We start from the raw sequence: 45,749 nt of genomic DNA, 5'->3' as shown, positions 1-45,749 counted from the left end.
TCCCATCGTCAGCCTGCCAGCCGGGGCCGCCTGACCAGCCCGGCCAAAGCCGGCATCGTGGTTGCTCCGCGAAGCTACACCACCATCAGGGACACGACCAAGCTCAATCGCTGCCATCTGATCACCGGCCGAACGAGCTATCTCCTGCCGACCCTGGTTCGCTCCGAGATCGACGAGCAGGCGAGCGGGCCGCAGATCGTCACGGTCGAGGACTCGACCACCTGCATCCATGGCTCGCGCGGCAGGTGGAAACCGGCTGCCGAGACGCTGCTTGCCGAACCCCGCATCGTGGCCGAGCTCGCCAAGGCGACGCTGGAGCCCAATCCTCAGGTTCCCTGGGACGAGTGGGTCGCCGATTATGCGAAGGTGCGCGACGCGATCGAGGCGACCTATCCCGACCAGTTCGAACGCTTCAATCAGCGCCTCGACATTCCCGGCGGTTTTCCGCGCCCGGTGGCGGCGCGCCAGAGGCGCTGGGAGACCGAGAGCGGCAAGGCCCATTTCAAGGTGCCCAAGGCCCTTTGCGCCAGCTTCGACGATGGCCGCGACCATGGCGTGCTGCGGTTGATCACGCTGCGCTCGAATGACCAGTTCAACACCACCGTCTACGGCTATGATGATCGCCTGCGCGGTATCAGCGGCTCGCGGATGATCGTCATGATGAACCGCGACGACCGGATCCGCTTCGGCATTGCCGAGAAGGGCAAGGCGCGGCTGACGACGGCCGTCGATGACGGTGTCCGGCGCTCGATGGGCGGGTTCGAGGTCATCGACTACGACATCCCCGCCGGGACCTGCGCCGCCTATTTCCCCGAATGCAACGCCCTGCTGCCCCTCTGGCACTATGCCGAGGAGAGCAAGACCCCCGCGGCGAAGTCGATTCCGATCCGGGTCACGGCAGAATGAGCACCCTCCTCCCCCTGGCAACCCAGGCCGGCAGCACCGCCTGTCGCCCGGTCGCAAGCACACGCTGGCGCTACGAGGCGGAAACCTGCGTCGCACGCGATACCGAGATCGCCGTCGAGTGGCCGGTGAACATCCGCTACGGCTCGGTGCCTTACGCTGTGATGATGGCGACGCCGCTCGACCTGGAAGACTTCGTCACTGGCTTCAGCCTGACCGAAGGGATCATCGCCGACGCATCCGAAATCCGCGCCATCCGCATCTCCGATGAGCCAGAGGCGATCAGTGTCGATGTCGAGCTGGCGCCGGGCCGTTTCCGGCAGCATCTCGGCCGGCAGCGGCGACTGACCGGGCGGACCTCCTGCGGCGTCTGCGGGGTCGAGGACGCGAGCCAGTTGCCCCGTGCCGAGAGACGATCGGCGACGCGCACGCCGGTGGCTGCCGAAGCCGTGGCTCGCGCCGTCGGTGACCTGCGCGCCCATCAGCCGCTCTATGCGCGCACCCGAGCCGTTCACGGCGCCGCCTGGTGCGACCGCGAGGGACGCATCCTGATGGCGCGTGAGGATGTCGGCCGCCACAACGCCCTCGACAAGCTGATCGGTGCGGTGCTGCGGGCGGGCGAAGCAGCGACGGGCGGGTTCGTCGTCGTGACCAGCCGAGCCTCCTATGAGATGGTCGAGAAGACTGCGATGCTGGGCGCGGCGGCGCTCGTCTCGGTCTCGGCGCCGACCTCGCTGGCGGTGAGCCGGGCGAGAGCCGCCGGGCTGATGCTGGTTTCTGTCGCCCGGGAGGACGGCTGCGAGGTGTTCTCGGGCGAACTCACCCGTTGATCGGGCGCGGCGGAGTTGCCTGCCGCTCAGGGCGAGCCGCCGGAGCTTGGGTTCGCCCAGGGACGGTCATGATCCAGCGCCGTCCTGTAGCGCCGGATGTCGCCCGCGAAGGAGCGCGTGACGTCGATATCGTCCCAGCCGTTGAGCAATTGCTCGCGCCACACCGGGTCGATCGCGAAGCTGGCCGCGCGGTTGCCCCAGGACACGGTCTGGGCCGCGAGATCGACGGTCACGGGCAGATCGGGTGTCGCCGCGAGCGCCGCCAGCAGATCCTCGACATCTTCCTCGCCGAGGACGGCCGGCAGGACGCCGTTCTTGACCGCGTTGGAGGCGAAGATGTCGCCGAAGGTCGGCGCGATCACCGCATCGAAGCCATGATCGGCCAGGGCGTAGACCGCCGCCTCCCGCGACGAGCCGGAGCCGAAATTGCGCCGCGCGACCAGGATCGGCGCGCTGCGCCAGGGCTCGCGGTTGAGCGGGAAGTCCGGCCGCTCCGCGCCCGATTCGTCGCGCCGCAGATCGTGCAGGAGGAAGGAGCCGTAGCCTTCCGAGCGCGGCCGCTTCATGAAACGGGCCGGGATGAGCTGGTCGGTGTCGACATTGGCCAGCCCCAGCGGGCAGGCCACGCCGGCGATCCGCGTCAGGGGCTTCACGCGCGGCCCTCCAGCATGGGGCGGACATCGGCGAGCCGGCCGACCACCGCGGCAGCCGCGACCATCGCCGGCGACATCAGATGGGTGCGCGCCCCCGGCCCCTGCCGGCCGCGGAAATTGCGGTTCGTGGTCGAGGCACAGCGCTCGCCGGCGGGCACCGTGTCGCCATTCATGCCGACGCACATCGAACAGCCGGCCTCGACCCAGTCGAGCCCGGCCTCGGTGAAGATGCGGTCGAGCCCCTCCTCCTCCGCCTGGCGCTTCACCAGCGAGGAGCCCGGCGATACCAGCCCCGGCACCCTCGCCTTTCTCCCCGCGAGAACGCTCGCCGCAGCGCGGAGGTCCTCGATGCGGGCATTGGTGCAGGAGCCGATGAAGACGCGGTCGATCGCGATCTCCGAAAGCTTCTGGCCGGCGCGCAGCCCCATATAGTCGAGCGCGTCGCGCAGGGTCGCCGCCCGGCCCTCATCGGTCTCGCGGGCCGGATCGGGAACGGTCGCGTCGATCGGCAGCGCGTCCTCCGGACTCGTGCCCCAAGTCACCACGGGCGCGATCTGCGCGGCGTCGAGCGTGATTTCGCGATCGAAGGCGGCGTCCGCGTCGCTCGGCAGCCGGCGCCAGTCCGCCACCGCTCGGGCGAAAGCGTCGCCCTTGGGTGCGAAAGGTCGGCCCTCGATCCAACGGAAGGTCGTCTCGTCGGGAGCGATCAGCCCGCAGCGCGCGCCGGCCTCGATCGACATGTTGCACATCGTCATGCGACCGGCCATCGGCAGCGCCCGCACCGCCGCGCCGGCATATTCAACCGCATGGCCGCGCGCACCGTCCGCGCCGATGCGGGCGATGATCGAGAGGATGAAGTCCTTGGCGCCGACACCGGCGATGGGCGTCCCGTCGATGCGGATGCGCATCGTCCTCGGCTTCTTCTGCCAGAGCGTCTGCGTCATCAAGACATGCGCGACCTCGGAGGCGCCGATCCCGAAGGCATAGGCCCCGAAGGCGCCATGGGTCGAGGTATGGCTGTCGCCGCAGACCATGGTCAGGCCCGGCAGCGTCAGGCCCTGCTCGGGCCCGACGACATGGACGATGCCCTGGCGCGGGTCCTGCATTCCGAACAGTTCGATGCCGTGCCGGGCGGTATTGCTGCCGAGATCGTCGATCATCCGGGCAATTTCCGGCTGTTGGATCCGGTCGCGGTTGCGCGTGGGGACGTAGTGATCGGCGATACCGAAGGTCAGCCCCGGTTCGGCCACGGTGCCGCCGCGGGCCTGAAGCTGGTTGAAGGCGTGGAAGGAGCCCTCATGGACGAAATGCCGGTCGATCCAGAGCAGCGCGTCGCCGGACGGCCGCTCGACCACGACATGGCTGTCCCAGAGCTTGTCGAACAGCGAGCCCGGCCGTTCCGCCGCCTGTCCCCTGTCTGCCGATCCCGTCATCGTCATCTCCCTCGGCGAAAAACATAACCGCTCGCCCGCTTGACGCAAGTCAGTTGTTCTATACGCTAGACAACTAGCTGTCCGATGAGACAGTCAATTGTCTGGTGGATGGGACGGACAGCACACGGTGGATCCTTCGCTCGAACCGCTGAAGGCGAGACGGCTGGCACTGCAACTGCGCGAGCGCATTGCCAGCGGCGAGATCGCGCCGGGTTCGCGTCTGGCGAGCGAGCCGGCGCTTGCCCTGGAGCACGGCGTCTCGCGCGTCACGGTGCGGCGCGCGCTCGACAGCCTCGCCGCCGAGGGTCTGATCGATCGCCGCGTCGGCGCCGGCACCTTCGTGCGCGAGGCCGAGGCGCCCAAGCCGATCGTCGCCGACTTCGCGAACATGCTGACCCACCTGGTCGAGATGGGCCGCCGGACCGGCGTGAGGCTGGTCTCCTTCGGCTACGGGCCGCCGCCGGAGCCGGTCGCGAGGGCACTCGGCCTCGCTCCCGGTGAGCGCACCCAACGCTCGGTGCGCGTGCGCCTCATCGACGGCCAGCCCTTCTCCTATCTCACCACCCATGTGCCGGAGCGCATCGGTCTGACCTATTCCGAGAACGATCTCGCCAGTGTGCCGCTGCTGACGCTGCTGGAGCGAGCCGGCGCCGCGGTCGAGCGCGCCAGCCAGACGATCAGTGCCACGCTGGCGAGCCCCGACGTCGCCGAGGCGCTGGGGCTGGAGATCGGCTCGCCCCTGCTCTCTCTGACCCGCGTCGTGCTGGGGCCCGACGGGCAGGGCGTCGAGCATCTGCACGCTCTCTACCGGCCGGACCGCTACTCCTTCCAGATGGAGCTACACCGGGCCGGTGCAGCCGGCGACCGGCGCTGGTCGCCCGTCCCGAGCCATGGCGCGGAGCCGGATGGCGGCACGCCCGTCACGCCACCATCCGCCGCAGCGAGGGGTTGAAACGATGACGGGTCCCATGACGATCGATCGCCGCCGCTTCGGCCTGCTCGGGCTCGCCGCAGGGTTCGCGGCGACGCGCGCCGGCGCGCAGGAACCCTGGCCGAGCCGACCCGGCCGCGTGATCGTTCCCTACCCTGCGGGTGGGGCGACCGATGTGATGGGTCGCTTCGCCGCGGAAGCGCTGAACCAGGCGACGGCCCAGCGCTTCATCGTCGAGAACAAGGGCGGAGCCTCCGGCGCCATCGGCTCGGCCGAGGTCGAGCGGGCCGCGCCCGATGGGCACACGCTCCTCGTCGCAACGCCGGCGACCCATGTCACCAACCAGTATCTGCGCGACAAGCTGCCCTATGATCCGGACCGCTTCGAACCCGTGGTGCTGCTCTCGCGCAGCCCGCTGCTGCTGATCGCGACGTCCTCGTTTCCCGCCAACAGCGTCGCCGAGCTGATCGTGCTGGCGAAGCAGAAGCCCGGCAAGCTGAACTATGCCAGTTCCGGCGTCGGCGCGACGAGCCATCTCGCGCCTGAGCTGTTCAAGACCATGGCCGGGGTCGACATCACCCATGTCCCCTATCGCGGGGCCGGCCCGGCGATGACCGACCTGATCGGTGGCCAGGTCGAGCTGATGTTCGACAACCTGCAGACGGCGCTGCCGCAGGTGGAATCCGGCAAGGTCAAGGTTCTCGGCATCACCAGCGCGGAGCGCGCGCCGAACCTCTCGCAGGTGCCCGCCATTGCCGAAACGGTGAAGGGTTACGAGGCGCTCAGCTTCCTCGCGTTGATGGCGCCGCTGCGCACGCCGACGGCGATCGTCGAGAGGATCAACGCGATCGTCACCGCCTCCTTCCAGACGCCAGAGGTGAAGCCGAAGCTCGCCGCGCTGGGGGTCGAATTCGTGCCCATGACGCCGAAACAGCTCGACGATTTCATCCGCGAGGAACGCCGGAAATGGGGCGGCCTCATCCGCGAACGCGGCCTGAAGGCCGAGTGACCGAACGACCAGCCCGGCGCCAGACCGGGTTCACCCCAGAGGAGAACGACGATGACCGACCAGCCTGAAGTCAAGACCGCGAACCGCGCCGGGCTCTCCCGCCGCGCCGTGCTGGCCGGCTCCGCCGCCGGCAGCGCCGCCATCGCCATGCCCGGCGTGCTGCGCGCCCAGGCGCCGGCGGTGAAGATCGGCATTCTCCAGCCGGTGACCGGCGCCCTCGCCTATGACGGGCAGCAGGGCCAGATCGGTGCCGAGGCCGCGATCAAGGCGATCAACGATGCCGGCGGCATCAAGTCCCTCGGCGGCGCCAAGCTTCAGATGGTCTTCGGCGATGCGCGCTCGACGCCTGAAGGCGGCACCGCGGAGGTCGAGCGCATGCAGGAGCAGGGCGTGGTCGGCATCGTCGGCGGCTTCGCCTCACCGATCTGCCTCGCCGCGAGCCAGGCGGCGGCCCGCTACGACCTGCCCTATATCGTCGATGTCGGCGTCGCCGATTCCATCGTCACCCGCGGCCTGAAGAACACCTTCCGCTTCGGCCCCGGCTTCGGCATGGTCACGAAGACCGCGCTCGCCAACCTGGCCAAGCTCAACGAGGATGCCGGCCGGCCGGCCAAGACGGTCGTGCTGGTGCATGAGGACGGGCTGTTCGGCTCCGGTCTCGCCAAGCTGATGCAGGCGGAGCTGCCCAAGCTCGGCTTCGAGGTTCTCGACACCATCGCCCATCCGACGCCGACCCGCGACATGTCGAACGTCGCGCTGCAGATCCGTTCGAAGAACCCCGATCTCGTCATCCCCTCCAGCTATTACGGCGAGTTCGCCCTGCTGGCGCGCACCATGCAGCAGCAGCGCATCCGGCCGAAGGGCATCTACGCCGTGCTCAACGGGGCGGCCTCGAACTACCGCTTCGTCAAGGAGTTCAACGACGCGGCCCAGTTCGTGATGGACTGCAACCACTGGCACGATCCGCGCAAGCCCGTGGCCGAGGCGCTGCGCCAGCAGGTCGAGGCGTCCGGCAAGTTCTGGACCTACAACATCCCGCTCAACTACTCCTGCGTCGGCCTGCTGGCGGACGCGATCGAGCGCGCGGGCTCGGTCGACAAGGCGAAGGTCATCGAGGCGCTGGCGGCATCCACCTATGCCGGCCACATCATGCCCTATGGCCCGACCAAGTTCACCAACGGCCAGAACGAGGGCGGCGCGCCGGTCAACACCCAGGTCCAGGGCAACGACATCAAGGTGATCTTCCCGTCCGACTTCGCCGACGCCAAGCCGGTCTTCCCGCGCCCGGCGTGATCTCCTGCGCTGATGGATGAGGGCAGTCCTGCTCCTCATCCGTCATTCCCTCATCCGTCCCGGCTTCGCCGGGCCACCTTCTCCCCTGAGGGGAGAAGGAAGAGCGCCCCATGTTCGCACCCGACATCATCCTCGCCGCCGTGCTCAACGGCCTGATGACCGGCTCGGTCTATGCGCTGATCGCGCTCGGGCTGACGCTGGTCTACGGCGTGCTCCACATCATCAACTTCGCCCATGGGGCGATGCTGACGGCGGCGATGTTCGCCGTCTATGTCGCGCAGACGATGCTCGGCATCGACCCATACGTCGCGCTGGTGCCGGTCACGCTGCTGTTCTTCGCGCTGGGCTACGGGGTGCAGCGCTTCCTGATCGGGCCGGCGAGCCATGGCGAGGATCGCAACATCCTTCTCGTCACGCTCGGGCTCTCGATCATCATCGAGAACGCCATGCTCTCGATCTTCCGCTCCGACACGCGTTCGATCGACGTGCCCTACGCCTTCGAATCGATCGATCTCGGCTTCACCTTCCTGGCGCTGCCACGGGTCGCCGCCTTCGGCGTGGCGCTGCTCGTGGCCCTGCTGCTCGGACTGCTCCTGACCGCGACGGATACCGGCCGGGCGATCCGCGCCGTCGCTCGCGAGAAGACCGGCGCGGCGCTCGCCGGCATCGACGTCGCGCATATCTACGCCGTCACCTTCGGCCTCGGAGCGGCCTGCGTCGCCATTGCCGCCTGCCTGCTGATGCCGACCTTCTATGTGACGCCGCGGGCCGGCAACGCCTTCGTCCTCGTCGCCTTTACCATCGTCGTGCTGGGCGGGATGGGCTCGATCCCCGGCGCGCTGATCGGGGCCCTGTTCATCGGCGTGGTCGAGAGCCTGTGCGGCCTGTTCTTCGGCGAGAGCCTCGGCCAGATCGGCATCTTCCTGATCTTCATCCTCGTCCTGCTGGTGCGACCGACCGGCCTGTTCGGAGCCCGCGCATGATCCGCGCCTATGGTCCCGCACTCGGCCTGATCGCGCTGGGCGCGCTGCTGCCCTTCGCCGTTTCGGCCAATACCGTGCTGAACTTCGTCGTGTTCGCGCTGATCATCGCGCTCGCGGCGCAGGGCTGGAACCTGCTCGGCGGTCTCGCCGGCCAGTTCTCCTTCGGCCATGCGGCCTTCTTCGGCACGGGCGCCTATGCCGCCGCCCTGCTGCAGACCCGCTACGGCGTCAATGCCTGGGCGGCCTTCGCCTGCGGAATCGCGCTGGCGGCGGCCATCGGCTGGGTGATCGGCTTCCTGAGCTTCCGCTCCGGCTTGCGCGGCTCCTATTTCGCGCTGGTGACGCTGGCCTTCGCCGAGGTCATGCGGATCCTCGCCAATGCCTCCACCTTCACCGGTGGCGCGGCGGGCACGCTGGTGAAGCTCGATATCCGGCCCGAGAACTTCCAGTTCGCCAGCCGCGCCGCCTTCGTCTGGATCGCAGTGGCGCTGGTTGGTTTCGTGCTGCTGCTGACGATCGCGATCACGCGCTCGCGCTTCGGCGCCTGGCTGACGGCAGTGCGCGAGAACGAGGACGCGGCCCGGGCGCTCGGCGTCGATACGCTGGCGGTGAAGCTCAAGGCGATCACGCTCTCGGCCGCAATCACGGGCGCGGCCGGCGCGCTCTATGTCCAGTATTTCCTCTATCTCGACGCCGGCATCGCCTTCGGCGCCTGGATCTCGGTCGAGGCGCTGATCGCGCCGATCGTCGGCGGGATCAGCACCGCCTTCGGGCCGATCCTGGGCGCGCTGGCGCTGCATCTTCTCGGCGAATTCGCCAAATCCGTCGCGGGTGGCATCCCCGGCATCGACCTCGTGCTCTACGGGCTGCTGCTGGTCGCGGTGATCGCCTTCGCTCCCGGCGGCATCATGGGGCTGCTGCGGCGCCCCCGCCGAGCCGGCCGGCAGGAGGCGCGCTGATGCTCTCCGTCACCTCCGTCACCAAGCGCTTCGGCGGGCTCGTCGCGGTCGACAATGCCAGCCTCGAGGTCGCGCCCGGCTCGATCACCGGGCTGATCGGCCCCAACGGCGCCGGCAAGACGACGCTGTTCACGCTCATCGCCGGCTTCGAGCAGCCGAGCAGCGGGGCGATCCGCTTCGACGGCGCGGACGTGACCGGCCTCGCCGCACACAAGCGGGCCGAGCGCGGCATCGCCCGCACCTTCCAGATCGTCCAGCCCTTCGCCGGGCTCTCGGTGGTCGAGAACATCGCCGTCGGTGCGCATCTGCGCCACCGCGGCCGCAGCGACGCCCATGCCAAGGCGCGGGCGGTCGCCGATTTGCTGGGGCTAACCGCCATGCTCGACCAGCCGGCCTCCGACCTCACGGTGGCCGGGCGCAAGCGGCTGGAACTCGCACGCGCTCTGGCGACGGAGCCGCAGCTTCTCCTGCTCGACGAGGTCCTGGCCGGCCTCAACCCCTCCGAGATCCGCGACATGTTGCCGGTGATCCGTCAGATCCGCGACCAGGGCGTCACCATCCTGATGGTGGAGCACGTCATGCAGGCGGTGATGAGCCTGTGCGAGCACATCCATGTGCTGGCCCAGGGCAAGATGATCGCGCAAGGCAAGCCGGCGGAGATCGCCGCCCACCCCGCCGTGATCGAGGCCTATCTCGGACACGGCGCCGCCAAGCGCCTGCAGGCGGCACCGGAAGGAGCTCCCCATGCTTGAGGTGCGCGGGCTCGTCGCCGGCTATGGCGCGACCGAAGTGCTGCGGGGGATCGATCTCGACGTCGCGCCCGGCGAGATCGTCGCGGTGCTCGGCGCCAACGGCGTCGGCAAGACCACGCTGAACCGGGCGCTGTCGGGCCTGATCCCGTCCAGGGCCGGCTCGATCCGCTTCCTCGGCGAGGCGATCGCCGGGCGCAAGCCGGCGGAGATCGTCTCCGCCGGGCTGATCCATGTGCCGGAAGGCCGCCGCATCTTCCCGAATATGAGCGTGCGCGACAATCTGGTGCTCGGCAGCTACCGGCGCGGCAAGGCCGACCGCGAGACCAATCTCGAGCGTATCTTCGCGCTCTTCCCGCGGCTGCGCGAGCGCATGGCCCAATCCGCCGGCACCCTCTCCGGCGGCGAGCAGCAGATGCTCGCCATCGGCCGCGGGCTGATGGGCAACCCCAGGCTGATCATCCTCGACGAGCCTTCGCTCGGGCTGTCGCCGCTGCTGGTCGAGGAGATGTTCGGGCTGATCGCCCGGATCGCGGCGGAGGGGCTGGCGGTGATGCTGGTCGAGCAGAACGTGGTGCAGTCGCTCGAACTCGCGGGCCGCGCCTATGTGATGGAGAACGGCCGCATCGTCGTCGCCGGCTCCGCTGCCGAGATCGCCGCCAACCCGGCCCTCAAGCACGCCTATCTCGGATTGTGAGACGCCGATGACCCTCCACGTCAAAGCCGAACCGGTGATGCGCCGGCCCGATACGCCGGCCTGGCTGACCGACCTGGCCCGATTCTGCGCCGGGCTGCGCTTCGAGGACCTGCCGGAATCCGTCGTCGCCCGGACGCTGCAGGTGATCGGCGACTGCATCGCCGCCATCGCCGCCGGCGCCCAGGAGCCGGAGACGATCGCGCTCGTCGCGCGCATGCTCGGTACCGACGGCGACGCCGGCGCGGCGGTGATCGGCGCCGGCCGTCGCGGCGCGCCTTCCCTCGCCGCCTTCCTGAACGGCACCGCCGGCACAATGCTCGAGCTCGACGAGGGCAACCAGTTCTGCCGCGGCCATCCCGGCATCCATGTCGTGCCGGCCGTGCTGGCGGCGGCGCTGCGAAGCGGCGCGAGCGGGCGCGACTTGATCACGGCCGTGGCGCTCGGCTACGAGATCGGCGCGCGCATCGGCATAGCCTCGAAGCTGCGCGTCACCATGCACCCGCACGGGACCTGGGGCACGGTGGGTGCGGCGGTCGCCATCGCCTGGCTCGCGCGGCGCGATGCCGCCGGCATGGTCGAGACGATCAATGTCGCCTCCTCGCTGGGCCTCTCGACCAGCCGGCGGACGATGCTGGAGGGCGGCACGGTCCGCAACAGCTTCGCCGGCTTCTCCAACCAGATCGGCCTGATGGTGTCCGACCTCGTCGCCGCCGGCTTCACCGGCGAGGCCGACGGGCTCGGCACCGTCTATGGCAGCGTCATCGCCGACGACTGGCGGCCGGACGAGATGGTCGCGGAACTCGGCAGCCGCTGGGAGATCGCGCGCAACTATTTCAAGCGCCATGCCTGCTGCCGCTACAACCACGGCGCGCTCGACGCCCTGCACGAGATCGTTGCGAAGGAAGGCGGCCGGCTGGAGCCGGACGCGATCGCGCGCATCGACGTCGCGACCTATGTCTGGGCGGCGCAGCTCGCCGGGCAAGAACCGCACAACATGCTGGCGGCGAAGTTCTCGCTGCCCTTCTCGATCGCCACCACGATCGTCCATGGCGCCGCGACAGTCGACGCCTTCCGCGAGGCGGCGCGGACGGACGACACGATCCGCGAGCTGGCCCGGCGCGTCTTCGTCCGCGAGGATGCGGCGGCGACCGCGAAACTGCCGGCGCAGCGGCCGGCCGAGGTGAGCGTGACACTGAAGGGCGGCCGCGTTCTCGCCGCGCAGGCGCTGACCAATCGTGGCGACACCGAAGACCCCTACACCCCTGCCGAAGTCCGCCAGAAATTCTTCGATCTCGCCGTTCCGGTCTGGGGCCAGTCCCGGGCCGAGGCGATCATCGCGGCCGTCGATGCCCTGCCGGGCGCGGCCGATATCGCAGCGCTCGACGCCTTGCTGGCGGCGGCGCCCGTCACCAGGACCTGATCGATGACCCTTTCCCTCAAGGCTCGCTTCCGCCAGCCGCAGATCGTGCTCGCGCCCGGCGTCTATGATGCGCTGACCGCCTCGCTCGCCACCGATGCCGGTTTCGAGGCGCTCTACGTCTCCGGCGCCTCGATCGCCTATACCCGCCTCGGCGGACCCGATATCGGGCTCGTCTCGATGGCCGAGGTCGCCGAGACGATCACCATGATCCGCGACCGTGTCGCGACCCCGCTCATCGTCGATGCCGACACGGGCTACGGCAATGCGCTCAACATGCAGCGCACGATGCGCCTGTTCGAGCGGGCCGGCGCCAACGCCCTGCAGATCGAGGACCAGAGCTTCCCCAAGCGCTGCGGCCATCTCGCCGACAAGGGCGTGATCCCGGCCGCCGAAATGGTCGGCAAGATCAAGGCGGCGACGGACGCCCGGGCCTCCGACGAGACGCTCGTCATCGCAAGGACCGACGCCATCGCGGTCGAGGGGTTCGAGCGCGCGCTGGAGCGGGCCCATCTCTACGCGGCGGCCGGCGCGGACATGCTGTTCGTCGAGGCGCCTGGCTCGAGCGAGGAGCTGACCCGCGTCGTCAGCGAGCTGAAGGGGACGCTCCCGCTGATGGCCAACATGGTCGAGGGCGGCCGCACGCCGATCCGCTCGACGGGCGCGCTTGAGGACCTCGGCTTTTCGCTGGTGATCTTCCCGGGCGGGATCGTGCGGGCGCTGGCGCGGGCCGCGCAGGATTTCTACGCCAGCCTCAAGACCCATGGCACGACCGACCCGTTCCGCGACCGGATGTTCGATTTCGACCAGCTCAATGCCGTGATCGGCACGCCCGCGATGATCGCCGCCGGCAAGGCCTATGAGGGCAGCCTGTGACCGCGACGCTCGATCCCGTCACGCTCGCCGTGCTGAAGGGCCGGCTCGAGCAGATCGCCAACGAGATGGACGCGACGCTCTATCGCTCCGCCTTCAACCCGATCATCGCCGACCCGTTCCGCGACCGGATGTTCGATTTCGACCAGCTCAATGCCGTGATCGGCACGCCCGCGATGATCGCCGCCGGCAAGGCCTATGAGGGCAGCCTGTGACCGCGACGCTCGATCCCGTCACGCTCGCCGTGCTGAAGGGCCGGCTCGAGCAGATCGCCAACGAGATGGACGCGACGCTCTATCGCTCCGCCTTCAACCCGATCATCGCCGAGGCGCATGACGCCTGTCACGGGCTCTATCACGCGACCACCGGCGACACCCTGGTCCAGGGCACGTCGGGCCTGCCGATCTTCGTCGGCGCGATGGCCTTCGCCGTGCGCGCCGTGATCGCGCGCGTCGAGGCCGGAGCGCCGAACGAACCCGGCGACACCTGGCTGTTCAACGACCCCTATGAGGGCGGCACCCATCTCAACGACATGCGCCTGGTGCGGCCGATCTTCCGGGACGGCAAGCTGTTCTGCTGGCTCGCCTCGGTCGGTCACTGGCTCGATGTCGGCGGCAACGTGCCGGGCAACTTCAACGCCAAGGCGACCGAGAGCTTCCAGGAGGGCTTCCGCATCCCGCCGGTGAAGCTCGTCCGCAAAGGCGAATTCCAGGGCGACATCGTCGAGATCCTCAGCGCCAATTCGCGCCTGCCGCAGTCGAACTGGGGCGATCTCAACGGCCAGCTCAACGCGCTCGACCTCGGCGAGCGGCGGCTCTCCGCCCTGCTCGACGATTACGGCACGCCGACCGTCGAGGCCGCTCTCGACGCCTTCAGCGCCCGCGCCGAGGCGCTGATGCGGGCCGAGATCGCGGCCCTGCCGGACGGTCGCTACAGCTTCGACGATTTCCTCGACAATGACGGCATCAGCGACGAGCCGCTGCGCATCGCGCTCGACCTCACCATAGCGGGCGATGCGATGACGCTCGACTTCTCGCGCTCGGCGCCGCCCTGCCGCGGGCCGCTCAACATCGCCTACTCGACCGCGGTCGCCTGCTGCTATGTCGCGCTCAAGCACATCTTCCCGCATGTCCCGGCCAATGCCGGCGTGCTGAAGCCGATCACCTTCGTGATCCCCGACACGACCCTGCTCGGGGTCAAGCCGCCCAAGCCGGTCGGCGGCTATACCGAGACCATCCTGCGCGTCATCGACACGGTCTTCGGCGCCTTCGCGCAGATCGCACCGGAGCGGGCGAACGGCTCGCCCTATGCGACGATCAACGCGCTGTCGCTGGCCGGCCATCGCGACGACGGCTCGCGCTTCGTGATGTTCTCCTTCTTCGGCGGCGGCCTCGGCGGCAATCCGGAAGGCGACGGGCTGAACCATGGCAACAACCCGATCTCGACGGCGACGATTCCGCCGGCCGAGATTCTGGAGGCGGCCTACCCCGTGATGTTCACGCAATGGGCGCTGCGACCGGATTCGGGCGGAGCCGGCCGCCATCGCGGCGGCTGCGGTGCGATCTACGAGATCGAGGTGCTGGCGAAAGGCGGCGCCGACGTCTTCCTGCTCGGCGAGCGCGGCAAGTTCCCTCCCTTCGGCGTCGCCGGCGGCAAGCCGGCCGCCATGAACCGCTTCGTCTACGACACGGAGAACGGGCCGAAATCCCCGCCGCTCGTCACCAAGATCGCCGACATCCACATCGCGAAGGGCCAGCGCGTGCGCCTCGAAAGCCCCGGCGGCGGCGGCTATGGCGACCCGCACCAGCGCGACCACGAGGCTCTGCGCCGCGACGTGGCCCATGGCTATGTCAGCGCCGGAGCGGCCCGTGACGTCTACGGCTTCGACAGCGAGATCGGCTGATGACCACCACCTCTCCCAAGGCCGTCGTCGGCGTCGATGTCGGCGGCACCTTCACCGATCTGTTCTGGTTCGACGAGGCGGCCAAGCGCTTCCGGACCGCCAAAGTGCCCTCCCAGCGCGGCGACGAGGCCAAGGGCTTCATCGCCGGGCTAACGACCTTCGGCCCGGTCTCCGAGCTGGCCTCCATCGTGCATGGCACCACGGTCGGCACCAATGCGCTGCTGGAGCGCAAGGGCGCCCGGGTCGGCCTCATCACGACGCCGGGCTTCCGCGACGCGCTGGAGATGCGCCGCCGCGACCGCCGCCAGACCTGGGGGCTCTGGGGCGATTTCGTCCCGGTCGCAGCGCGCGACTGCCGGCTTGAAGTGCCCGAGCGGACGCTGGCCGACGGCACGATCCATGTGGCGGTCGATCGCGAGGCGGTGCGCGAGGCCGCCCGCGCCCTGCACGGGAAGGGCTGCGAGGCGCTGGCGATCATCTTCATCAACGCCTATGCCAACCCGCAGAACGAGCGCGACGCGCTGGAGGCCGCCCGCGCCGTCTGGCCGAACGAGAACATCGCTTGCTCCTCCGCGATCCTGCCGGAAATCCGCGAGTTCGAGCGATCCTCGACGACGGCGCTCAACGCCACGCTCCAGCCGGTCGTCGGCTCCTATCTCGGCCGGCTCGAACAGGCGCTGGCGGCCGACGGCTTCGAGGGTCGCTTCCACATCGTGCAGAGCAATGGCGGCGTGATGTCGACCGCCACGGCCCGGCGCCTGCCGGTCCGGACTGCGCTGTCGGGCCCGGCGGCGGGCGTCATCGCGGCGGCCGCGATCGCGCGTGCGGCGGGTCATCCCGACATCATCACGGGCGATCTCGGCGGCACCTCCTTCGACGTCTCGCTGATCGCCGGCGGCCAGGCCGCGCTCGCCGCCCAGACGACGATCGATTTCGGCATGGTCATCCGCACCCCGATGATCGAGATCACCACGATCGGCGCCGGCGGCGGCTCGATCGCGCGCGTCGATGCCGGCGGGCTGCTCGAGGTCGGCCCGGAAAGCGCGGGCTCCCGCCCCGGCCCGGTCTGCTACGGCCAGGGCAACACCCGCCCGACCCTGACCGACGCCAATCTGGTGCTGGGCCGTATCGACGGCGAGAAGCCGCTCGGCACGCTGCAGCGGCTCGATGTCGAGGCGGCGCGCGCTGCGATCGCCAGGGAGATCGCCGAGCCGCTCGGGCTCGACGTGATGGCGGCGGCGGAAGCCATCGTGAAGATCGCCAATGCCCGCATGGCCGGAGCGATCCGCCTCGTCTCGATCGAGCGCGGGCACGACCCGGCGAAGTTCATGGCGATGCCGTTCGGCGGCGGCGGCGCCCTCCACGCCGGCGCCCTGATCCACGAGGTCGGGCTGAAGGGCGCGCTGGTGCCGCGCTTTCCGGGCGTAACCTCGGCGCTGGGCTGCGTCATCGCCGATATCCGCCATGACGGCGTGCAGACGGTGAACCTGATGCTGGAGGGGCTGGACGCCGCCGCCCTCGACGCCCGCATGGTCGAGGCCGGGCGCGAGGCCCACCGGGTCGTCGCCGAGGCCGGCCTCTCGGTCGAGCGCATCGACGTGCTCTACGAACTCGACATGCATTATCTCGGGCAGACGCATACGGTCTCGGTGCCGCTCCCGGTCACGCTCGGAGAGGCCGGGACCGGCGTCACCGCAGACGTGATCCGCGAGGCTTTCGAAGCCGCCTATGGCGCCGCCTTCAGCCGGCTCCTGCCGGGTATCCCGCTGCGTATCGTCACGCTGCGCACCGCCGCCATCGGCCGCCGGCCGGCCTTCGACCTGACGGCGCTCGCTCCCTCGGCCGGGGCCAGCCTGGAACTGGCCCGCCGCGGCACGCGCCAGGTCTATCTCGACGGGGCCTGGCGCGAGACCGCGATCTGGTCGCGGCTCGATCTTCCGGTCGGCACCCGCATCGCGGGTCCCGCGGTCTTCGAGCAGCCCGATGCCACCGTGCTGCTCGACCCCGGCCTCACCGCCGAAGTCGACGCGCTCGGCAACCTCGTCATCCTGAGGAGCTGACCATGGCTGGCCCGATCACCGACATCGCCGCGACCGCATTGCTGATCGTCGACCTGCAGAACGACTTCATCCATCCCGACGGCGCCTATGCGAAGGGCGGCGCCGCCTCGCCCGAGGCGCAGGCGCTGCCCGGCCGGCTGCTGCCCTTGGTCGAGCGCTTTCGCGCACAGGGCGGGCTGGTGGCGGCGACGCAGTTCACGCTGGTGCCGGGCCGCGGCGGCGAGCCGCTGATCTCGCCGCATCTCAAGCAGATGCGGCCCTTCCTGAAGCGCGGCGACTTCCTGCCCGGCGGCTGGGGCCACCGCGTCGTCGACGCGCTGCAGCCGATCGACGTATCGGTCGAAAAGATCGCCTATTCCGCGTTCTACCAGACCCGGCTGGAGTGGGTTCTGCGCAAGCTCGGCATCGCGCATCTCGTCGTCGCCGGCATCGTCACCAATGGCGGCGTCGCCTCGACCGTCCGCGACGCCCATGTCCGCGATCTCGACGTGACCGTGCTCGAGGATGGCTGCGCGGCTCCCACGCCGACCATGCATGCGGAGGCGATCGCGGCGCTGAAACCCGTCGCGCGGATCGCCACCATCGCCGCAGTGATGGCCGAGATATGAGCGCCGTGACCGCCGTCCTTCCGGCCGCGGGCCGCTCCTTCGAAGCCGAGGCCGACGTCCTGATCATCGGCGCAGGCGCGGCCGGGCTGGTCGCCGCGCTTGCCGCCAGCGAGGCGGGCGCCGAGGTCGTCGTCGTCGAGCGCGACGCGCTGCCGAGCGGCTCGACCGCACTCTCGGCCGGCCTGATCCCGGCCGCAGCGACCCGCTTCCAGCGCGCCGCCGGCATCGAGGACAGTGCCGAACTGTTCGCAGCCGACATCATGGCCAAGGCCGGGAACGAGCCCGATCCCGCCATCGTTTGGCGTCTCACCGCGCATGTCGGCCCGGTGCTGGAATGGCTCGCCGACCGCCACGGCCTGCCCTTCGATGTCGTGACGAACTTCTCCTATCCGGGCCATTCCGCCCGCCGCATGCACGGCCTGCCGAAGCGCACCGGCTCGGAGCTGGTCGACCGGCTGCGCGAAGCAGCAGAGGCCCGCGACATCCCGATCCTGACAGGGTTTCGCGCCACCACGCTCTTCACCGACCCTGCCGGCCGCGTCGCCGGCATCGCGGGCACCCGCCCCGGCGGCGGCGAGGAGCCGATCGGTTGCCGGGCGCTGGTGCTCGCCTGCAACGGCTATGGCGGCAACCGCGCTCTCGTCGCGAAACACATCCCCGAAATGGTCGACGCGCTCTGGTTCGGCCATTCCGGCAATGAGGGCGACGCCGTGCTTTGGGGCGATGCGCTCGGCGCCGACCTCGTCGCCATGTCGGGGCATCAGGGCCACGGCTCCGTCGCCCACCCCCACGGCATCCTGATCACCTGGGCGACGATCATGGAGGGCGGGTTCCAGGTCAATGCCCGGGGCGAGCGCTTCTCCGACGAAAGCCATGGCTATTCGGAACAGGCGGCAACCGTCCTCGCCCAGCCCGGCGGCAAGGCCTGGACGATCTTCGACGGCCGCATCGCGGCCATCGCCCGGCAGTTCGAGGACTTCCGCAACGCCGAGGCGCAGGGCGCCATCGTGCAGGCGCAGGACATCGCCAGCCTTGCCCGGATGCTCGGCCTGCCGCCCGATGCCCTGGCGGCGACGGCGGCCGAGGTCGAGGCGCTGAAGCAGGGCAATGGCAGCGACCGCTTCGGCCGCGACTTCCGCGGTGCGCAGCCTTTGGCGGCTCCGTTCTGCGCCGTCGCTGTCACCGGGGCCCTCTTCCACACCCAGGGCGGCCTGAGGATCGACCCGCAGGCCCGCGTGCTACGACCGGACGGATCCGCCTTCGCCAATCTCTTCGCCTGTGGCGGCGCGGCAGTCGGCGTGTCGGGCCGCCGTGCCTCCGGCTATCTCTCGGGCAACGGGCTGCTGACAGCCGTCGGGCTGGGCGAGATCGCCGGGCGGGAAGCCGCGCGCTTGGCATCGGTCGATCCGGCCTGAGACATCGTCGCCGCATGGCCAGTGCGACAGCGGGGCTCTCAGGGCGATCGACCGAACGCGATGGTTCATGATGGCGAGGCGCGGATTCGTGAAGATCCGCGAGCGGCGACGCAGAGACTCAGCGCAAACACTTGCAATCATTTGCAAATTCGCGGCGCGTCGGCGTCGCTCAGGCGCCCCGATATGTCCTCATCCGGAGGGACATCCTTGCCGGCGACCCTTGCCTGAACCGCAACAGCGCCATTTATGATCCATGCGGACGAAGCGACACGCCGCGGCAGAGCCTCTCCCCTGAGCCATCCTGCCGTCCGCCCCTTCGATGACCGAGCCAGCAAGGAGACGTCGCGTTGAGCCAGGACCGATCGACCCGCCGCGCCTTTCTCGCCAGCGGCTCCGCCCTTGCGGGCGCCGCGCTCCTGACCGGCGCACCCGGCCTGCTGTTGCCCGCCCGGGCGCAGGGGCTGGCCCCCACCCCGACCATGCCGGGCGGTGCCAATAACTACATCCCCGGCGCCCCGATCGTCAGCCGGATCGGCGGCGGCGGCTTCTGGATGACCGGTACGGTGCGTCGCGCCGGTGACGGCGCGCCGCTGCCCGGCATCCGCATCCAGATCTGGGCCCATACCACCGAGGGCCGCGAGAACGACGCCCGCAGCCACGGTGCCACGCTCACCGGCGCGGATGGCACGTTCCGCCTGGAAATGCCGCAGATCATCCCTGCCTTCGGACAGGCGCATGGCCACCTCGCCTATGAGGGCGACGGCTTCAGGACGGTCTTCCTGAGGCCCGTCATGGCGTGCGCGCGAGACACCAGCCTCAGCGCCCATTTCGTGCTCCAGCCGGTCTGAGCGGCTTGGCCTCGCTTCGGGGACCCCTGATCTGGGGACTGCTCACCCTCGCCGTGGCGGTACCGATTGCGCTCGCGGCCGGGAGTCCTCTGCTCGCCTGGCGCGACGGCGTCTACATTGCATCCGGCTTCGCCGGCATCCTCGCTTTGGCCTTGCTGCTCTTGCAGCCCCTGCTGGCGGGCGGCGCATTGCCTGGCCTGCCGGCCCGGTGGAGCCGTCGCCTGCATGGCTGGGTCGGCGCGGCCCTTGTCGCGCTGATCGTCCTGCACGTCGTGGGGCTATGGGTGACGAGCCCTCCCGACGTCGTCGATGCGCTGCTCTTCGTCTCGCCGACGCCGTTCTCAGCCTGGGGCGTCGTCGCCATGTGGGCGTTGTTCGCCTCGGCGGCGCTGGCGGCGTGGCGGTTCCGCTTTCGGCTCGCCCCAAGGACATGGCGCCTCGCCCATTCCCTCCTCGCGGTCGTCATCGTCATCGGCAGCGTCGTCCATGCCTGGCTCGTCGACGGGACAATGGAGCCATTCTCGAAAGCGGCGTTTTGTCTGTTCGTGCTGCTGGCGACGGCATGGGTGATCCGCGATCGGCGCGCCTGGGCGCTGCTCCGGCGAAACCGGCGCCCGCCGACCGCTCGGCCTGAGAGGCCCTGAAGGGGCTGCAACCGGGCCCCTCCCGAGATCGATGCAAGCTTTGGACTTTTCGGAGGCGGCCTGTTCGCGGCCAATGGCCGGGTCCGACTCGCCGAGCCGATCCTGCCGATGCCTTGCCTTCCCGAAGCCCGATGCGCCCGAACCCGCAGAAACCTCTGCCGGGCCGGCCGAATGGTGGGGATGCGGGTCAGACGGCGTGATCGGCGCGGCCGCCTCTGCGGCGGTCTCCTGTTCGTCCTGCTGGCCCACCCCGCACAGGCCCAGTCGAACGGCAATGTCGGCGGCTTCGCCGAGATCGGCACCAGCAATCCCTACCCCTATTCCAGCCTCACCTTCATCGGAACGGCCGGCCATCTGCGGGCCATCAGTGATCTCGACCTGGGAAGCCAGGTCGCAACGGAGATCGGGGCAGAGGGGCGATTGTCCGCCGCGACCGGAACCCGGATGATCGTCAATCTCGACTGGCTCCGCTCGAATTCGGTCCTTTACCTCGGCTCGGCGACCGACCGGGGACAGATCGAGGTGCAATCCTGGAGCGGGCGCTGGAACAGCTCGGCACGGCTGGTGATCGATGGCGGGACGGTCGTCGCCAACACCGCCGGGTTTGCCGGCCTGAACGAGCTGGTCGAATACATCGCTTCCGTCACCATCAGCAACGGCGCGACGCTTTATCTGGGCAGCCAGAACACGACGATCCGCCGCCTGGAAGGCAATGGCCAGATCGGTTTGGCCGGAGCCAATCTGACCATCCGCGGCGGAACCTTCTCGACCGGCATCACCGGGGCCTCGACGCTGACCTTCTCGGGCGACAGCACCTGGACCGGGACCGGCTCCAGCGTCGGGACGCTCGCGGTCCTCTCGGGCGTGACGCTGACGACCAGCAACCCGGCGGCGGTCGAAAACACGACGGCGCTGCGGGTCGACGGGACCTACGCGCTCAATTCGGCGCTGGCAGTGGACGGGCTTTCCGGGAGCGGCACCATCGCCCTCGGGACGGGCTCCAGGCTGACGGCCGGCTCGCAGAATGCCAGTTCGACCTTCGACGGCACCATCTCCGGCAGTGGCGGCGGGCTGACCAAGGCGGGCACCGGGACGCTGACCCTGACCGGCGCGAGCAGCTATACGGGCGCCACCATCGTCGAGGCGGGGACGCTGGCGATGGGCCGCGTCAACGCCTTGCCGACGACCAGCCCCGTCACGATCAATGGCGGAACCTGGTCGCTGGCCGGCTATGACCAGACGGCGTCCAGCCTGAGCGGAGGTCCTTTCGGCACGGTTTCGCTCGGCGGCGCCCGGCTGACATTGGGGGGCGGAGCCGACAGCGCGTATCAAGGCACCATCACCGGCACCGGCGGCCTGACGAAGATCGGCGGCAACCGGCAGGAGCTGTACGGCTCCACCACCTATTCCGGGCCGACCGTGGTGTCCGGCGGCTTGCTCCGGCTCTACGGCACGCTGCCGAATTCGCGGTCGATCAGCGTCGATGCCGGCGCCGAACTCGATGCCGCGACGGCCAATACTCTCTCGACCCAGGCCCGTGTCACGCTGACCGGCAGCAACGCCACATTGCGGATCAGCGGCGACCAGAGCATCGGGGCCCTCGACGGCACGAGTGGCGCGCGGGTGCTGTTCGGCGCCGGGCGGACGCTGACGCTGGGCGGCGGCAATGCCGATGGCAGCTTCGCCGGCACGCTCGGCGGCGATGGCCGGGGCAGCCTCACCAAGGTCGGCAGCGGAACCGTCACGCTGTCGGGGACAAGCGGGTACCAGGGCGCGACGCTCGTGAACGCCGGCACGCTGGTGGTCAACGGCTCGATCGCCGCCTCCTCCGGCGTCACGCTGAATGCCGGGGCCTTCCTTGGCGGCTCCGGCACGGTGCCGAGCGTCACCGTCGCGGGCGGAACGCTATCGCCCGGCAATTCGCCGGGGACGCTGACCATCGCCGGCGACCTGACCCTCGACGCCGCCTCGACCTACCGGGCGGAAATCCAGGGCGCCGTGTCGGACCGGCTGAGCGTTACCGGCACAGCGGCGCTGGCGGGGCGGCTGCAGCTCGTTCCGCTCGGCGGCAGCTTCACGTTCAACAGCCCCTATACGCTGCTGACGGCGGCGGGCGGGCGCAGCGGCAGCTTCGGCACGGTCGAGACCATCGGCTCCTTCGGCGACGGCGTGACCTCCACTGTGAGCTACACCGCGCAGGATGTGCAACTCACCCTGGCTCCCAAGCCGCTCGTCCCGATCGTCGATCCCGCGCCGACGCCCTCGCCCTTTCCCGGGGATTCCGGCACGAGCCCGGGCACTCCGGCAACCTCCCCGGGCTCCTCGGCCGGAACCGTGCCCACGCTCTCCGGCGCGGCCGCGCCGAACGTCGTCGCCATCGCCTCGCGGATCGACGATGCGGTCTCGAGGGGCGTCGATGTCTCCCGGTTCTTCCCGATCTACAATCTGCCGGCCGCGGCCATCCCGGCCGCGGTCAACCAGCTTTCGGGCGAGATCCATACGGCGGCTCCGGCGATCGACCGGCGCCTCGCGGACCGGTTTCTCGGCACGATGCTGAACGCAGGCTTCGGCCAACGGCTGCGGCCCGGCGGCCTCGGACCCGGCCGCGCCGGCTACAGCGCCGCGTCCGCGCCCGGCTTCGACGACGCGACCGCGGCTTCGCGTCTGGAAGCGCCCCGCTTCGCCCTGTGGGGCACCGCTTCCGGCGGGGCCGGTCGCAGCGAGGGTTCGCTTCGCAGCGGCACGGCGCGGCGCGCGCTCGACGAGATGCAGTTCGCCGTGGGGGCCGATGCGAGGCTGGGGACCGACGCCGTCATCGGTGTCGCCATCGGCGGGGCCCGCGGGCGGGCCTCACTGCCGGGCGGGCTCGGCCGGATCGAGAGCGAAGGCGTCCAGTTCGGCGTCTACGGTCTGACGCGGATCGGCCGGCTGGAACTTGGAGCCGCCGCCGCCTTCGGCCGCAGCGACCACAGCGTCTCGCGCAGCGTTCCGGCTCTCGGCGGGGGGCTGACAGCGTCCTATGCCAGTACGCAATGGAGCGGGCGGCTGCAGGCCAGCCTGCCGGTTCTAAGTGCCGGCGGCTTCAGCCTTTCGCCCGTCGCCGCGCTGCAGCGTGTCACCATCCGCACGCCCGCCTTCGTCGAGCGCTCGGCCTTCGGCGAGAGCGCCGCTGCGCTTGCGGTCGCCGGGCGCCGGGACGCCGGGACCCGGGCCGAATTCGGCCTGCAGTTCGAGGCGGAAACGGCGATCGGCGGCCTGCCGGCGTCCGGCTTTCTGCGCGCCTCCTGGGCCCGCGCTTTCGACGATGACGCCCGGATCGCCGCAAGCTTCACCGCCCTGCCCGGCCTGGGCTTCGTCGCCCGCGGCGCGCAGCGGCCCCGCAACAGCGCTCTCGTCGCGGCTGGTCTGGAGGTAAGGCTGTCCGAGCTCCTCGCGATCGGCCTGCGTGGCGACGGGGAGGTCTCCGCTACGGGCGGCCATTACAGCGGCATGGGCCAGATCCGGCTCAGCTTCTGAGGCGGCGCCGACTGCCGCGGCATCAGCCGACGAGAAGAGCGCGGATCGAACGCCAGCTGTCGCCATCGGGAGCGCAGAGCAGCCCGGTCGAGGGCTGGCCTGGCCGGTAGAGGCTGCCATCGAGCATGCGGGCGTGGCCGCCAGCTTCGCCGAACAGCAGCACGCCGGGCGCATGGTCCCAGGGGTTCAGCCCGCCATAGAGCAGGAAATCGCAGCGCCCGGCAGCGGCGAGGCGATACTCCTGCCCACAGCAACGCAGCGACGCCACGCTGGCGAAGGCGGGGAAACGAGCCGGCAGCGCGCTGCGCATCGGCTCGGGAAAGTACTGCCAGCTCGCCATGCCGTTCATGTCCGCGATGGCGACCGGGCCGCCGGCGCGCAGATCGCGGGATGTGCCGCCCGAGCTCTCCAGCCAGGCTCCCTCGCCTCGCAAGGCGAGCGCGCTGTCGTTCAGCACGGGATCGTGGATCACTGCTGCCGCGGTCTCGCCCCTCACAACGGCCGCGGCCATGACCGCGAAGAGCGGCAGGTCGGAGGCGTAGTTCAGCGTGCCGTCGACCGGATCGATCACGAAGGCGAGCTCCGCCTCCGCCAGCCGCCCCAGCACGGCCGGGTCGCGCGTCGCGGCCTCCTCGCCGACGAGCAGCGCGCCGGGAAAAGCCCGCTTGAGTTCGGCAAAGATGAAACGCTCGGCCGCCTCATCGGCCTCCGTCACGAGATCGCCCGGCGCCGCCTTCTCGCGGACGTCGCCGGCGGCCAGCCTGCGGAAGCGCGGCATGATTTCGCGCCGTGCCGCCTCGGCGAGGATGCCGCTCAGGCGATCGAGATCGCGCCGCGAAACCATCATGACATGCTCCGGGGCCGACCGTCAGCCGACATCGAACTCGACCAGGATCGGCTGGTGGTCGGAGGCGCGCGTGTCGACATCACAGACGATGCGGCGGGCGCGGGCCGCGAGATCGGGAGTCGCCAGCACATAGTCGAGGCAGCCGGGCGGGCCGTAGGTCTGGTCGACGATGAAGGCGGTGGGCGGCGGCGGTGCGTCACCCATCACGGCAGGCCAGAGATCGCGCAGCGGCGGCGTGCCATCCTCGAAGGGCGCCATCAGCCGCGCCAGAGCCGGATCATCCGGCCGCATGTTGAAGTCGCCAGTCAGGATCGCGCTCGCCGTGTTCGGCGTCGGCGCATAGGTGTGTGGCCCCGGCGCGCGCGGCGTGCCGGCGCGCGACGCGGCCATGCGATGCGCCTCCCGGATGCCCTCGACCTGGGCCGCCCGCAGCACCGGCGAGGAGTATTCCAGATGCGTCGTCATCAGCCGCACCGGGCCGAGCGGCGTCTCGGCGACCGCCTCGACCAGCACGCGCGGCATGTTGCGTGTCGCTGCCGCCTCCCAGGGCAGGAGATGGCGGAGCGCCTGCGCGACGCGGTAGCGGGTCAGGATCAGGTTGCCGAAGCGCTTGCGCCCGCCGCGACCGTCATCGACATCGACGCCGATGCCCTCGATGGCGGTAAAGCCCGGCAGCATCTGCGCGAAGAGGGCGAACTGGTCGGTGGCGTCATTGCCGTCGAGATCGGGAAAATTCGCCGCCACCTCCTGCAGGCAGAGCACGTCGAAATCCGCCATCGCCCGCGCGTGGTCGATGATCCGTCTCGGATCGACGCGATCGTCGGTACCGCGCGCCCACTGGATGTTCCAGGTAATCAGCTTCATCGGAACCTTGCTCGCGTCACTTGATGCCGGCGCGCATGAAGCTCTGCACGAACTGGCGCTGGAAGAGCAGGAAACCGACGAGCAGCGGGGCGGACGTCATCAGCGTCGCGGCGCAGATCACCGCCCAGTCGATGCCCTGATCGCTCGACGAGAACACCTGCAGGCCCACCGTGAGCGGGCGCGACTCGACCGAGTTCGTCACCAGCAGCGGCCAGAGGAAATTGTTCCAGTGATAGCTCACCGAGACCAGCCCGTAGGCGATGTAGGTCGGCTTCGCGAGCGGGACATAGACCTTCATCAGCACCTGCAGCGGGCTCGCCCCTTCCACGCGCGCGGCGTCGTCCAGCTCCTTCGGCACGGTCTTGAAGGTCTGCCGCAGCAGGAAGATGCCGAAGGCCGAGGCGATATAGGGCAGCGCGATGGCGGGGATGGTGTCGATCAGCTCGAAACGGGCCAGCGTCCGGTAGTTCTCGACGATCAGCGCGTCCGGCATGATCATCAGCTGCGCCAGGATCAGCGCGAAGGCGACGTCGCGGCCCCAGAAATCCTGCCGCGCCAGCGCATAGGCCGCCAGCGTCCCCAGCACGAGCTGGAAGGCCAGGATCATCGTCACCAGGATGAAGGTGTTGAGGAAGTAGCGCGCGAAGGGCGCCGCCGCCCAGGCGCGGGTGAAGTTGTCGAGCGTCAGCGGCGCGGTCAGCACGAAGCGCGTGGTGTATTCGGCCGGGTGGATCGCCGCCCAGATCGCATAGGCCAGTGGCAGCACCCAGATCAGCGCCAGCAGGATCGCCCCCGTCGACTGCAGGGTCAGCGAGAGCCCCTTGGGCGCATAGGGGTCGGTGCGGGCCGCATGGGCGACCGGCTGCGGAGCGGGCGCGCTCATCGATAATGCGTCCTGCGCTCGAGGAACCCATACTGGACGAAGGCGACGAGGGCGAGCAGCAGCAGCAGCACGCAGGTCAGCGTTGCCGCATAGGCCGTGTCCCAGAAGCTGAAACCAACCTGGTAGATGTAGAACAGCAGCAGCGTCGTCGCGTTGTCGGGGCCGCCGCGGGTCATGACGAAGATGTGGTCGACCATGCGGAAGGCGTTGATCACAGCATTGATCAGCACGAACAGCGTCGTCGGCATCAGCAGCGGGAACTGGATGCGCCGAAAGTAAGTCCAGCGCGAAGCGCCCTCGATCGCCGCCGCCTCGCCGAGGCTGGGCGGCAGGGCCTGCAGCGCCGCGAGGTAGAAGATCATGAAGAAGCCCGCCTCCTTCCAGATCGCGACGATGGTGATCGCGTAGAGGGCGGTGTCCTGCGAGCCGAGCCAGTTGGTGCTGCGTCCGCCGAAGGCTCCGACGATCTGCTCGAGCAGGCCGTATTGCGGCGTGAAGAAGAACAGCCAGATGTTCGCCACCGCGATCATCGGCAGGATCGTCGGCGTGAAGAACGCCATCCGGACCCAGGTCCGCCCGACGATCCTGTCGTTGACCCAGACCGCCATCAGCAGGGCGAGCGCGATCGAGGTCGGGATGGTGCCGAGCGCGAACCAGAGATTGTTCGACATCGCCTTCCAGAAGATCGGGTCGGCGAGGAGCTGCTGGTAATTGTCGAGCCCGACGAAGCGCGCCGGGCGGCGCGCCTTGGGTGTCGAGTAGAAGCTCTCGATGAAACTCGCGACCGCCGGCCAATGCGTGAAGAGGGCCAGGCAGGCCATGGCCGGCAGCAGGAGCAGCCAGCCATGGACCGTGGCGGTCGCGCGGGTGTTCATCGCGGAGCGGCTTCCTGGCTCAGCGATAGGGCTTCAGGATGCGCTCGGCCTCGGCCTGCGCGTCCTCCAGCGCCTTCTTGGGCGGCTTGGTGCCGGTCAGCGCGGCCTGCAGCCCATCATTGAGCGCCTTGGTGACGCGCTGGTTCTCATGGGTCGAGAGTTCGGCCACCGCATGCGGGAGCTGGTCGCGCGCCACCAGAGCCGGCGGGAAGTCCTTCGCATAGGCCTGCATCGCGGGCGTCTCATAGGCTGCCGGCGAAACCGCGACATAGCCGGTGTCGATGCCCCATTGCGCCGCGCGCTCGGGCGTCGTGATCCAGCGGATGAACTTGAAGGCGGCCTCCTGCTGGGCCGGCGTGGCCTTCTTCGAGAGGTAGAAATTGCCGCCGCCGGTCGGGCTGCCGCGGCGCTTGCCGGCCGGCAGCATGGCGACGCCGAAGGAGAATTTGGCGTTGCTGCGGACATTGGTGAGGTTGCCGGTGGTCGTCCACATCATCGCGACCTTCTTCTCGAAGAAGTCCTTCGGTGTGGTGCCCCATTCGACGATGCCGGGCGGATGGACCTTGTGCTTCTGCGCGAGGTCGACCCAGTACTGCAGGGCCTCGACCACGGCGGGATCGGCGTAGTTGGTCGCGTTGCCCGCGGCATTGGCGAGAATTGCGCCGGCCTGCGTCGAGAGGCCCTGGAAGAGCCAGTAGGGGAAGCCGGAGGACGGGATCTGGATGCCCCACTGGGTGACGTTGCCCGAGGCGTCCTTCTTGGTCAGCTTCTGGGCGAAGTCGAGCTGCTCGGCCCAGGTCGCCGGCGGCTTCTCGGGGTCGAGCCCGGCCTCCTTGAACAGCTCCTTGTTCCAGTAGAGCACCACGGTCGAGCGCTGGAAGGGAATGCCCCAGGTCTTGCCGCCGGTCTGGCTGTTTTCCATGAAGGCCGGGAAGAAGGAGGCGAGCCACTTCTTGTCGTCCTCGGTCTTCACGAAGCTGTCGAAGGGGACGATCGCGTCCTCGTCGATCAGCGTGAACATGTCGGTCGAGAGCAGCACCGAGGTCACAGGCGGCGTGCCGCTCTTGTGGGCGGTCAGCGCCTTGACGATCGTTTCCTGATAAGTGCCGGCATAGATCGGCTTCAGCTTGATCGACGGGTTCTCCTTCTCGAAATCGGCGGCGTAGGTGTCGATCAGCTTGGTGATCGGCCCGCCGACGGCGACCGGATAGAAGAACGACACCTCCGTCGCGGCCTGCGCCCGGGCGATTCCCGGCAGCGCCAGCGACCCTGCGAGCGCCGCAGCGCCGGTCAATACGTCACGCCTGTCCATCTGTTCTCTCCCTCTCGAGGTGGCTGTTGCGCCCGACCCTTGTGACCGGATCTTAAACGGGAACCGCTCTGCGTTCGGACGCCTGGTCGAACCAGTGCAGCGCCGATTGTGACAATGTGATGTAGACCTTTTCACCTGGCTTCGTCCGTACCTTGCCGGCGCGGCGGACGATGAAGCCATGCCCGCCGATGCGGGTTTCGACCAGCGTGTCGGCGCCGAGATACTCCACCGCGACGACGTCGGCGGCGATGCCGGCCTCGCCGAGATCGGTCATCTCGGGGCGGATACCGACCGCCAGACCGGCGGGATCGTGCCCCGGCGGCGGCGTCAGAACCCCTGCCCCGCCGGCGGCAAGCACTGCTGGCAGCGGCACGACGTTCATCGGCGGCGTGCCGACGAAGCGGGCGACGAAGATGCTGGCCGGGTTCTCGTAGATCTCGTCGGGCGGCGCGTCCTGCTCGATCCGCCCGTTGCGCATCAGCACGACCTGATCGGCCATGGTCATGGCCTCGACCTGATCATGGGTGACATAGACCATGGTGATCCCCAGCCGCTGCTGCAGCTCGCGGATCTCGCGGCGCATCTCGACGCGCAGCTGCGCGTCGAGATTGGAGAGCGGTTCGTCCATCAGGCAGACCGGGGCCTCGGCGACGATGGCGCGGCCGAGCGCGACGCGCTGCTGCTGGCCGCCCGACAGCTGCGAGGGCTTGCGGTCAAGCAGCGCGCCGAGACCGAGGATTTCGGCGGCGCGCGCCAGCCGGCGGTCGCGCTCGGCACGGGCCACTTTCCGCACATCGAGCCCGAAGGTGATGTTCTGCGCCACCGAGAGATGCGGAAACAGCGCGTAGTTCTGAAACACCATCGCGATGCCGCGCCCGGAGGGAGCGGCCGTCGTCACGTCGCGCCCGCCGATCAGGATGGTGCCGCTCGTGGTGTCCTCGAGCCCCGCGATCAGCCGCAGCGTGGTCGACTTGCCGCAGCCGGAGGGGCCTAGGAGCGCGACCAGCTTGCCGCCGTCGACCGTAAAGCTGACGTCGTCGACCGCGGCAGCGCCGCCCCAGCTCTTCGAAACCGCTTTCAGCTCAACAGAAACCATGCGTCATCCGGGCTGCGGCCCATGCCCAGTGAGCCGGCACAGGAGCTGCGTTGTCGTGGGCGCCGATATGGCGCGAAATCGCGCCGGGGCACAAGCCATTGCGGAAGTTGCCGCAACGGCCGCCTGCAACGACCACTGGTCGCGCTCGGCCGGCGGTCCTTGAGCCGGCTCATCGCCGACCTTGCGTCTCAGGCGACGGTGCGGGCCGGTGCACCGGCAACGGCGGCCTCCGGGATGCGGCCCTCGAACCAGTAGGCCGCCGCAGCGTGGGACATCGCCTCGCCGTCATGGCCGATGCCGGGCACCTCGATATGGACCCAGTTGCAGGGCGCGCCGCGGCGCTGGGCCTCGGCCCGACCGAGTTCGATCATGCGATGCGAGCGCGCGAAGCGGTGCGGCCCCTGGGCCAGGGCCTCGGGCTGGGACGGCAGGTTCGGATCGTCGGTGGCGATGTCGCGGTCGCCGGCGAGGATGATCATCGGCGATGCGAGCCAGCGCAGCAGCGCCGCCTCGTCGAGCCCGAGGCCGCCCAGCCCTTCCGGGAAGGGCTTGTCGAGCGTCGGCAGGGTGTACCAGCCGGAATTGGCGGCGATGGCCGCCTCGAAGGGACCGAACCCTTGCGTCGCCAGCATGCGGTGGACGAACTGGCCGCCCGCCGAATGGCCGAAGATGCGGATAACGGGCCTGTCGATCACGCCGCCTGCGCGAAGCGCCTCGAGGACGCGCGCGGGGACCGCGTAGAGCCAGTCCTCGCGCGGCGCGACAGAGCTGTCCGGCCCGACGACGAGCCCGTTATTGTAGCCTTCGGCCTTGGGATAGACCGCATCGGGAAAGGTCGGCGCGACGATCAGGAGATTGTGCTTCTCCGCGGCATCAATCCAGAAGTCGCGATAGTCGTCGCCATTGCGCATCATGCCGTGCTGGACCACGACGACGGGATCATTCGGGCGATGACGCTCGGGACGGTAGCAGTTGACCGTCAGCGGCCGCTCCGGGTGGCGGGCATCGACGAAGGGCAGCGTGCTGCGGCCGGTGGGCGGGTTGAGCGTGGCGGTGGTCATGCGGCCTCCGGAGGCGTGTGCAGATGGCAGGCGGCGCTGCGGCCGGGCGCGATCTCGGCCAAGGGCGGCCTGATCTCGCGGCAGACCGCCATCGCCTGCGGACAGCGGGGGTGGAAAGGGCAGCCGGGCGGCGGCGCCAGCGGCGAGGGCAATTCGCCGCCCAGCGGCTTGAAGGCCTGCTTGCGCCGCGCTGCAGAGGGAATCGCCGCGATCAGGGCGGCGCTGTAAGGATGGGCCGGCGTCGCGAAGATCTCGGCCGCCGGCCCGATCTCGACGATGCGGCCGAGATACATGATCGCGACGCGGTCGCTGATGTGGCGCACCAGGCCGAGATCGTGGCTGACGAAGAGATAGGTCAGGCCGTGGCGGGCGCGCACATCCATGAACAGGTTGATGACCTGGGCCTGGATCGAGACGTCGAGCGCCGAGACCGGCTCGTCGCAGACGAGGAAGTCGGGCTTCACCGCGAGCGCCCGGGCGATGCCGATGCGCTGGCGCTGGCCGCCCGAGAACTGATGCGGATAGCGCTCGCGATAAGCGGTATCGAGCCCGACCTCGGTCAGGGCGCGGTCCACCGCCTCGTCGATCTGCGCCTTCGGCACCAGCTTGTGCAGGCTGAGCGCCTCTCCGACGATGCGGGAGACCTTCATGCGCGGATCGAGCGAGGCATAGGGGTCCTGGAAGATCATCTGGACCTTGAGCAGGTAGTCCAGGCGGTCCCTGCCCTTCAGCCCCGCGACCTTGCGCTGATCATAGACGACCTCGCCGGAGGTAGGCGGCAGGATGCCGGTGATCACCCGGGCGAGCGTGGACTTGCCGCAGCCGGATTCCCCGACGAGGCCGAGCACCTCGCCGCGTGCGATGGAGAGGTCGACGCCATCCACGGCGCGCAGCACTGGCGGCGGCTTGCCCCGGCCGGTCGCCATCAGGATGCGCTCGGCCAGTGTCGGGCTGCGGCGGAAATGCCGGGTGATGCCCTTCAACTCGAGGATCGGCGCGCTCATGCGGCGTCTCCCTGCGGCACGGGGTTGTGGCAGCGATAGCTCCGGCTGCCTTCCTCCGTCGGCATCGGATCACGTTCGGCACAGAGCGGCAGGGCATTGGGGCAGCGCGGGCGGAAGGGGCAGCCGCTCGGCCGGTCGTCGATGCGCGGCGCGACGCCGTCGATCTGGTTGAGGCGCCCGCCCGGCGCAACCAGCGTCGCCGAGGAGTTCAACAGCCCGAGCGTATAGGGGTGGCGCGGCGCGTCGAGGACGGCATCGACCGGCCCGATCTCAACGATGCGACCGGCATACATCACCGCCACCCGGTCTGCGAGTTCGGCCACCACCGCCAGATCGTGGGTGATCCAGAGCACGGCGGTGCCGGCCTCGCGGGCGAGCTTCTGAACCTCGAACAGGATCTGGCTCTGGATCGTGACGTCCAGCGCCGTCGTCGGCTCGTCGGCGATGATCAGGTCGGGGTCATTGAGCAGTGCGGTCGCGATGGCGACGCGCTGGCGCATGCCGCCGGAGAATTCGTGCGGGAACTGCTCCAGTCGCGCCTGCGGCGAGGAGATGCCCACCCGCGCCAGCGCCTTCGCCGCTTCGTCCAGCGCCGCGCTCCGGCCGATGTCGCGATGTTCGAGGATGGCCTCGCTCATCTGCTCGCCGATGCTCAGCACCGGGTTCAGCGTCATCAGCGGGTCCTGAAAGATCATGGCGATGCGGTCGCCACGTAAAGCGCGCAGGCGCTCATCGGACGCCGCCCTGATGTCCTCTCCCGCGAAGCGGATCGTGCCGGCGACGATCTCGCCCGGCGGATCGATCAGCCGGACCAGCGAGAAGCCGGTCACCGATTTGCCGGAGCCGGACTCACCGACGAGGCCCAGCACCTCGCCGCGCGCGATGGCGAGATCGACGCCGTCGACCGCCGGCCAGGCGCCGTCGAGCGCATGGAACACCGTCCGCAGGCCGCGGACCTCGAGCAGGGTTTCGGTCATGAGCGCACGTTGAAGCTGCGGCGCATGCGGTCGCCGACGAGGTTCAGCGAGACGATCAGCAGCACCAGCGCGATGCCGGGGAACACCGCGATCCAGTATTCGCCCGAGAGCAGGAATTCGAAGCCGTTGGCGATGAGCAGGCCGAGCGAAGGCTGCGTCACCGGCACGCCGACGCCGAGGAAGGAGAGCGTCGCCTCCAGCGTGATCGCGCTCGCGATGCTGATCGAGGCGACGACCAGCACCGAGCCGACCGAGTTCGGCAGCAGATGCGCGAGCATGATGTGCCGCGTCGGCAGGCCGAAATTGAGCGCCGCCTCGATGTACTCCTTGCGCCGCTCGACGAGTGCGGAGGCCCGCATCAGCCGCGCATATTGCGCCCATTGCACCAGCACGATGGCGAGAATCACCTTGTCCACGCCGCGCCCGATCGAGGCGAGCAGCACGAGCGCGATCAGGATCGAGGGGAAGCCGAGCATGAAATCGACGATGCGCATGATCAGCGCATCGACGAAGCCGCCGAACTGCGCGGCCAGCAGTCCCGCGGAGATGCCGATGACGAGCGCGCCGAGCGTGGCGGTCAGCCCCACCATCAGGCTGGTGCGCAGGCCGTAGAGGATCGCGCTCAGCATGTCGCGGCCCTGCGAATCGGTGCCGAGCCAATAGGTGATGCCGGTCATGCCCGCCTCGCCGGGCGGCAGCCGGTTGTCCATGACGCTGAGCGAGGCGAGGTCGTGCGGGTTCTGCGGCGCGATCATCGGGCCGAGCAAAGCGAGCCCGACCATGATGGCGAGCAGGATGGCGGCGCCGCGCGTGGTCGGGCGGCTGCGGATGCGGCGCAGCACGGCCGCGCGCAGCGTCGTCTCGGCCTCGGGCGGGACGGCGGGCGCCTTGGTCGTCGCGCTCATGCCGCCTCTCCCGTCAGCTTCACCCGCGGATCGAGCGCGGCATAGAGGATGTCGACGAGGAAATTCACCGTGACGAAGAGCAGCGTCGCCAGCAGCACATAGGCGACGACCACCGGGCGATCGAGCTGATAGACCGAGTCGATCAGCAGCTTGCCCATGCCGGGCCAGGCGAAGACGGTCTCGGTGATCGTTGAGAAGGCGACGAGGCTGCCGAACTCGATGCCGACGACGGTCACGACCGGGATCAGGATGTTGCGCAGGACGTGGCGGCCCACGATCCGGCGCGGCTTCACGCCCTTGGCACGCGCGTATTTGACGTAATCCTGCGTCATCGCCTCGCTCGTGCCCGCGGCGACGAGGCGGACCATCAGCGCCATGTTCGGGATGGCGAGGTTGATCGCCGGCAGCGCCAGATGGGTCAGCCCGTCCCAGGTCAGCAGGCTGGTGCGGATGCCGAGGACGGTGACGGTCTCGCCGCGTCCCGCCGTCGGGAGCCAGCCCAGCAGCACGGCGAAGAGCAGGATCAGCATCATGCCCTTCCAGAAGCTCGGCAGCGAATAGCCGAGCACGGTGGCGCCCATGATGATGCGCGCACCGCGGCTGTCGCGGTCGAGACCGGCATAGAGCCCGAGCGGGACGCCGAAGGCGATCGCCAGCGTCATCGCGAGCAGCACGAGCTCGAAGGTCGCGGGCAGGCGCGCCAGGATCAGTTCGATCGCCGGGACGCCATGGACGAAGGAGCGGCCGAGATCGCCCTTCAGCGCATTGCCCATGAAGACGAAATATTGCTGCCAGACCGGCAGATCGAGGCCGAGGCGGCGGATCAGCGCCTCGCGCTCGGCGGCGCTGGCCGAGGGCGAGACCAGAAGCTCGATCGGGTCGCCGATGCCGTAGACGGCGAAGAAGACGACGACCGAGACCGCGAGCAGCACGAATACGCTCTGGATCAGCCGCTGGAGGACATAGGCGGTCATGGGGTGCGACCGGCTCCGCGTTGCGGCGCGGGCCGCGCGGAGGCGGCCCGGCCTGTCGGGTCTTCGGCGGTCACTTCGCCTTCGGCTTCACCGACATCGCCAGCATGAACTGGTCGGCGCGGCCCTTGAGGTCGAGCTCGGACTTGAAGGCCCAGATGCCGCTCTCGAAGTGCAGCGGGATGAAGGCGTAGTCGGCGAGGACCAGCTTGCCGGCCTCCTGCAGCAGGGTGGCGCGCTTGGCGTCGTCGAGCGTCGTCACGGCCTCGCGGATCACCGCGTCGAACTTGTCGTTCTTGTAGCCGCCATAGTTCGAGCCGCCGAGCGTCTTGGTCTCGTTGGGGGTCGGCGGCCACTGACGCAGGAAGGAGGCCGCCTCGCCGGTCGCCGAGCCCCAGCCGCCGATCGCGACCGAAAACTCTTTCTTCGCGCGGCGCGGAAAGTAGATCGCCCGGGTCATCGCGTCGACCTCGGCCTTGATGCCGACCTGGGTCAGGTACTGCGCCACGGCCTGGGTGATCTGGCTGTCGTTGATGTAGCGGTCGTTGGTCGTCGAGAGCGTGACCTGGAAGCCCTTGGGGTAGCCGGCCTCGGCGAGGAGCTTCTTGGCCTGCGCCGGGTCATAGGCCAGCTTCTGCGGGTTGGCCTGCGTGCCGAACATGCCGGTCGGCAGGAACTGGTAGGCCGGCTCGGCCGCCCCGTCCATGATGCGCTTGACGATGGCGTCGCGGTCGATCGCCAGCGACATCGCCTGGCGGACGCGGACATCCTTCAGCGGGTTCTTGCCGTCCTCGGCCTTGACGAAGGGGCTCTGGTCGCGGGCGACGTCGAGCTGGAAATAGATCACGCGGGTCGATGGCGTGATGACGTGGTCGAAGCGCTTGTCGCCCTTGATGCGACCGAGATCGCGGGCGGCGGGGTTCTCGATCACGTCATAATCGCCCGCGAGCAGGCCGGCGAGGCGCGGGCCGGCGTTGGTGACCGGCAGCAGGCGCACCGTCGCCCAGGGCTCGGCCTTGCCCCAATAGGTCGGGTTGCGCTCGAGCTCGATGGCCGAGCCGCGGACATAGGATTTCAGCTTGTAGGGGCCGGTGCCGATGGCGAGGCTGCCGTCGTTGAAGCCCGTCACGGTCGGCCAGGGGCCGGTGACGCCGCAGTTCTTGGCGATGTCGTAGGTGATGGTGCCGTGCTCGACGATCGAGGCCGAGAGGATGCCGAGGCCCGAGAGCAGGTTCGGCAGCAACGGCTCGGGCGCGATCGTCTCGATCACCAGCGTCTGCGGATCGGGCGACGTGACCGAGGCGAAGTTGCCGGTGATGTCGGCGAAGGAATCGGAGACCTTGGTCTCGTTCTTGAGCGTGCGGCAGAAGGTGAAGATGACGTCCTGCGCGGTGAAGGGCTTCCCGTTCGAGAAGGTGACGCCCTGGCGCAGCTTGAAGGTCCAGCGGTTCTTGCCGTCGTTCTCCCAGGAGGCGGCGAGTCCGGGCAGCAGCTTCTGCTGCTCGTCCTGGCTGACCAGCGATTCGAAGATGTGCTGCGCCAGCGCGTTGTTCGGCGTCAGGTCGTGGTAATGCGGATCGACGGCGGTCGGCTCGGAGGCGAGCGCGATGCGCAACGTCTGCGCGCTGGCCGCCGATGCGGCCAGGCAGGAGACGGCGACGGTGGCGGAAAGCAGGAATGTGCGCATGATGACGGTTGCTCCCGGCTGAAACCGTTTTGACAGGTTTATTTTCGTCCAGTAGCAAACATGAAAATTTTTTTACGTCAACCGGGCGCGACCGCATGTCCCAAGGCCTGAAGCCATCGACGGATCTGTCGAACCGGATCGCCCTGATCTACCCCTCGCTGAGCGACGGCCATCGCCGCGCGGCGGATTTCGTGCTGCGCCATCCGCTCGACGTCGCGACGATGACGATCGAGGGGCTGGCCGAGGGCAGCGGCACCTCCAACGCCACGGTGACCCGCTTCGTGCGGGCGTTGGGCTATGGCGGCTATGGCGAGTTCAGGGCGGCGCTGTCGGCGGCGCTGAAATTCGCGCATGAGCCGGTGGACAGCTTCGCCGGCGCGCGCGCGGCGCCGGGCTCGACCTTCGCCACCTTCTCCCAGGCGCTGGCCGACCAGGCCGCCAATCTCCAGGCGGCGCGGGATGGGCTCGACGAGCCGACGGTGACACGGGCGGTCGCCCTGCTGACCACGGCGTCGCGCGTCTTCATCGCCGCGTCCGGGGCCAGCCACCATGTCGCGGGCTTCCTCGAGGACGGGCTGGCGCTCTATCTCGACGCCGATGTCACCTTCGCCTCTTCGCGCACGGGGCCCGAGCGGGCGATCCGGCACATGCTGTCGGCGCGGCCGGACGATCTCGTGGTGGCAATCTCGATGCAGCGCTATTCCCGCGCCACGCTCGATCTCGCGAGCTTCGCCAAGAAGCGCGGCGCCTCCGTGCTGGCGCTGACCGACGGCGCGACCTCGCCGCTGGCCGCGATCGCCGACGTCACGCTGTTCGCCCCGTCGCGCAGCCATCTGCTGCCGAATTCGCCGACCGCGATCTTCGCGCTGGCGGATGCGCTGATCGCGGCTGTGGCGCGCGAGCGTCCGGATTCAGCCGAGGCGCTGCGCGAACTCAGCGAAAGCCTGCTCTGGACCTTCCACCGCTAGGCCAGGCGGGGCAGCGGCTACCGCCGACGGCCCTTCGGTCCGCGCGTCTCGGGCGTCTTCGCCTTGTTCTCGGCGTCGAGCTTGCGCCAGCGGGCGAGCCGGGCGGGATCGACCGCGCCGCTCGCCACCGCCGCCTGAACCGCGCAGCCGGGCTCGTGCTCATGGGTGCAGTCGCGGAAGCGGCAGAGATGGGTGAGTTCGGTGATCTCGGCGAAGAGCGTCTCCAGCCCGGAGGCGGCATCGCTGACATGAAGCGTGCGCATGCCCGGCGTGTCGATGACCCACCCGCCGCTGGCAATCGCATGGAGCGAGCGCGAGGTCGTGGTATGGCGGCCCTTGTCGTCGCGGGCGCGGATGCCGCCGGTCTCCTGCGCCTCCTCGGGGGCGAGACCCGCCAGCGCGTTGACCAGCGTCGACTTGCCGACGCCCGACGAGCCGACGAGGGCGACCGTCCGCCCCTCCCCGCACCAGGGCGTCAGCACCGCCGTGGCGCCGGTTTCCTTCGGGTTGACGAGCGCCACCGCCAGCCCGCGCTGCAGCGCCGCCGCCTCGGCGCGGTAGCTCTCCGCCTCTTCCGTCAGATCCGCCTTGGTCAGCAGGATCACCGGCTCGGCGCCGCTCTCATTGGCGAGTGCCAGATAGCGCTCCAGCCGCGCGACGTTGAAGTCGGCGTTGCAGGAGGTGACGATGAAGAGCGTGTCGATATTGGCGCCGGCGAGCTGGGGCGTCTTGCTGCCCTCGACTCGGCGCGCAAGCACGGTGCGGCGCTCGAGCAGGCGCCCGATCGCATGCGTCCCCGGCTCGACCAGCACCCAATCGCCCACGGTATAGGCACCGGTGTCGGTGTGGACGGGGAGAGAAAGCCGGATCGGCCCCTCCTGCCCGATCGCGCTCATCCTCGCGCGATGGACGGTGGCGATGCGGGCGGGCCGCAGGCCAACGTCCTCCGGACCGCACTGCTCGGCGAAGAAGGAACTCCAGCCGAGCGCGGGAAGCGTCCAGGCGGCGGGCTCGGGCGCGGTCATCGGCGGGCGGTCCTGCAACGGGCGATGCTCATCCTGCCGGTAGAGCGGGCTTCGGGCCGGCCGGCAAGCGCCCTGGTCTCGGCCGCCGCATCAGCGCGACGAAGAGCGGCGGCGAAGACATCATAGCCCTGCGCCGGGCGGCGCTCGCGGCTGGCCGCGGCTTTGCTATGGTCGGAGGCAGCGGCCCGACTCCAGGCCGCCAGCCTGCCGGAGAACAGCATGACGACGCAACCCTTCGACCTTGTCATTCGCGGCGGCACCGTCGGCACATCGACCGCGCATTTCGTCGCCGATGTCGCCGTGAAGGACGGCAAGATCGCGGCGATCGGCACCGGGCTCGGCCAAGGCGCGCGCGAGATCGACGCGACCGGCAAGTTCGTCCTGCCGGGCGGCATCGATACCCATGCCCATGTCGAGCAGGTGTCGGCCGGTGGGCTGATGAACGCCGACACCTTTGAGAGCGCCACGACCTCGGCGGCCTTCGGCGGCAACACCACGCTGGTCTCCTTCGCCGCCCAGCATCGCGGGCTCGATCTGCGCAAGGTCGTCGACGACTACGCGGCGCTCGCGAAGCGCGGCGCGCTGATCGACTACGCCTTCCACATGATCGTCGCGAATCCCGACGAGAAGACGATCAAGGAGGACCTTCCGGCGCTCATCAAGGAAGGGCACGCCTCGATCAAGGTCTTCATGACCTACGACCTGATCAAGGTCGACGACGAGCCCCTGCTCGACCTGATGCTGACGGCGCGCGAGCACCGCGCCCTGATCTGCGTCCATGCCGAGAACCACGGCATGATCTCCTGGATGGGCAAGAAGCTGGTCGAGCGCGGCTATACCGCGCCGAAATTCCACGCGATCAGCCATCCGCGCGGCTCGGAATCGGAGGCCTTCACAAGGCTGATCACCCAGGCCGCGCTGATCGACCAGCCGATCATGATCTTCCACGTCTCGACCGCCGAGGGCGCCGCCGTGATCCGGCAGGCGCGCGGCCAGGGCCTCAAGGTCTTCGCCGAGACCTGCCCGCAATATCTGTTCATGACCAAGGCCGATCTCGACAAGCCGGGGCTGGAAGGCGCGAAATGGATGTGCTCGCCGCCGCCGCGCGAGACGACCGACCAGGACGCGCTCTGGCAGGCGCTGGCGCTGGGCGATCTCCAGACGGTGTCCTCCGACCACGCGCCCTACCGCTTCGACGAGAGCGGCAAGCTCTCCGCCGGGCCGAACCCCAACTTCAAGCAGATCGCCAACGGCCTGCCGGGGCTGGAGACCCGTCTGCCCCTGATGTTCGACGCGCTGGTCTCGAAGGGCCGGCCCGAATTCGCCGGGCGCGGGCTGGAGGCCTTCGTCGACCTGACCGCGACCGCGCCGGCCAAAATCTACAACCTGCCGGGCAAGGGCGCGATCCAGCCGGGCTATGACGCCGACATCGCGATCTGGGACCCGACGCGCGAGGTGACCATCACCGACGAGGCGATGCACGACCTGACCGGCTTCACACCCTTTGCCGGCTATCAAGTGACCGGCTGGCCCGAGACCGTGATCCGCCGCGGCGAGGTCGTCGTCAGCGACGGGGCGCTTCATGCCAAGGCCGGCTCCGGCCGCTGGCTCTCGCGCACGGGCGGCCCGGCCGCCGAGCCGACCGGCAACCTCGTGCTGGAGATGGACCCCGAACGGAATTTTGGCGCGACGATTTTGTGAGCGTCGCAGTTTGCCCTCGGAAACGCCCCGTCATCCTGGACAAGCTGCGATGCAGCGCAGCTCCGGGATCCATCATAGGGTTACGACATCGCCCTATGATGGATCCCGGTCGTCGCTTCGCTCCGCCCAGGATGACGGAGTGGCTCGGAGGCGAGGCAATCCGGCTCACCCCTCCGGCACCCACGGCACCATCCGCAGGATCGTGCCGCCGAGTTGGGCGAAGGCGCGCTGGCGGCAGGAGAAGACGATGATCTGCTGGCCGCTGGCCTGGCGGTGCAGCGCGTCGAACATGCGCTCGATGCGGTCGTCGTCGGAATAGACCAGCGCATCGTCGAGGATGACCGGGGCCGGCTGGCCGTCCTTGGCCAGCAGCCGCGCGAAGGCGAGCCGCGTCAGCACGGCGAGCTGCTCGCGCATGCCGCCGCTGAGCACGCCGACCGGCTCCTCCAGCCCGTTGCGGCTGACCGTGCGGGGCAGCAGCGTCTCCTCGTCGAAGGTCACTGTCGCATCCTCGAACAGCAGGCCGAGCAGCGGCCGCAGCTCCGTCATCACCGGCGCGAAATAATGGTCGCGCGCTTCGGCGCGGGCCGCCTCGAGCGCCGCCCGCAGCCGCGTCAGCAGGGCGACCTCGCGCTCCAGCGCGACCACGCGCCGCTGGGCGGCACCGAGCTTTTCCGACGCCTCCTGCCAGGCCTCCTCGACAGCGGCGTCGGCGCGGGCGCGGATGCGGCCGTTCAGCTCGGCCGCCTCCTCGCGCAGCGCCGCGATCTCGGCCAAGGCGCCGTCGAGCACGGAGCGCATGCGGCGCAGCTTGGCCTCGGCCCCCGCGATATCGACCGCACCGGCCCGGAGCGCATCGCGCTGCGCCTGCGCCGCCGACCAACCCTGCTGGGCCTGCGCCAGCGCAGCGCTCCGCTGCGCCTCCAGCGCATCCCGCTCCCGCTCGGGGCCGAGCGTCGCCGCCAGCCCCGCCAGCTCCGAGGCAATGCCGGCCAGGGCCCGTTCGGTCTCGACGACGGCCGCATTGGCGGCGTCGCGGGCGGCCTGCGCCTCCCGCTGCGCGCGGCGCGCGGCGACCACGCGGCCTTCCGTCTCGACCAGGCTCGCACGCGCGGTTTCCGGATCGCCTTCAGCTTCTTCGGCGCCAGCCCCTTGCGCCTCCAGCCGCGCGATCTGCTCCTGAAGCGCGGGCAGACCGTCCGGGGCCAGCAGGCGCAGGCGCTGCCGTGCCAGATCGAGCCGTCCGTTCAGCTCGCTGGCCGCGCTGTCGCGGCGTCGCGCCTCGGCGAGATCGGCCACCGCGAGTTCCGCCAACAGCGCCGTCCGCTTCGCCTCGGCCCGGGCGAGATCCGCCTCGTCGTCGCCACCCTGCGGCAGGGTGATGGCGAGCCGGCCGACGCCCTGGATGGTCAGGGTCGCGGCGCCGGACAGGGTGCGTTCCTCCTCGTCATCGAGCGCCGCGCCGTCGAGCTGGATGGCGGCGGCGACGCCAGGATCATAGGCGACGCGCAGCAGCGGGCGGCGCGCCGCCGCCGTCGCGCGCAAGCCGACGAGCTCGCTTTCCAGCGTTTCCAGCCGCGCCAGCGCCCCCGCCGGCAGCCGCAGCGCCTTCAGCTCGGCCTCGATCGTCTCGATCTCGGCACGTCCCTCGGCCGCGCGCTCATGCTCCTGCCGCAGACGCGCCAGCTTCTCGCCGGCCTCACGGGCGCGCATCGCCTTGTCCAGCCGGGCGAGCAGCTCACGCGCCTCGCGCTCCCCGGCTTCAGCCCGCTCGACTTCGGTCGCGGTTGCGAGACCGGCCTCGTTGGCAGCGCGCTGGCGCGCCAGCGCCTCGTCGCGACGGCCGCGGCTTTCTGCCTCGCGTTCGCGCAGCAGCGCCAGCCGCGCGAGATCGCGACGCAGCGTGTCGAGCGCCTCGCGGGCCGCGTCGCGGGCATTGCGGGCGAGCGCGGCCTCGACCTCGGCCGTGCGCAGCGCCTCGCCATGGGCCCGGGCGGCGGCGAGCGCCGCCTCGGCCTGGGCGACCTCGCGCAGCAGGGTCGCATGGCGCTCGGCGTCGTCGAGCTCGGCGAGCCGGGCCCGCAGGCTGCGGCGCCGGTCGAGCGCGTCGCGCAGTTCGCGCAATTCGCCCGCTAGCTTCTGCTCATGCTGGGCCAGCGCGTCGCGCTCCTCCAGCGCCTGCGCATAGGCGCCGCCGGCCTTGGGCCGACCCGTCGCCGTGACGAGAGGCGCCAGTTCCGCCTCGCAGGCGGCGAGCGCCTGCGCCATGCGGCGGCCGCCGGTGAGGGATTCGACCTCGCCCTGGACCGAGGTCAGGACGGATTCGCGGGCGCGCTTCTCGCCCTCCTCGTCGCTCCTGGCCCGCCGCTCGATGCCGGTGATGCCCTGACGCACCCAGAGCAGACCCGCCGGCCCCGCCGTGCCGCCCTGGACGAGGTTGGCGATGAAGCGCTCGGCCTCGTCGGCCTGGGCGACGAGCCGGCCGGAGGCGAGTTCGCGCACCATGGCGCGCTTGCCGCCATAGAACTGCTTCGTCAGCCGGAAGGCGCCGTTCGCGGTCGTGATGTCGGCCTCGACCAGCGGGTTGCCGCCGCTATAGGGCCGCAGGCCCTGTACGGCACTGGGCGTGCCGGTGTGGGGCTGGAAGAACAGCGCGTGGAGCGCGTCGAAACAGGTCGATTTGCCGAATTCGTTGACGGCGCAGAGTACATTGACGCCGTCGCCGATGCCCTCGACGGCGACGCCCCGGCCGGCGAAGCGGCGGACATTGTGGAGGCGCAGCGCCGTCAGCTTCATGCGGGCATCGCCGCGCAATAGGAGAACAGCCGCGCCAGCGCGTCGCGCGCCGCCTGGCGCTCGGCTGCGGAACGCGCCTCGTCGAGGCTCTCAGCGAGCAGCGCGTCGGCGGCCTGGCGCAGCGCCCCTGCCCGGTCGATCGCGTCGAGATCGTCGCTCTCGCAATCCGTCGCCAGGGCCTCGGCATCCAGTTGCAGGAAGGCGAATTCCGGCGCGACCGCCGCGATCGCGGCGTCGAGCCAGGCGCGCGCCTGTGGCCGCAGGCGCCCCGCAGCGACGACGCGCAGCAGGGTCTGGCGACGGACGGGGCCGGCCGGCAGACGCTTCGTCAGAGCCGAGGCACCATCATCGCCGGAGAGCAGGTCGAGCGGCAGGCTGCGCCAGTCGAAGCTGCCGGTCTCGACGGGCGTGACCTCGGGCATGGCGCCGGGACCGGTGAGCGACACCAGCAGCGCGCGGCCCGGCTGGTCGTGCTTGAAGCGGTCGGGCTCCGGCGAGCCGGAGTACCAGCTGCGCGGGCCGATCGGCATCTGGCCGTGCCAGTCGCCGAGCGCGAGATAATCGAGCCCGGCCCGGATCGCCCGGTCGGGCGCGATGATGTCGAGGCCGCCGCCATCCTCGGAAAAACTCTGGATCGCGCCATGGGCGAGGCCGATGCGCAGCGCCCCTTCCGGCGTGGCGGCGCCGTCCATCCAGTCGGTCAGGTCGCGGCCCGGGCGCCGCGTGGTGCAGGGCGCGGGCAGGATGACGATGCCGGGTGCAAGCGCGAGCGGCGCGGCTTCCGTCGCCAGCACGACATTGGCCGGCAGGGCGGCGCGTGTCGCGGCCCAGAGCTCGTCGGCGAGCAGCGAGTCATGGTTGCCGGGCAGGATGACCCAGCGCAGCGGCGCATGGCCCGCCATGGCGGCGAGCGCCTGGCGCAGCATGGCGGGGCTCGGCGTCTCCGTGTCGAAGCTGTCGCCCGCCAGCAGCACGGTCTGCGCGCCGCCTGCCCGCGCCTGCGCCGCCAGCCGGTCGAGCACCGTGTGGCGCGCCTCGCGCAGCCGGCCGCGCAACTCCTCCGGCAGGGTGCCGAAGCGCTTGCCGATATGCAGATCGGACGAGTGGAGAAACCGGAACATCGCACCCTGAAACGAAACAGCGGACCGCGAATCCACCGAGGCCCGTTCGGGCCGGCGCGCAGCATCGTCGCAAATGCGCGCGAAGGAAATGGCGGGCCGCGATCAGCCGAAGAGGTCGGGCTGCTTGGCTGGCCTGGCCCGAGCCGGCGCGTCGAGCCCGTCGAGGATGACGGCGGCCTCACGCCGGATCGTCTCGACATGGGCCGGCGTCATCCGGTCCAGGTTCTTGTAGGGCATCGCCATGCGGGGATTGTTGCCGAGCCGGTCGCGGTTGCGGATCAGGAAATCCCAGTAGAGCGGATTGAAGGGGCAGGCCCCCTTCCCGGTCTTGATCTTTGGATCATAGGCGCAGGACCCGCAGTAATCCGACATCCGGTCGATATAGGCGCCCGAAGCTGCATAGGGCTTCGAGCCGAGGAGCCCGCCATCGGCGAAGATCGCCATGCCATGGGTATTGGGCAGCTCGACCCATTCGAAGGCGTCGGCATAGACGGCGAGGTACCAGGCCTCGATCTCGGACGGGCGGATGCCGGCGAGCAACGCGAAATTGCCGGTCACCATCAGCCGCTGGATGTGATGGGCATAGGCGTTGCGGTTCGTGTCGGCGATGGCGTTCGCGAGGCAATTCATGTCGGTCTCGCCCGACCAGTAGAACCAGGGCAGCGGGCGATCGGCTTCGAGCGCATTGGTCTGCGCATAAGCGGGCATCTCCAGCCAGTAGATGCCGCGGACATATTCGCGCCAGCCCAGGATCTGGCGGATGAAGCCCTCGACGGCGTTGAGCGGCGCCTTCCCGCCCCTGTAGGCGGTTTCGGCGGCGACACAGACCTCGCGCGGCAGCAGCAGGCCGATGTTCAGATAGGGCGAGACAAGGGCATGAAAGAGGAAGCCTTCGCCCTCGGCCATCGCATCCTGATAGTCGCCGAAGCGCGGCAGCGCCGCCTCGACGAAATGAGCAAGAGCTTTGAGCGCATCCTCTCGCGTCACGGCCCAGCCGAAGCCGTCGAGATCGCCGAAATGCCCGGCGAAGCGGGTCGCGACGAGGTCGATTACGTCGGCCGTCACCGCATCGGGCGCGAAGCGCAGGCGCCGCGGCGGCGTTATGCCGGCCGGCAGGCGCTTGCGGTTCTCGGCGTCGAAGTTCCACTGGCCGCCGACCGGACCATCCTCCTCCATCAGCAGCCCGGTGCGGCGGCGCATCTCGCGGTAGAAGAACTCCATGCGATAGGATTTGCGGCCATCGGCCCAGGCGGCAAACTCGGCGCGCGAGCAGAGGAAGCGGTCGTCGTCGCGGATCTCGACGGGGAGGCCAAGATCCCGCGCCCAGTCGTCCATCATGCGACGCACCCGCCATTCGCCGGGCTCGGTGACGATGACGCGGTCGGGCCCGTGGCGGGAGACCGCGCGCGCCAGCTCGCTCGAGAAGGAGCCGGTGTTGGCGGGATCGTCGAGCGCCACGTAATCGACGCTCAGCCCCTCCTCGCGCAGCTCGCGAGCGAAGTGGCGCATCGCCGAGAGAATGAAGGCGATCTTCTGCTTGTGATGGGGGACATAGGTCGTCTCCTCCGCCACCTCGACCATCAGCACGACGTCTCGCTGCGGATCGAACCCGTCGAGCGCGGAGAGGTCGCGGCTGAGCTGGTCGCCGAGGATCAGGACGAGGGTCTTCACCGGGCGGAGCTCCTCCGGCCCCGCCGGTCGCTCACAGATCCTGTCGGGCTCATCGCAGCGCTCCTGTCGTTGCGATGACTACGCGCCGCTCCCGCGAACGGTTCAGCCGAAGGCTCTGGCGCCCCTCAATCCTCGTCTTCGCGGGCTCGGCCTGTTTCGACGAGGATTTCGCGTTTGCCGGCGTGGTTGGCGGGGCCGACGATGCCTTCGTTCTCCATCCGCTCCATGATCGAGGCGGCGCGGTTGTAGCCGATCTGGAGA

Annotated in this window: 39 protein-coding genes and 1 pseudogene; 21 read left to right on the top strand and 19 right to left on the bottom strand. The window is 69.7% G+C overall.

Annotated elements, in window-relative coordinates; all coding sequences use genetic code 11:
- Positions 1-906, top strand: a 906-nt coding sequence (locus ACFPN9_RS28530; RefSeq protein ID WP_377817970.1) for a molybdopterin dinucleotide binding domain-containing protein, incomplete at its 5' end; no start/stop codon positions are given.
- Entirely contained in the window at positions 903-1,733 is an 831-nt protein-coding gene (gene fdhD / locus ACFPN9_RS28525) for a formate dehydrogenase accessory sulfurtransferase FdhD (protein WP_082737650.1), read from the top strand. The genes ACFPN9_RS28530 and fdhD, both read left to right, overlap by 4 nt.
- A gap of 26 nt (positions 1,734-1,759) precedes the next feature.
- Here the strand turns inward: fdhD and leuD are convergent, their stop codons facing one another.
- Together leuD and leuC are read right to left on the bottom strand one after the other, a co-directional pair.
- A complete protein-coding gene (gene leuD, locus ACFPN9_RS28520; protein WP_066720797.1) occupies positions 1,760-2,386 on the bottom strand; it encodes a 3-isopropylmalate dehydratase small subunit in 627 nt (208 codons plus the stop codon).
- Positions 2,383-3,819 carry a 3-isopropylmalate dehydratase large subunit gene (gene leuC / locus ACFPN9_RS28515; protein WP_066720854.1) on the bottom strand — a complete coding sequence of 479 codons (1,437 nt, stop codon included), beginning with the start codon at positions 3,817-3,819 and terminating at the stop codon, positions 2,383-2,385. The genes leuD and leuC overlap by 4 nt, the downstream gene beginning before the upstream one ends.
- A 127-nt stretch (positions 3,820-3,946) precedes the next feature.
- Here leuC and ACFPN9_RS28510 point away from each other — a divergent pair, with 127 nt between their 5' ends.
- The 17 genes and pseudogenes from ACFPN9_RS28510 (at position 3,947) to ACFPN9_RS28430 (ending at position 23,724) form a co-directional block, all read left to right on the top strand.
- Complete coding sequence (locus ACFPN9_RS28510) at positions 3,947-4,771, top strand: GntR family transcriptional regulator (RefSeq protein WP_082737651.1); 825 nt, start codon at positions 3,947-3,949, stop codon at positions 4,769-4,771.
- A gap of 16 nt (positions 4,772-4,787) precedes the next feature.
- Positions 4,788-5,759 carry a Bug family tripartite tricarboxylate transporter substrate binding protein gene (locus tag ACFPN9_RS28505; protein WP_066720794.1) on the top strand — a complete coding sequence of 324 codons (972 nt, stop codon included), beginning with the start codon at positions 4,788-4,790 and terminating at the stop codon, positions 5,757-5,759.
- Positions 5,760-5,810: 51 nt separating this feature from the next.
- The gene (locus tag ACFPN9_RS28500; RefSeq protein WP_066720790.1) at positions 5,811-7,052 is read left to right on the top strand and encodes an ABC transporter substrate-binding protein; all 1,242 of its coding nucleotides are present in this window, start codon (positions 5,811-5,813) and stop codon (positions 7,050-7,052) included.
- A gap of 110 nt (positions 7,053-7,162) precedes the next feature.
- Positions 7,163-8,035 carry a branched-chain amino acid ABC transporter permease gene (locus ACFPN9_RS28495; protein WP_066720787.1) on the top strand — a complete coding sequence of 291 codons (873 nt, stop codon included), beginning with the start codon at positions 7,163-7,165 and terminating at the stop codon, positions 8,033-8,035.
- On the top strand, positions 8,032-8,994 hold the full coding sequence (locus ACFPN9_RS28490) for a branched-chain amino acid ABC transporter permease (protein WP_066720782.1): 963 nt from the start codon (positions 8,032-8,034) through the stop codon (positions 8,992-8,994). Before ACFPN9_RS28495 ends, ACFPN9_RS28490 begins: the two co-directional genes overlap by 4 nt.
- A complete protein-coding gene (locus ACFPN9_RS28485; protein WP_066720780.1) occupies positions 8,994-9,746 on the top strand; it encodes an ABC transporter ATP-binding protein in 753 nt (250 codons plus the stop codon). Before ACFPN9_RS28490 ends, ACFPN9_RS28485 begins: the two co-directional genes overlap by 1 nt.
- Positions 9,739-10,440 carry an ABC transporter ATP-binding protein gene (locus tag ACFPN9_RS28480; protein ID WP_066720777.1) on the top strand — a complete coding sequence of 234 codons (702 nt, stop codon included), beginning with the start codon at positions 9,739-9,741 and terminating at the stop codon, positions 10,438-10,440. Before ACFPN9_RS28485 ends, ACFPN9_RS28480 begins: the two co-directional genes overlap by 8 nt.
- Before the next feature lie 7 nt (positions 10,441-10,447).
- Positions 10,448-11,860, top strand: a complete 1,413-nt coding sequence (locus ACFPN9_RS28475; RefSeq protein WP_245282319.1) for an MmgE/PrpD family protein — start codon at positions 10,448-10,450, stop codon at positions 11,858-11,860.
- Between the two features lie 3 nt (positions 11,861-11,863).
- Positions 11,864-12,733: an isocitrate lyase/PEP mutase family protein gene (locus ACFPN9_RS28470; RefSeq protein ID WP_066720776.1), complete on the top strand. Its 870-nt coding sequence runs from the start codon at positions 11,864-11,866 to the stop codon at positions 12,731-12,733.
- Positions 12,730-12,846 (top strand): annotated as a pseudogene (locus ACFPN9_RS28465) (hydantoinase B/oxoprolinase family protein); the annotation flags it as partial. The gene ACFPN9_RS28470 and the pseudogene ACFPN9_RS28465, both read left to right, overlap by 4 nt.
- A 95-nt stretch (positions 12,847-12,941) precedes the next feature.
- Positions 12,942-14,633: a hydantoinase B/oxoprolinase family protein gene (locus ACFPN9_RS28460; RefSeq protein WP_066720775.1), complete on the top strand. Its 1,692-nt coding sequence runs from the start codon at positions 12,942-12,944 to the stop codon at positions 14,631-14,633.
- Positions 14,633-16,693, top strand: a complete 2,061-nt coding sequence (locus ACFPN9_RS28455) for a hydantoinase/oxoprolinase family protein (RefSeq protein WP_066720774.1) — start codon at positions 14,633-14,635, stop codon at positions 16,691-16,693. Before ACFPN9_RS28460 ends, ACFPN9_RS28455 begins: the two co-directional genes overlap by 1 nt.
- A 2-nt stretch (positions 16,694-16,695) precedes the next feature.
- Positions 16,696-17,301, top strand: coding sequence for a cysteine hydrolase family protein (locus ACFPN9_RS28450; RefSeq protein WP_066720773.1), 606 nt, complete (start codon positions 16,696-16,698; stop codon positions 17,299-17,301).
- A complete protein-coding gene (locus ACFPN9_RS28445) occupies positions 17,298-18,716 on the top strand; it encodes an FAD-dependent oxidoreductase (protein ID WP_066720772.1) in 1,419 nt (472 codons plus the stop codon). Before ACFPN9_RS28450 ends, ACFPN9_RS28445 begins: the two co-directional genes overlap by 4 nt.
- A gap of 347 nt (positions 18,717-19,063) precedes the next feature.
- Positions 19,064-19,564 carry a peptidase associated/transthyretin-like domain-containing protein gene (locus ACFPN9_RS28440; protein WP_066720769.1) on the top strand — a complete coding sequence of 167 codons (501 nt, stop codon included), beginning with the start codon at positions 19,064-19,066 and terminating at the stop codon, positions 19,562-19,564.
- A gap of 5 nt (positions 19,565-19,569) precedes the next feature.
- Positions 19,570-20,208 (top strand): ferric reductase-like transmembrane domain-containing protein, encoded by a 639-nt coding sequence (locus ACFPN9_RS28435; RefSeq protein ID WP_377817969.1) that lies wholly within the window; start codon positions 19,570-19,572, stop codon positions 20,206-20,208.
- A gap of 180 nt (positions 20,209-20,388) precedes the next feature.
- Positions 20,389-23,724 (top strand): autotransporter outer membrane beta-barrel domain-containing protein, encoded by a 3,336-nt coding sequence (locus ACFPN9_RS28430; protein ID WP_066720764.1) that lies wholly within the window; start codon positions 20,389-20,391, stop codon positions 23,722-23,724.
- 22 nt (positions 23,725-23,746) lie between these two features.
- Here the strand turns inward: ACFPN9_RS28430 and ACFPN9_RS28425 are convergent, their stop codons facing one another.
- The 12 genes from ACFPN9_RS28425 to ACFPN9_RS28370 all read right to left on the bottom strand — a co-directional run bounded on the left by ACFPN9_RS28425 (position 23,747) and on the right by ACFPN9_RS28370 (position 36,206).
- A complete protein-coding gene (locus ACFPN9_RS28425) occupies positions 23,747-24,571 on the bottom strand; it encodes an inositol monophosphatase family protein (RefSeq protein WP_066720761.1) in 825 nt (274 codons plus the stop codon).
- A 21-nt stretch (positions 24,572-24,592) separates the two neighbouring features.
- The gene (locus ACFPN9_RS28420; protein ID WP_066720758.1) at positions 24,593-25,435 is read right to left on the bottom strand and encodes an endonuclease/exonuclease/phosphatase family protein; all 843 of its coding nucleotides are present in this window, start codon (positions 25,433-25,435) and stop codon (positions 24,593-24,595) included.
- A gap of 16 nt (positions 25,436-25,451) precedes the next feature.
- The gene (locus ACFPN9_RS28415) at positions 25,452-26,318 is read right to left on the bottom strand and encodes a carbohydrate ABC transporter permease (RefSeq protein ID WP_066720754.1); all 867 of its coding nucleotides are present in this window, start codon (positions 26,316-26,318) and stop codon (positions 25,452-25,454) included.
- The gene (locus ACFPN9_RS28410; RefSeq protein WP_066720751.1) at positions 26,315-27,193 is read right to left on the bottom strand and encodes a carbohydrate ABC transporter permease; all 879 of its coding nucleotides are present in this window, start codon (positions 27,191-27,193) and stop codon (positions 26,315-26,317) included. Before ACFPN9_RS28410 ends, ACFPN9_RS28415 begins: the two co-directional genes overlap by 4 nt.
- A gap of 19 nt (positions 27,194-27,212) precedes the next feature.
- The gene (locus ACFPN9_RS28405) at positions 27,213-28,505 is read right to left on the bottom strand and encodes an ABC transporter substrate-binding protein (protein ID WP_066720749.1); all 1,293 of its coding nucleotides are present in this window, start codon (positions 28,503-28,505) and stop codon (positions 27,213-27,215) included.
- A 52-nt stretch (positions 28,506-28,557) separates the two neighbouring features.
- The gene (locus ACFPN9_RS28400) at positions 28,558-29,601 is read right to left on the bottom strand and encodes an ABC transporter ATP-binding protein (RefSeq protein ID WP_377817968.1); all 1,044 of its coding nucleotides are present in this window, start codon (positions 29,599-29,601) and stop codon (positions 28,558-28,560) included.
- Positions 29,602-29,789: 188 nt separating this feature from the next.
- Positions 29,790-30,662, bottom strand: a complete 873-nt coding sequence (locus ACFPN9_RS28395; RefSeq protein WP_066720745.1) for an alpha/beta hydrolase family protein — start codon at positions 30,660-30,662, stop codon at positions 29,790-29,792.
- Positions 30,659-31,666, bottom strand: a complete 1,008-nt coding sequence (locus tag ACFPN9_RS28390; protein ID WP_066720742.1) for an ABC transporter ATP-binding protein — start codon at positions 31,664-31,666, stop codon at positions 30,659-30,661. Before ACFPN9_RS28390 ends, ACFPN9_RS28395 begins: the two co-directional genes overlap by 4 nt.
- The gene (locus ACFPN9_RS28385) at positions 31,663-32,643 is read right to left on the bottom strand and encodes an ABC transporter ATP-binding protein (RefSeq protein ID WP_066720739.1); all 981 of its coding nucleotides are present in this window, start codon (positions 32,641-32,643) and stop codon (positions 31,663-31,665) included. Before ACFPN9_RS28385 ends, ACFPN9_RS28390 begins: the two co-directional genes overlap by 4 nt.
- The gene (locus ACFPN9_RS28380) at positions 32,640-33,548 is read right to left on the bottom strand and encodes an ABC transporter permease (RefSeq protein WP_066720736.1); all 909 of its coding nucleotides are present in this window, start codon (positions 33,546-33,548) and stop codon (positions 32,640-32,642) included. Before ACFPN9_RS28380 ends, ACFPN9_RS28385 begins: the two co-directional genes overlap by 4 nt.
- On the bottom strand, positions 33,545-34,522 hold the full coding sequence (locus ACFPN9_RS28375; RefSeq protein WP_066720733.1) for an ABC transporter permease: 978 nt from the start codon (positions 34,520-34,522) through the stop codon (positions 33,545-33,547). Before ACFPN9_RS28375 ends, ACFPN9_RS28380 begins: the two co-directional genes overlap by 4 nt.
- A 70-nt stretch (positions 34,523-34,592) precedes the next feature.
- Complete coding sequence (locus ACFPN9_RS28370; protein WP_066720730.1) at positions 34,593-36,206, bottom strand: ABC transporter substrate-binding protein; 1,614 nt, start codon at positions 36,204-36,206, stop codon at positions 34,593-34,595.
- Between the two features lie 95 nt (positions 36,207-36,301).
- Between ACFPN9_RS28370 and ACFPN9_RS28365 the strand changes: the two genes are divergently transcribed.
- Positions 36,302-37,174 carry a MurR/RpiR family transcriptional regulator gene (locus tag ACFPN9_RS28365; RefSeq protein ID WP_066720728.1) on the top strand — a complete coding sequence of 291 codons (873 nt, stop codon included), beginning with the start codon at positions 36,302-36,304 and terminating at the stop codon, positions 37,172-37,174.
- Positions 37,175-37,191: 17 nt separating this feature from the next.
- On the opposite strand, the gene rsgA is transcribed toward ACFPN9_RS28365, so the two are convergent.
- The gene (rsgA, locus tag ACFPN9_RS28360) at positions 37,192-38,199 is read right to left on the bottom strand and encodes a ribosome small subunit-dependent GTPase A (protein ID WP_066720844.1); all 1,008 of its coding nucleotides are present in this window, start codon (positions 38,197-38,199) and stop codon (positions 37,192-37,194) included.
- Between the two features lie 219 nt (positions 38,200-38,418).
- Here rsgA and hydA point away from each other — a divergent pair, with 219 nt between their 5' ends.
- Positions 38,419-39,900 (top strand): dihydropyrimidinase, encoded by a 1,482-nt coding sequence (gene hydA / locus ACFPN9_RS28355; protein ID WP_066720722.1) that lies wholly within the window; start codon positions 38,419-38,421, stop codon positions 39,898-39,900.
- A gap of 165 nt (positions 39,901-40,065) precedes the next feature.
- Here hydA and ACFPN9_RS28350 read toward each other — a convergent pair whose 3' ends face one another.
- From ACFPN9_RS28350 to ACFPN9_RS28335, 4 genes are all read right to left on the bottom strand, one after another.
- Positions 40,066-42,696, bottom strand: a complete 2,631-nt coding sequence (locus tag ACFPN9_RS28350; protein WP_066720720.1) for an AAA family ATPase — start codon at positions 42,694-42,696, stop codon at positions 40,066-40,068.
- On the bottom strand, positions 42,693-43,817 hold the full coding sequence (locus ACFPN9_RS28345) for a metallophosphoesterase family protein (protein ID WP_066720718.1): 1,125 nt from the start codon (positions 43,815-43,817) through the stop codon (positions 42,693-42,695). The genes ACFPN9_RS28350 and ACFPN9_RS28345 overlap by 4 nt, the downstream gene beginning before the upstream one ends.
- Positions 43,818-43,919: 102 nt before the next feature.
- Positions 43,920-45,488 (bottom strand): cryptochrome/photolyase family protein, encoded by a 1,569-nt coding sequence (locus ACFPN9_RS28340; protein ID WP_066720716.1) that lies wholly within the window; start codon positions 45,486-45,488, stop codon positions 43,920-43,922.
- Between the two features lie 125 nt (positions 45,489-45,613).
- Positions 45,614-45,749 (bottom strand): DNA translocase FtsK (locus ACFPN9_RS28335; protein ID WP_156450031.1); only part of this gene is annotated, 136 nt, incomplete at its 5' end.

Origin of the sequence: Allobosea massiliensis (assembly GCF_042655245.1) — a bacterium.
Classification (GTDB): Bacteria; Pseudomonadota; Alphaproteobacteria; order Rhizobiales; family Beijerinckiaceae; genus Allobosea; species Allobosea massiliensis.
Note: the sequence above shows the minus strand (reverse complement) of the source record. Positions and strands in the feature narration are given on the sequence as shown.

What these genes read in the sequence shown, in the direction of transcription:
- fdhD (WP_082737650.1), top strand. Translation starts at nt 903, where the DNA reads ATGAGCACCCTCCTCCCCCTGGCAACCCAGGCCGGCAGCACCGCCTGT.
- leuC (WP_066720854.1), bottom strand. Translation starts at nt 3,819, where the DNA reads ATGACGGGATCGGCAGACAGGGGACAGGCGGCGGAACGGCCGGGCTCG.
- ACFPN9_RS28505 (WP_066720794.1), top strand. Translation starts at nt 4,788, where the DNA reads ATGACGATCGATCGCCGCCGCTTCGGCCTGCTCGGGCTCGCCGCAGGG.
- ACFPN9_RS28500 (WP_066720790.1), top strand. Translation starts at nt 5,811, where the DNA reads ATGACCGACCAGCCTGAAGTCAAGACCGCGAACCGCGCCGGGCTCTCC.
- ACFPN9_RS28495 (WP_066720787.1), top strand. Translation starts at nt 7,163, where the DNA reads ATGTTCGCACCCGACATCATCCTCGCCGCCGTGCTCAACGGCCTGATG.
- ACFPN9_RS28490 (WP_066720782.1), top strand. Translation starts at nt 8,032, where the DNA reads ATGATCCGCGCCTATGGTCCCGCACTCGGCCTGATCGCGCTGGGCGCG.
- ACFPN9_RS28485 (WP_066720780.1), top strand. Translation starts at nt 8,994, where the DNA reads ATGCTCTCCGTCACCTCCGTCACCAAGCGCTTCGGCGGGCTCGTCGCG.
- ACFPN9_RS28480 (WP_066720777.1), top strand. Translation starts at nt 9,739, where the DNA reads ATGCTTGAGGTGCGCGGGCTCGTCGCCGGCTATGGCGCGACCGAAGTG.
- ACFPN9_RS28475 (WP_245282319.1), top strand. Translation starts at nt 10,448, where the DNA reads ATGACCCTCCACGTCAAAGCCGAACCGGTGATGCGCCGGCCCGATACG.
- ACFPN9_RS28470 (WP_066720776.1), top strand. Translation starts at nt 11,864, where the DNA reads ATGACCCTTTCCCTCAAGGCTCGCTTCCGCCAGCCGCAGATCGTGCTC.
- ACFPN9_RS28455 (WP_066720774.1), top strand. Translation starts at nt 14,633, where the DNA reads ATGACCACCACCTCTCCCAAGGCCGTCGTCGGCGTCGATGTCGGCGGC.
- ACFPN9_RS28450 (WP_066720773.1), top strand. Translation starts at nt 16,696, where the DNA reads ATGGCTGGCCCGATCACCGACATCGCCGCGACCGCATTGCTGATCGTC.
- ACFPN9_RS28445 (WP_066720772.1), top strand. Translation starts at nt 17,298, where the DNA reads ATGAGCGCCGTGACCGCCGTCCTTCCGGCCGCGGGCCGCTCCTTCGAA.
- ACFPN9_RS28430 (WP_066720764.1), top strand. Translation starts at nt 20,389, where the DNA reads ATGCGGGTCAGACGGCGTGATCGGCGCGGCCGCCTCTGCGGCGGTCTC.
- ACFPN9_RS28425 (WP_066720761.1), bottom strand. Translation starts at nt 24,571, where the DNA reads ATGATGGTTTCGCGGCGCGATCTCGATCGCCTGAGCGGCATCCTCGCC.
- ACFPN9_RS28420 (WP_066720758.1), bottom strand. Translation starts at nt 25,435, where the DNA reads ATGAAGCTGATTACCTGGAACATCCAGTGGGCGCGCGGTACCGACGAT.
- ACFPN9_RS28415 (WP_066720754.1), bottom strand. Translation starts at nt 26,318, where the DNA reads ATGAGCGCGCCCGCTCCGCAGCCGGTCGCCCATGCGGCCCGCACCGAC.
- ACFPN9_RS28410 (WP_066720751.1), bottom strand. Translation starts at nt 27,193, where the DNA reads ATGAACACCCGCGCGACCGCCACGGTCCATGGCTGGCTGCTCCTGCTG.
- ACFPN9_RS28405 (WP_066720749.1), bottom strand. Translation starts at nt 28,505, where the DNA reads ATGGACAGGCGTGACGTATTGACCGGCGCTGCGGCGCTCGCAGGGTCG.
- ACFPN9_RS28400 (WP_377817968.1), bottom strand. Translation starts at nt 29,601, where the DNA reads ATGGTTTCTGTTGAGCTGAAAGCGGTTTCGAAGAGCTGGGGCGGCGCT.
- ACFPN9_RS28395 (WP_066720745.1), bottom strand. Translation starts at nt 30,662, where the DNA reads ATGACCACCGCCACGCTCAACCCGCCCACCGGCCGCAGCACGCTGCCC.
- ACFPN9_RS28390 (WP_066720742.1), bottom strand. Translation starts at nt 31,666, where the DNA reads ATGAGCGCGCCGATCCTCGAGTTGAAGGGCATCACCCGGCATTTCCGC.
- ACFPN9_RS28385 (WP_066720739.1), bottom strand. Translation starts at nt 32,643, where the DNA reads ATGACCGAAACCCTGCTCGAGGTCCGCGGCCTGCGGACGGTGTTCCAT.
- ACFPN9_RS28380 (WP_066720736.1), bottom strand. Translation starts at nt 33,548, where the DNA reads ATGAGCGCGACGACCAAGGCGCCCGCCGTCCCGCCCGAGGCCGAGACG.
- ACFPN9_RS28375 (WP_066720733.1), bottom strand. Translation starts at nt 34,522, where the DNA reads ATGACCGCCTATGTCCTCCAGCGGCTGATCCAGAGCGTATTCGTGCTG.
- ACFPN9_RS28370 (WP_066720730.1), bottom strand. Translation starts at nt 36,206, where the DNA reads ATGCGCACATTCCTGCTTTCCGCCACCGTCGCCGTCTCCTGCCTGGCC.
- ACFPN9_RS28365 (WP_066720728.1), top strand. Translation starts at nt 36,302, where the DNA reads ATGTCCCAAGGCCTGAAGCCATCGACGGATCTGTCGAACCGGATCGCC.
- rsgA (WP_066720844.1), bottom strand. Translation starts at nt 38,199, where the DNA reads ATGACCGCGCCCGAGCCCGCCGCCTGGACGCTTCCCGCGCTCGGCTGG.
- hydA (WP_066720722.1), top strand. Translation starts at nt 38,419, where the DNA reads ATGACGACGCAACCCTTCGACCTTGTCATTCGCGGCGGCACCGTCGGC.
- ACFPN9_RS28350 (WP_066720720.1), bottom strand. Translation starts at nt 42,696, where the DNA reads ATGAAGCTGACGGCGCTGCGCCTCCACAATGTCCGCCGCTTCGCCGGC.
- ACFPN9_RS28345 (WP_066720718.1), bottom strand. Translation starts at nt 43,817, where the DNA reads ATGTTCCGGTTTCTCCACTCGTCCGATCTGCATATCGGCAAGCGCTTC.